Annotated in this window: 64 protein-coding genes and 1 tRNA gene (1 of these 65 running past the window's edge); 55 read left to right on the top strand and 10 right to left on the bottom strand. The window is 44.5% G+C overall.

Annotated features, from left to right (window positions below; genetic code table 11):
- The 4 genes from ACH10T_RS10100 to ACH10T_RS10085 form a co-directional block, all read left to right on the top strand.
- A protein-coding gene (locus ACH10T_RS10100) for a hypothetical protein (protein WP_394809153.1) crosses the window boundary here: on the top strand, nt 1-520 show its end. 548 nt of this gene lie to the left of the window's left edge; only the last 520 of its 1,068 coding nucleotides appear in the window; its start codon lies off the left edge, out of view; it ends in the stop codon at nt 518-520.
- Nucleotides 517-1,563 (top strand): Fic family protein, encoded by a 1,047-nt coding sequence (locus ACH10T_RS10095; protein WP_394809152.1) that lies wholly within the window; start codon nt 517-519, stop codon nt 1,561-1,563. Before ACH10T_RS10100 ends, ACH10T_RS10095 begins: the two co-directional genes overlap by 4 nt.
- A gap of 142 nt (nt 1,564-1,705) precedes the next feature.
- Nucleotides 1,706-1,852: a GIY-YIG nuclease family protein gene (locus tag ACH10T_RS10090; protein ID WP_394809151.1), complete on the top strand. Its 147-nt coding sequence runs from the start codon at nt 1,706-1,708 to the stop codon at nt 1,850-1,852.
- Between the two features lie 105 nt (nt 1,853-1,957).
- Nucleotides 1,958-3,439 (top strand): N-6 DNA methylase, encoded by a 1,482-nt coding sequence (locus ACH10T_RS10085; protein ID WP_394809150.1) that lies wholly within the window; start codon nt 1,958-1,960, stop codon nt 3,437-3,439.
- 64 nt (nt 3,440-3,503) lie between these two features.
- On the opposite strand, the gene ACH10T_RS10080 is transcribed toward ACH10T_RS10085, so the two are convergent.
- Together ACH10T_RS10080 and ACH10T_RS10075 are read right to left on the bottom strand one after the other, a co-directional pair.
- A complete protein-coding gene (locus ACH10T_RS10080) occupies nt 3,504-3,869 on the bottom strand; it encodes a hypothetical protein (protein WP_394809149.1) in 366 nt (121 codons plus the stop codon).
- 202 nt (nt 3,870-4,071) lie between these two features.
- Nucleotides 4,072-4,147, bottom strand: a tRNA-Met gene (locus ACH10T_RS10075).
- Nucleotides 4,148-4,411: 264 nt separating this feature from the next.
- Between ACH10T_RS10075 and ACH10T_RS10070 the strand changes: the two genes are divergently transcribed.
- Together ACH10T_RS10070 and ACH10T_RS10065 are read left to right on the top strand one after the other, a co-directional pair.
- The gene (locus ACH10T_RS10070; RefSeq protein ID WP_394809148.1) at nt 4,412-5,581 is read left to right on the top strand and encodes a UbiH/UbiF family hydroxylase; all 1,170 of its coding nucleotides are present in this window, start codon (nt 4,412-4,414) and stop codon (nt 5,579-5,581) included.
- Between the two features lie 31 nt (nt 5,582-5,612).
- Nucleotides 5,613-6,335: a DsbC family protein gene (locus ACH10T_RS10065; RefSeq protein ID WP_394809147.1), complete on the top strand. Its 723-nt coding sequence runs from the start codon at nt 5,613-5,615 to the stop codon at nt 6,333-6,335.
- 56 nt (nt 6,336-6,391) lie between these two features.
- On the opposite strand, the gene ACH10T_RS10060 is transcribed toward ACH10T_RS10065, so the two are convergent.
- A complete protein-coding gene (locus ACH10T_RS10060) occupies nt 6,392-7,591 on the bottom strand; it encodes a murein transglycosylase A (RefSeq protein ID WP_394809146.1) in 1,200 nt (399 codons plus the stop codon).
- A 230-nt stretch (nt 7,592-7,821) separates the two neighbouring features.
- Nucleotides 7,822-8,568 carry a Nif3-like dinuclear metal center hexameric protein gene (locus ACH10T_RS10055; protein WP_394809145.1) on the bottom strand — a complete coding sequence of 249 codons (747 nt, stop codon included), beginning with the start codon at nt 8,566-8,568 and terminating at the stop codon, nt 7,822-7,824.
- A 73-nt stretch (nt 8,569-8,641) separates the two neighbouring features.
- On the opposite strand from ACH10T_RS10055, the gene ACH10T_RS10050 reads away from it, so the two are divergent.
- From ACH10T_RS10050 to ACH10T_RS09980, 15 genes are all read left to right on the top strand, one after another.
- Nucleotides 8,642-9,784, top strand: coding sequence for a Do family serine endopeptidase (locus ACH10T_RS10050; RefSeq protein WP_394809171.1), 1,143 nt, complete (start codon nt 8,642-8,644; stop codon nt 9,782-9,784).
- A 40-nt stretch (nt 9,785-9,824) separates the two neighbouring features.
- On the top strand, nt 9,825-11,477 hold the full coding sequence (locus tag ACH10T_RS10045) for a hypothetical protein (RefSeq protein WP_394809144.1): 1,653 nt from the start codon (nt 9,825-9,827) through the stop codon (nt 11,475-11,477).
- A 220-nt stretch (nt 11,478-11,697) separates the two neighbouring features.
- Entirely contained in the window at nt 11,698-11,985 is a 288-nt protein-coding gene (locus tag ACH10T_RS10040; protein WP_394809143.1) for a ComEA family DNA-binding protein, read from the top strand.
- Between the two features lie 131 nt (nt 11,986-12,116).
- Nucleotides 12,117-13,004, top strand: coding sequence for a cysteine synthase CysM (cysM, locus tag ACH10T_RS10035; RefSeq protein ID WP_394809142.1), 888 nt, complete (start codon nt 12,117-12,119; stop codon nt 13,002-13,004).
- Between the two features lie 303 nt (nt 13,005-13,307).
- Nucleotides 13,308-13,718 (top strand): tol-pal system-associated acyl-CoA thioesterase, encoded by a 411-nt coding sequence (gene ybgC, locus ACH10T_RS10030; RefSeq protein WP_394809141.1) that lies wholly within the window; start codon nt 13,308-13,310, stop codon nt 13,716-13,718.
- Nucleotides 13,715-14,395 (top strand): protein TolQ, encoded by a 681-nt coding sequence (gene tolQ, locus ACH10T_RS10025; protein WP_394809140.1) that lies wholly within the window; start codon nt 13,715-13,717, stop codon nt 14,393-14,395. The genes ybgC and tolQ overlap by 4 nt, the downstream gene beginning before the upstream one ends.
- Before the next feature lie 19 nt (nt 14,396-14,414).
- Nucleotides 14,415-14,828, top strand: coding sequence for a protein TolR (gene tolR / locus ACH10T_RS10020; RefSeq protein ID WP_292926850.1), 414 nt, complete (start codon nt 14,415-14,417; stop codon nt 14,826-14,828).
- Nucleotides 14,829-14,838: 10 nt separating this feature from the next.
- Complete coding sequence (tolA, locus tag ACH10T_RS10015) at nt 14,839-15,843, top strand: cell envelope integrity protein TolA (RefSeq protein ID WP_394809139.1); 1,005 nt, start codon at nt 14,839-14,841, stop codon at nt 15,841-15,843.
- A 48-nt stretch (nt 15,844-15,891) separates the two neighbouring features.
- Nucleotides 15,892-17,190, top strand: coding sequence for a Tol-Pal system beta propeller repeat protein TolB (gene tolB, locus ACH10T_RS10010; protein ID WP_394809138.1), 1,299 nt, complete (start codon nt 15,892-15,894; stop codon nt 17,188-17,190).
- 25 nt (nt 17,191-17,215) lie between these two features.
- On the top strand, nt 17,216-17,734 hold the full coding sequence (gene pal, locus ACH10T_RS10005) for a peptidoglycan-associated lipoprotein Pal (RefSeq protein ID WP_394809137.1): 519 nt from the start codon (nt 17,216-17,218) through the stop codon (nt 17,732-17,734).
- 2 nt (nt 17,735-17,736) lie between these two features.
- Entirely contained in the window at nt 17,737-18,627 is an 891-nt protein-coding gene (gene ybgF, locus ACH10T_RS10000; protein ID WP_394809136.1) for a tol-pal system protein YbgF, read from the top strand.
- Nucleotides 18,628-18,725: 98 nt separating this feature from the next.
- Complete coding sequence (queE, locus tag ACH10T_RS09995; protein WP_394809135.1) at nt 18,726-19,382, top strand: 7-carboxy-7-deazaguanine synthase QueE; 657 nt, start codon at nt 18,726-18,728, stop codon at nt 19,380-19,382.
- A gap of 22 nt (nt 19,383-19,404) precedes the next feature.
- Nucleotides 19,405-20,085 carry a 7-cyano-7-deazaguanine synthase QueC gene (queC, locus tag ACH10T_RS09990; RefSeq protein WP_394809134.1) on the top strand — a complete coding sequence of 227 codons (681 nt, stop codon included), beginning with the start codon at nt 19,405-19,407 and terminating at the stop codon, nt 20,083-20,085.
- 261 nt (nt 20,086-20,346) lie between these two features.
- Nucleotides 20,347-21,060 carry a hypothetical protein gene (locus tag ACH10T_RS09985; protein WP_394809133.1) on the top strand — a complete coding sequence of 238 codons (714 nt, stop codon included), beginning with the start codon at nt 20,347-20,349 and terminating at the stop codon, nt 21,058-21,060.
- Nucleotides 21,061-21,065: 5 nt separating this feature from the next.
- Nucleotides 21,066-22,826: a hypothetical protein gene (locus tag ACH10T_RS09980; protein ID WP_394809132.1), complete on the top strand. Its 1,761-nt coding sequence runs from the start codon at nt 21,066-21,068 to the stop codon at nt 22,824-22,826.
- A 210-nt stretch (nt 22,827-23,036) separates the two neighbouring features.
- Here ACH10T_RS09980 and ACH10T_RS09975 read toward each other — a convergent pair whose 3' ends face one another.
- Complete coding sequence (locus ACH10T_RS09975; RefSeq protein ID WP_394809131.1) at nt 23,037-23,405, bottom strand: dihydroneopterin aldolase; 369 nt, start codon at nt 23,403-23,405, stop codon at nt 23,037-23,039.
- Nucleotides 23,406-23,513: 108 nt separating this feature from the next.
- On the opposite strand from ACH10T_RS09975, the gene plsY reads away from it, so the two are divergent.
- On the top strand, nt 23,514-24,128 hold the full coding sequence (gene plsY / locus ACH10T_RS09970) for a glycerol-3-phosphate 1-O-acyltransferase PlsY (protein WP_394809130.1): 615 nt from the start codon (nt 23,514-23,516) through the stop codon (nt 24,126-24,128).
- Here the strand turns inward: plsY and tsaD are convergent, their stop codons facing one another.
- Nucleotides 24,129-25,160, bottom strand: a complete 1,032-nt coding sequence (gene tsaD, locus ACH10T_RS09965) for a tRNA (adenosine(37)-N6)-threonylcarbamoyltransferase complex transferase subunit TsaD (RefSeq protein ID WP_394809129.1) — start codon at nt 25,158-25,160, stop codon at nt 24,129-24,131.
- Nucleotides 25,161-25,546: 386 nt separating this feature from the next.
- On the opposite strand from tsaD, the gene ACH10T_RS09960 reads away from it, so the two are divergent.
- The gene (locus ACH10T_RS09960; RefSeq protein ID WP_394809128.1) at nt 25,547-25,735 is read left to right on the top strand and encodes a DUF3460 family protein; all 189 of its coding nucleotides are present in this window, start codon (nt 25,547-25,549) and stop codon (nt 25,733-25,735) included.
- Between the two features lie 65 nt (nt 25,736-25,800).
- Nucleotides 25,801-26,301: a hypothetical protein gene (locus tag ACH10T_RS09955; RefSeq protein ID WP_394809127.1), complete on the top strand. Its 501-nt coding sequence runs from the start codon at nt 25,801-25,803 to the stop codon at nt 26,299-26,301.
- Between the two features lie 10 nt (nt 26,302-26,311).
- Here ACH10T_RS09955 and ACH10T_RS09950 read toward each other — a convergent pair whose 3' ends face one another.
- Nucleotides 26,312-27,148 (bottom strand): SDR family oxidoreductase, encoded by an 837-nt coding sequence (locus tag ACH10T_RS09950; RefSeq protein WP_394809126.1) that lies wholly within the window; start codon nt 27,146-27,148, stop codon nt 26,312-26,314.
- A 139-nt stretch (nt 27,149-27,287) separates the two neighbouring features.
- On the opposite strand from ACH10T_RS09950, the gene ACH10T_RS09945 reads away from it, so the two are divergent.
- From ACH10T_RS09945 to cyoE, 29 genes are all read left to right on the top strand, one after another.
- On the top strand, nt 27,288-27,653 hold the full coding sequence (locus tag ACH10T_RS09945; protein WP_394809125.1) for a DUF6164 family protein: 366 nt from the start codon (nt 27,288-27,290) through the stop codon (nt 27,651-27,653).
- Between the two features lie 94 nt (nt 27,654-27,747).
- Nucleotides 27,748-28,269 carry a cytochrome P460 family protein gene (locus tag ACH10T_RS09940; protein WP_394809124.1) on the top strand — a complete coding sequence of 174 codons (522 nt, stop codon included), beginning with the start codon at nt 27,748-27,750 and terminating at the stop codon, nt 28,267-28,269.
- Nucleotides 28,270-28,662: 393 nt separating this feature from the next.
- Entirely contained in the window at nt 28,663-29,841 is a 1,179-nt protein-coding gene (locus ACH10T_RS09935; RefSeq protein ID WP_394809123.1) for an acetyl-CoA C-acyltransferase family protein, read from the top strand.
- A 150-nt stretch (nt 29,842-29,991) separates the two neighbouring features.
- Nucleotides 29,992-30,366, top strand: coding sequence for an ATP synthase subunit I (locus ACH10T_RS09930; RefSeq protein ID WP_394809122.1), 375 nt, complete (start codon nt 29,992-29,994; stop codon nt 30,364-30,366).
- 29 nt (nt 30,367-30,395) lie between these two features.
- The gene (atpB, locus tag ACH10T_RS09925; RefSeq protein ID WP_292993050.1) at nt 30,396-31,205 is read left to right on the top strand and encodes a F0F1 ATP synthase subunit A; all 810 of its coding nucleotides are present in this window, start codon (nt 30,396-30,398) and stop codon (nt 31,203-31,205) included.
- A 56-nt stretch (nt 31,206-31,261) separates the two neighbouring features.
- Nucleotides 31,262-31,534 (top strand): F0F1 ATP synthase subunit C, encoded by a 273-nt coding sequence (gene atpE, locus ACH10T_RS09920; protein ID WP_013646518.1) that lies wholly within the window; start codon nt 31,262-31,264, stop codon nt 31,532-31,534.
- Nucleotides 31,535-31,574: 40 nt separating this feature from the next.
- Nucleotides 31,575-32,048 carry a F0F1 ATP synthase subunit B gene (locus tag ACH10T_RS09915; protein WP_394809121.1) on the top strand — a complete coding sequence of 158 codons (474 nt, stop codon included), beginning with the start codon at nt 31,575-31,577 and terminating at the stop codon, nt 32,046-32,048.
- Nucleotides 32,048-32,584, top strand: coding sequence for a F0F1 ATP synthase subunit delta (locus tag ACH10T_RS09910; protein WP_394809120.1), 537 nt, complete (start codon nt 32,048-32,050; stop codon nt 32,582-32,584). The genes ACH10T_RS09915 and ACH10T_RS09910 overlap by 1 nt, the downstream gene beginning before the upstream one ends.
- A gap of 12 nt (nt 32,585-32,596) precedes the next feature.
- Nucleotides 32,597-34,138, top strand: a complete 1,542-nt coding sequence (gene atpA, locus ACH10T_RS09905; RefSeq protein ID WP_394809119.1) for a F0F1 ATP synthase subunit alpha — start codon at nt 32,597-32,599, stop codon at nt 34,136-34,138.
- 2 nt (nt 34,139-34,140) lie between these two features.
- Nucleotides 34,141-35,025, top strand: a complete 885-nt coding sequence (atpG, locus tag ACH10T_RS09900; protein WP_394809118.1) for a F0F1 ATP synthase subunit gamma — start codon at nt 34,141-34,143, stop codon at nt 35,023-35,025.
- A 31-nt stretch (nt 35,026-35,056) separates the two neighbouring features.
- Nucleotides 35,057-36,436, top strand: a complete 1,380-nt coding sequence (gene atpD, locus ACH10T_RS09895) for a F0F1 ATP synthase subunit beta (protein WP_394809117.1) — start codon at nt 35,057-35,059, stop codon at nt 36,434-36,436.
- Nucleotides 36,437-36,453: 17 nt separating this feature from the next.
- Nucleotides 36,454-36,876 carry a F0F1 ATP synthase subunit epsilon gene (locus ACH10T_RS09890; RefSeq protein WP_394809116.1) on the top strand — a complete coding sequence of 141 codons (423 nt, stop codon included), beginning with the start codon at nt 36,454-36,456 and terminating at the stop codon, nt 36,874-36,876.
- A 243-nt stretch (nt 36,877-37,119) separates the two neighbouring features.
- Nucleotides 37,120-38,493 (top strand): bifunctional UDP-N-acetylglucosamine diphosphorylase/glucosamine-1-phosphate N-acetyltransferase GlmU, encoded by a 1,374-nt coding sequence (gene glmU, locus ACH10T_RS09885; protein WP_394809115.1) that lies wholly within the window; start codon nt 37,120-37,122, stop codon nt 38,491-38,493.
- 61 nt (nt 38,494-38,554) lie between these two features.
- The gene (gene glmS / locus ACH10T_RS09880) at nt 38,555-40,411 is read left to right on the top strand and encodes a glutamine--fructose-6-phosphate transaminase (isomerizing) (protein ID WP_394809114.1); all 1,857 of its coding nucleotides are present in this window, start codon (nt 38,555-38,557) and stop codon (nt 40,409-40,411) included.
- Nucleotides 40,412-40,553: 142 nt separating this feature from the next.
- Entirely contained in the window at nt 40,554-41,279 is a 726-nt protein-coding gene (locus tag ACH10T_RS09875; RefSeq protein ID WP_394809113.1) for a YebC/PmpR family DNA-binding transcriptional regulator, read from the top strand.
- An 8-nt stretch (nt 41,280-41,287) separates the two neighbouring features.
- Entirely contained in the window at nt 41,288-41,821 is a 534-nt protein-coding gene (gene ruvC / locus ACH10T_RS09870; RefSeq protein WP_394809112.1) for a crossover junction endodeoxyribonuclease RuvC, read from the top strand.
- A complete protein-coding gene (gene ruvA, locus ACH10T_RS09865; protein WP_394809111.1) occupies nt 41,818-42,402 on the top strand; it encodes a Holliday junction branch migration protein RuvA in 585 nt (194 codons plus the stop codon). Before ruvC ends, ruvA begins: the two co-directional genes overlap by 4 nt.
- A 24-nt stretch (nt 42,403-42,426) precedes the next feature.
- Nucleotides 42,427-43,473, top strand: a complete 1,047-nt coding sequence (gene ruvB / locus ACH10T_RS09860) for a Holliday junction branch migration DNA helicase RuvB (protein ID WP_394809110.1) — start codon at nt 42,427-42,429, stop codon at nt 43,471-43,473.
- Nucleotides 43,474-43,498: 25 nt separating this feature from the next.
- Nucleotides 43,499-43,939, top strand: a complete 441-nt coding sequence (locus tag ACH10T_RS09855; RefSeq protein WP_394809109.1) for a hypothetical protein — start codon at nt 43,499-43,501, stop codon at nt 43,937-43,939.
- A gap of 178 nt (nt 43,940-44,117) precedes the next feature.
- On the top strand, nt 44,118-44,729 hold the full coding sequence (locus ACH10T_RS09850) for a Bax inhibitor-1/YccA family protein (protein WP_394809108.1): 612 nt from the start codon (nt 44,118-44,120) through the stop codon (nt 44,727-44,729).
- Nucleotides 44,730-44,829: 100 nt separating this feature from the next.
- The gene (locus tag ACH10T_RS09845; protein ID WP_394809107.1) at nt 44,830-45,009 is read left to right on the top strand and encodes a hypothetical protein; all 180 of its coding nucleotides are present in this window, start codon (nt 44,830-44,832) and stop codon (nt 45,007-45,009) included.
- 612 nt (nt 45,010-45,621) lie between these two features.
- Nucleotides 45,622-46,443: a cytochrome c oxidase subunit II gene (coxB, locus tag ACH10T_RS09840; RefSeq protein ID WP_394809106.1), complete on the top strand. Its 822-nt coding sequence runs from the start codon at nt 45,622-45,624 to the stop codon at nt 46,441-46,443.
- A gap of 12 nt (nt 46,444-46,455) precedes the next feature.
- A complete protein-coding gene (gene ctaD, locus ACH10T_RS09835) occupies nt 46,456-48,042 on the top strand; it encodes a cytochrome c oxidase subunit I (protein WP_394809105.1) in 1,587 nt (528 codons plus the stop codon).
- Between the two features lie 118 nt (nt 48,043-48,160).
- Nucleotides 48,161-48,706 (top strand): cytochrome c oxidase assembly protein, encoded by a 546-nt coding sequence (locus tag ACH10T_RS09830; protein ID WP_394809104.1) that lies wholly within the window; start codon nt 48,161-48,163, stop codon nt 48,704-48,706.
- Nucleotides 48,707-48,716: 10 nt separating this feature from the next.
- On the top strand, nt 48,717-48,929 hold the full coding sequence (locus ACH10T_RS09825) for a DUF2970 domain-containing protein (RefSeq protein ID WP_292993028.1): 213 nt from the start codon (nt 48,717-48,719) through the stop codon (nt 48,927-48,929).
- 27 nt (nt 48,930-48,956) lie between these two features.
- Nucleotides 48,957-49,814, top strand: coding sequence for a cytochrome c oxidase subunit 3 (locus ACH10T_RS09820; RefSeq protein WP_394809103.1), 858 nt, complete (start codon nt 48,957-48,959; stop codon nt 49,812-49,814).
- A 223-nt stretch (nt 49,815-50,037) separates the two neighbouring features.
- The gene (locus ACH10T_RS09815; protein ID WP_394809102.1) at nt 50,038-50,757 is read left to right on the top strand and encodes an SURF1 family protein; all 720 of its coding nucleotides are present in this window, start codon (nt 50,038-50,040) and stop codon (nt 50,755-50,757) included.
- Nucleotides 50,729-51,310, top strand: coding sequence for an SCO family protein (locus ACH10T_RS09810; RefSeq protein ID WP_394809101.1), 582 nt, complete (start codon nt 50,729-50,731; stop codon nt 51,308-51,310). Before ACH10T_RS09815 ends, ACH10T_RS09810 begins: the two co-directional genes overlap by 29 nt.
- A gap of 85 nt (nt 51,311-51,395) precedes the next feature.
- A complete protein-coding gene (gene cyoE, locus ACH10T_RS09805; protein ID WP_394809100.1) occupies nt 51,396-52,289 on the top strand; it encodes a heme o synthase in 894 nt (297 codons plus the stop codon).
- A 91-nt stretch (nt 52,290-52,380) separates the two neighbouring features.
- On the opposite strand, the gene ACH10T_RS09800 is transcribed toward cyoE, so the two are convergent.
- The gene (locus tag ACH10T_RS09800) at nt 52,381-53,763 is read right to left on the bottom strand and encodes an FAD-binding oxidoreductase (RefSeq protein WP_394809099.1); all 1,383 of its coding nucleotides are present in this window, start codon (nt 53,761-53,763) and stop codon (nt 52,381-52,383) included.
- A gap of 4 nt (nt 53,764-53,767) precedes the next feature.
- The gene (locus ACH10T_RS09795) at nt 53,768-54,346 is read right to left on the bottom strand and encodes a BON domain-containing protein (protein WP_394809098.1); all 579 of its coding nucleotides are present in this window, start codon (nt 54,344-54,346) and stop codon (nt 53,768-53,770) included.
- A gap of 113 nt (nt 54,347-54,459) precedes the next feature.
- On the opposite strand from ACH10T_RS09795, the gene ACH10T_RS09790 reads away from it, so the two are divergent.
- Entirely contained in the window at nt 54,460-54,966 is a 507-nt protein-coding gene (locus ACH10T_RS09790) for a chemotaxis protein CheW (RefSeq protein ID WP_394809097.1), read from the top strand.
- A 67-nt stretch (nt 54,967-55,033) separates the two neighbouring features.
- Entirely contained in the window at nt 55,034-55,921 is an 888-nt protein-coding gene (gene argB / locus ACH10T_RS09785) for an acetylglutamate kinase (protein ID WP_394809096.1), read from the top strand.
- A 185-nt stretch (nt 55,922-56,106) separates the two neighbouring features.
- Here argB and ACH10T_RS09780 read toward each other — a convergent pair whose 3' ends face one another.
- A complete protein-coding gene (locus tag ACH10T_RS09780; protein ID WP_394809095.1) occupies nt 56,107-56,475 on the bottom strand; it encodes a transposase in 369 nt (122 codons plus the stop codon).
- Nucleotides 56,476-56,615 lie beyond the last annotated feature (140 nt).

The raw sequence follows: 56,615 nt of genomic DNA, 5'->3' as shown, positions 1-56,615 counted from the left end.
TTTAATTCGGAGCGGCGATTTCATTTTAAGCAGAGCTAATACTATTGATCTCGTAGGTGCCTGCGTCATTGCAAGGAAGGTAACCAAGAAAATTATGCTGAGTGATAAAACGCTTCGCATTAGATTCGATGGGTTTTCTCAGGAATACTTTCTTCAGTATCTAGGCAGCCGAATTGGGCGCAACCAAATCATGCGGCTATCGACTGGTAATCAAGAATCCATGCGCAATATTGGACAGGACAGAATCCGGTCAATCGTTGTGCCTATTTGTTCTGAAATAGAAGCTGAAGCAGTCAATGAAGCTTTGGCATCACGCCTTTCCGAAGCCGACCAACTCGACCAAACCATCACCACCGCCTTACAGCAAGCCGAAGCCCTGCGCCAATCCATCCTGAAAAAAGCCTTCTCCGGCCAACTGGTGCCGCAAGATCCAAACGACGAACCCGCTTCGGTGCTCCTGACGCGCATCAAGGCGGAGCGGGCTGATACTGCGCTCAAGACAAAAAGGAAAACGACATGAACACGCTGCGCCTTTTTGCTTTAAAAGATTTTTCCATTCCCGCCAGCACGTCCTGGTATCTCGCCGATCTCGGCGAATTCCGCGGCAAGCAGACGCTTTATACGCAGCAGTCGCCGCAGCGGCTGAAGACCTTGCGCGAGCATGCGCTGATCGAGAGCGCGGTTTCTTCCAATCGTATCGAAGGCGTGTCGGTTGATCCGTCGCGGGTGCGCGAGTTGCTGGTTGCGGCTAGGCCTTTGTTCCGGGATCGCGACGAGGAAGAGGTGCGCGGCTATCGCGATGCGTTGAAGCTCATTCATGAAGGGGCTGCGCGCATGCCGGTGAGCGAGACGGCGATATGCGAGCTGCACCGGCTGGCGCGCGGGCAAATCTGGGATGCGGGCCAATACAAGGAAAAAGACGGCGACATCATCGAGCGTTATGCGAATGGTCGTGAACGGGTTCGTTTCCGCCCGGTGTCTGCGGCGGGCACCCCTGCCGCAATGATGGAGCTGGTTACTGATTGGCAGTATTGCCTGGATGATCGTTGGGCGCATCCACTGATTGCGATGGCGGCATTCAATCTGGATTTTCTGTGCATCCATCCTTTCCGCGACGGCAACGGGCGCGTGTCGCGGTTGGCGCTTTTGCTTCAGTGTTATCAATCGGGCTATGAGGTGGGGCGCTATATCAGCCTTGAGCGTTTGATCGAAGAAAACAAGGATCGCTATTACGAGACGCTGGAGCAAAGCTCGCAGGGTTGGCATGATGGCAAGCATGACCCGTGGCCTTACATCAACTACGTGTTGTCCATTCTCAAGATGGCTTGCCGCGAATTTGCCGAGCGTGTGGGTGAAGTGAAAGCGCCACGCGGCTCGAAGACCAATCTGGTGTTGGTAGCTATCGATCGCTTTGTGGGCGAATTTACTGTGGCTCAGGTGGAGCAGTCTTGTCCCGGTGTGAGCAAAGACATGGTGCGTCGTGTTTTGCGAGAGCAGAAAAATGCAAACGCAGTCGAATGCCAGGGCAGAGGTCCAGCGGCTCGATGGAAAAAGAAAGGGTAATTACCCTTTAGTAAGGGTAATAGAGAGGGTAATAACTGTCGAAAGTAGCAAGGGCGCCCTTGCCGTCATTCCCGCGCAGGCGGGAATCCATGTGATTAAGGGCTGATTCCTTGCCTGTGAAAAAAACGAGGACGGTTGCGTAATGGGAAAACAAGCTGCGGTTTATATTCTGGCGAGCCAATATAACGGCACTTTGTATATCGGTGTAACCAGTAATCTGATTCAACGAGTCTGGCAGCGATTCAACGCGAGGAGCAACTTAAAAAGTGGAATAGACAATGGAAAATAAATTTGATCGAAAAGATGAATCCGACATGGAAAGATTTATGGTCGGACTTGGTGTAAGGCTGGATTCCCGCCTACGCGGGAATGACGAAGTATTCGGGGCAAAGACATGAACGCAACTGCATCCATCGTTTCCAAAGTCTGGAGTTTCTGCACCACGTTGCGCGATGACGGGGTGGGTTATGGCGATTATCTGGAGCAACTCACGTATTTGATTTTCCTGAAGATGGCGGATGAATACAGCCAGCCGCCGTATAACCGCACCGTGGATATTCCTGCCGAGTACAACTGGCAAAGCCTTAAGCTCAAGCGTGGCGCGGAACTGGAGGTGCATTATGTGACGCTGCTGATGGAGCTGGGCAAAAAGCCGGGAATGCTGGGGACGATTTTTACCAAGGCGCAAAACAAAATCCAGGACCCGGCCAAACTGTACCGCCTGATCGATATGGTGAACGAAACCCAGTGGGTGACGATGGGCGCTGATGTGAAGGGCGACATCTACGAGGGACTGTTGGAACGCAACGCGGAAGATACCAAGTCCGGTGCAGGGCAATACTTCACGCCGCGCGCATTGATCCGGGCAATGGTGCAATGCGTGCGCCCGGAACCCGGCAAGACCATTGCCGATCCGGCGTGCGGCACGAGCGGATTCTTTCTGGCGGCGTATGATTTTCTGGTCGCCGAGCATGCGATGGATAAAACACAAAAAGCATTTCTCAAACACGAAACGTTTTTTGGCAATGAAATTGTCGCGAGCACGAGGCGCCTCGCTTTGATGAACATGTTTTTGCATAACATTGGCGAGATCGACGGTGACAGCATGATTTCCCCGAATGATGCGCTGGTCGCGGATTCCGGCCGCCGCTTCGATTACGTGCTGGCGAATCCGCCGTTCGGCAAGAAGAGCGCGATGAGTTTCACCAATGATGAAGGAGAACAGGAAAAAGACGATCTGACCTATAACCGGCAGGATTTCTGGGCAACAACTTCCAACAAACAACTCAACTTCGTGCAACATATCCGCACCATGTTGAAAACCACCGGGCGGGCGGCAGTGGTGGTGCCGGATAATGTGCTGTTTGAAGGCGGGGCGGGGGAAACAGTACGCAAGAAACTGCTGGAAACCACAGAATTGCACACGATCTTGCGATTGCCTACCGGTATTTTCTACGCTAATGGCGTGAAAGCAAATGTGTTGTTCTTCGATAACCGAGAAGCCAGCAAAGAACCGTGGACGAAAGAAGTCTGGTATTACGATTGCCGCACCAATATTCATCACACGTTAAAAAAGAAACCACTGCGTTTTGAGGATTTGCAGGAATTCATTACTTGCTATAACCCGCTCAACCGCCACGAGCGCAAGGAAACATGGAGCGAGCAAGGCAACCCGGAAGGCCGTTGGCGCAAATTCAGCTTTGATCAAATTGTTGCGCGCGACAAAACCAGTCTGGATATTTTTTGGCTAAAGGATAAGAGTTTGGCCGATTTAGACAATCTGCCCGAGCCGGATGTGCTGGCGGGTGAAATTATCGAGAACTTGGAAGCCGGGCTGAACAGTTTCAGAGAAATTGCAGCGGCGCTGTCAGATTAAAGTCAATTTAAGGGGTGAAGGAGGCAAAGATTTTCGGACTGCCTTCTGGAACGGAATATCAGTTCTATTTTTGGGACCAATGCTTAAGTTTCTGGCTGCTATCAAAGTACAAATAAGTTCCGGTTCCAACACCCAAAAAATCAGCGCCAACAATTACAGAATCCGATCCAGGAAGATGGTATTCCCATGTGTCTCCACTGGCACTTTTGCGCGTTCCAAAACACCATTTACAAGGAAGTCCCCAGGAAGCTATCACTTGTTCTTGTGTCATACCAGCGACTAATTGCTTTAGATCGATCGCCCTACGTATTTCTTCCGGCATGCTGGCGTCAGATAATACATCTTGTCTGATTCTGTTTTCTCTTACTGCGCCGCATCCATTAAGCAATAGGATTGCTGCTATTAATGTAATAGAGAATTTCTTATTCATCGAGAAAATAATCCATAGATAATTAAATTTTCTGCTACTTTGTTCATTTTAGTCTTTATATTGATAGATATGGCAGTTTATTATTGAAAGTAATTGAGAAAACGTCATACCAGAGCTTGCAATCCGGTGGATGGTGGCAAGGATCCATATAACCCCGGCAAAGAAAAGGGATTGGCTATTTAGGCCAATCCCTTGTTTGTATTGGTAGCGAATCCCAGATTCGAACTGGGGACCAACGGATTATGATTCCGCTGCTCTAACCACTGAGCTAATTCGCCATATGCATAGACGCAAGAGGCGGCATTCTGCCTTTGAGGGGATGGTTTGTCAAGCTCAAAAATGTGACTTGACAAGGGTTTATGCGTGTTTTCATGGGATTGAAGCCAGTTCATTTGCGCTTTAAATCAATGTGGGTGATTAAAGTTTATTGACGAAGATGCGCGGACATCGGATTCGTCGGCTGTTATGAATAGAGTCCCGTGTTCAGCGGGTATGCAGTTTGTGTTACCCGTCCGTTACAAAGCGGCTGTATAATCAGTTTTATGAAATTCGATATGATAGTGATTGGTGGCGGACTCGTTGGGGCAAGCCTGGTGGCTGCGCTGAAGGATAGTGGCTTGAAAATAGCGTTGATAGAGCCGCATGAGTCCATGCCATTGCCGCGAGATGAGAGTTGGGACAGCCGGGTCTATGCGATTAGCCCGGGGAGCGCGGCTTTTCTGGAAGAATTGGGGGTGTGGCAGCGCTTGGAAGCTGAACGTGTGGCACCGGTTTATGAGATGGCGGTATTTGGTGATGACAATAGCTCGCACCTTAATTTTAGCGCGTATGAGATTGGCATATCGGAGCTGGCATTTATCGCGGAGAATCGCCAGCTACAAACAGCCGTCTGGGAAGTGCTCAAATCCCCGAACGAGAATATACAAATACTGTGTCCAGCAAAATGTACTGCAATTGTCTGGCAGGAGTCGCATGTCGATGTGCAATTGGCGGACGGCAGTCAGCTTCAGGCTGCATTGGTGGTAGGTGCGGATGGCGTAAATTCCTGGGTGCGCAGGCAAGCTGAAATCGATGTGAAACAACATGCCTACAACCAGATTGGTGTGGTGGCAAATTTTAGCGCGGAATTGTCGCACCGTCATATTGCGCATCAGTGGTTCAGGCGGGATGGTGTGCTGGCGTTGCTGCCGTTACCGGATAAGCGAGTTTCCATGGTTTGGTCTACCAGTGAAGAACAGGCGGAGATACTGCGCAATTTACCGGCGGAAGATCTCTGTCGACAGGTGGAAGCCGCCGCTTCGCATACGCTGGGTGCATTGCAACTAATTACACCGCCGGTGGGTTTCCCGTTAAATTTTGTGCATGTGGAAAAATTAGTTAAGCCACGACTGGTACTGATCGGTGATGCAGCGCATGGCATTCATCCGCTGGCTGGACAGGGTGTTAACCTGGGTTTGCGGGAAACACGGGAACTTGCAGCGATACTCAGTGCGCGGGGATTGCAAACAGATTGTGGTGATTTTATGTTGTTGCGGCGTTACGAGCTGGCGCGCAAGGAAGATATATTGGCTTTAGAATTAGTGACCGATAGCTTACAGAAACTATTCAACAATTCCAATCCGACGCTGGCCCGATTACGGAATCTAGGGCTTGAAATAACCAATCGCTTGCCGCTGATTAAGAATCAACTGATGCAGCACGCATTAAATTAAATTACATTACATTTTTAAAACTGGAGTCATTATGACTATACGCTGGAAGCTTTTCATTTCAATCTTGGTATTTGGTTTTTTTTCTGAAGCAGTCTGGGCTGATGAAGAAGCTTTAAGAAAGGCTATTCAACCCCATTTCGCGGATAGTAAAATTGAAAGCTTGAAGAAAACGCCTTATTTGGGGTTGTATGAGGTGGTTGTTGGTGATGAGGTGTTTTATACCGATGATAAAGCCAGTTATTTCTTCTTTGGTCATGTGATCGACACCAAGACCCGGACGAGTATGACCAGTGAACGGATACAGGAGATTAAGGCTGCTCGCCGTGTTCCGCTAGATTCTTTGCCGTTGCAATCGGCGATCAAGGTCGTGAAAGGCGATGGCAAGCGCCGAGTGGCGATTTTTACTGATCCTAATTGCCCATACTGCAAGCAATTGGAAAAAGAATTGCTCAATGTAACGAATGTTACGATCTATACCTTGTTGTATCCGGTGCTCAAAGGATCTATGGAGTTATCCAAAAAGATCTGGTGCTCAGATAACAAAATTAAAGCTTGGGATGATTTTATGCTGAAAGGTGTTGCGCCAACGAGTAAAGATTGCGAAACACCTTTGGACGTACTGGTGAAGTCTGGTCAAGAGAATAAAGTAAGCGGCACGCCAACTTTGATTTTTGCAGATGGCTCGGTTGTGGGCGGCATGATTCCGGCGACAGCGATTGAAGAAAAACTGGAAAGTGCAAGTAAGAGCAAATAAAGTTTCAAGTTGAACATGCTTAAAAAAGCTTGCTGGAGTAATGCAGCAAGCTTTTTTTATTGCTGCGTCAATGCAGGGGGCGTATAGCCACGAGGCATCAACACCCACATTTTCCCCGACTGCTTCATTCTGCCCGCTTGATTACCCGCTTCATGGCCAAATCCCCAGAAGAAGTCAGCGCGGATTCCGCCTTTGATGGCACTGCCGACATCCTGTGCGACCATGAGCCGGTTCAAGGGTTTGTTGGTATTTGGCCAGGTGGTTGCCAGAAATACCGGTGCGCCTTGCGGGATTGAGAGCGGATCGATGGCGACGCTCCTCCCGGCTGTTAATGGCACACCCAGAGCGCCGATCGGGCCGGATAAATCGGCGGGTAGTTCACGAAAAAATACGTAACGTGCGTTTTGTTGCAACAACGCAGGCAACTTACTCGGGTTTTGTTGCCCCCATTGCTTGATGCCTTGCATGGATGCTTTTTCCAAGGGTAAGTCGCCGCGCTGTACCAGAAGTTTACCAATAGAGTTATACGGATGGCCGTTCTGGTCGGCGAAGCCTATTTTTATCATTTCTCCGTTATCGAAAACGATTCGACCGGAACCTTGGATGTGCAGAAAAAACAATTCCACTTCGTCTTCCACCCACAAGAGTTCATAACCGTTCAATATTTTCGGGTTAGTCATGATTTCTGCCCGGCTGTAATAAGGGACTATTTTGCGCCCATCCACTCGGCCACGCAGGCGCAGGTCTTTAAGCTCCGGATAGGCTGCGCCTAAATCTATGGTCAGAAGTTCATTAGGTGTAGCATAAATCGGATAGCGATAACGGCTGGAGGGTTTTCGGCTGCCTTTGAGAAGCGGTTCGTAGTAGCCTGTCACTAATCCTTCTTCACTGTTATCGGTGTTGATAATCTGATAGGGCGTGAAGTAGCTTTCAAAAAAAATTCTCAGCGTTGTGTTATTGGGTTTTTGCAGTGCAGTAGCCGCTTTGCAGTTTTCTTTCCAGACCGGTTGTTTGCTTAAAACCGTACAACTTTTCAAAAAAGCCTGCCATGCAGGTAACAGATCATCATCCGTCCAGCCATTTAGCGCAGACCATTGAGCGCGTTTATGGATGGATTTTGTCAGCGGTTTTTCGGGCGGTGGTGTGACGGTTACGGTCGGCTGACTCGGTGGCAAGGTGGGGCTGATTGTTCCGGTCGTACAGGCAGTGAGTAACAGGAACGAAGCAGCTACAATAAAACTTAATTGGTTTTTCATCAAATATTGGTTAAAGTGACAGCTTGGTTTCTTAACTTTATAGCAAACTTAAATTATGTGGTTACTTGCAGTCGAAGCAGCTGTGGTATTAGGATTATTGCTTTTTGTCGTCTGGTGGACCATGTTTTCAGGTAAAAAAAAGAAGGATGATGAAAACAAAGACTGATAGATAGCAGCTATTCAGCCCGTTATTATATATTCTGATTGAAATATTGCCAGATTATGTCCCGTCACACCGGATTCTCAATATCAATAAACTGATGCTGGATACCGAATTTTTGTGCAATGTGGTCACCTAATGCTTGTACACCATAACGCTCCGTTGCATGGTGCCCCGCAACGATAAATGCGACACCGGATTCCCGTGCAGCATGAACATTTTGCTCTGAGATTTCACCAGTGATGTAGGCATCAACACCTTGCTGGATCGCTGCTTCAAAATAGCCTTGCGCGGCACCGGTGCACCATGCGATGCGCCGGATAGTTTTATCGGGATCGCCGATTATCTTCGGTTTGCGTAACAAAGTCCGTGATATTTTTTCACCCAAAGCACTCAGGGTTGTAGCTTGGGCTAATTCTCCCTGTACTGCGATGTCCTGATCGCCAAAATGACCCGTTTCGATAAATCCCAGTTTCTTTCCCAATAGTGCATTGTTGCCAAACTGCGGATGCGCGTCTAACGGCAGATGATAGGCAAATAAATTGATTTGTTGGTGCATAAGCAATGCAATGCGGCGGGCTTTTATGCCAGTGATGCGTGTATCTTCTCCGCGCCAGAAATAGCCATGATGAACGAGAATGGCATCTGCCTTGGCTGTCGCGGCTGCTTGCAGAAGATCGAGTGAGGCCGTAACGCCACTAATCAGGGTAAGAATGTTGCTGCGCCCTTCCACTTGCAGGCCATTTGGGCAATAATCATGGAAGCGGGGTATATCCAGTAATTGATTCAGATGGTTTTCCAACTCATCTCGATGCATTGATTTTCTCCTTCGCGCATATACTACTATCAATAGTGCCGCAATAATTTTAATTTTGGAGTAACACGCTTTGATGTACAGACTCTGGTTGATTTTTGCACAAACGGCAGCAGTGTTGCTGGCTATTTTTTTTGTGATCTCCACGCTACGGCCTGAATTGCTTCCCTGGAAACCCCGGGGGGAAATCGTGACGGTCAAAGAGGCCGCGCCTGTCGTTGATACGGAAAGATCGGACAGTTATTCCAAGGCGGCCGAAATAGCCATGCCGTCCGTTGTCAACATTTTTACCAGTAAAGAAATAAAAGAAGAACCTTCTCATCCGTTGCTGAATGATCCCATGTTTCGCCGATTCTTTGGCGAACAATCTGAGTCCAAAGCGCGGCGTACATCAAGCCTGGGTTCTGGCGTGATTGTCAGTCCTAACGGCTATATATTGACCAATCATCATGTGGTGGAAGCTGCGGATGAAGTAGAAATTGCCTTGGTCGACGGTAGAAAAGCCAAAGCAAGTATTATCGGCTCGGATCCTGAAACAGATCTGGCAGTGCTGAAGATAAAACTGGAAGAATTACCCGCCATAACTTTTGGCCAGTCACAGCAGGTTAAAGTGGGCGATGTTGTACTGGCAGTAGGAAATCCTTTTGGCGTCGGGCAAAGTGTTACCATGGGTATTGTCAGCGCAATGAGCCGGAGCCGGGTTGGGATTAATACTTTTGAAGATTTTATTCAAATCGACGCGGCGATCAATCCAGGTAACTCGGGGGGGGCACTGACCGATACGTCGGGTAATTTGATCGGTATTAATACGGCGATTTATTCAAGCAGCGGTGGTTCACTCGGTATTGGTTTCGCCATTCCTATTCATGTTGCTAAACAGATCATGGAACAAATTATCCAGTCCGGCAGCGTGACCCGAGGCTGGTTGGGTGTCAGCATGCAGGATATGACGCAGGATCTGGCAGAATCATTTGGTCTGGATAGTCCGATAGGGGCCTTGGTGGCGAGTGTGCTCAGAGATGGTCCGGCAGACAAAGCGGGTATCAAACCTGGCGATATCATCATAGCTGTCGAAGGTAAGCCGATGAAGAATTCATCAGACATGCTGAATCGGGTTGCGGCATTGTCGCCCAATGACAAGGTTGCAGTCACTGTGATCCGCAATAAGCAGGAAAAAACAATCCAAGTCACAGTAGGTATACGGCCTAAACAACAGTAATCGCATTCAAGAAAATCAAATCTGAAGCAAGCTAAAATTTATGAAGAATCTATTACCAGCTAACGGATTTTTATCCGTGATTGCCCAATGGTTTAGCGCTAATATTTTTGCATTAGGGCGTGAAATGCGGCTGTCTTATTTACCACCGCTGATGGTTTATGTGGCTGCAGGTATTTCCGGTCTGACAGGTATTGTTGGCACATTTTACGTGAAGGAAAAGCTTGGGCTCTCCGCCGAATTTCTAGCCATGCTTGGATTTTGGATGATGTTGCCGTGGGCGCTGAAAATGCCTTTGGGCCATTTGGTTGATCTGGTATGGCGCTGGAAGGGTTTGTTGGTGTATCTAGGGGCCAGTTTGATCATGCTGAGCTTGCTGATCATGATCGGATTGCTTGGGCATACCGAAGCGATGGCAGCCATGGCTTCGGTTGAAACTTGGTTTGTTATATCGGCTTTACTGGCTCCGATTGGTTATGTTTTACAGGATGTGGTGGCAGATGCGATGACCGTTGAAGCAGTGCCGCGTGTCGATGAGAATGGTCAGAAGCTGGACCCGGATAAACGGAAATTGATGCATGTCACCATGCAAACCTTGGGGCGTGTTGCCATCATCGGCGGGGGTGTGCTGGTATCCATCGCCAATGTTTTTTTGTTACGTGATGCTGGAACGCTGCCAGAAGCTGAGAAAGAAGCTGTCTATTTATTTGTTTATCAATTGGCATTAATTATTCCGCTAGTTTCAATTTTTGGTGTGGTCTTCGCATCCTGGTTGCAGCGGCGTGACATGAAACGTTTTCTTGCTCAAGGTCATAGCCGGCAGGAAGCAGGTGTATTGCTGGGTCTTCATTCGGAGCCACCATCCATTAACTGGTGGATTCTGGGCGGGGGATTGGTTTTTACTGTCCTGTCACTGGGTGTCGGTCTGAGCCGTATATCCGGTGGAGAAGAAATCGTATTTATTATTTCCATGGCAATCGTGATATTTCTGATGTGGCGATTGACTGGAGAGCTTGAACCGGATGCGCGTAATGTGCTGGTCGGTACAGCCGTTATGATATTCGTATTTCGTGCGATTCCCGGGCCGGGTGCCGGTTCCACCTGGTGGATGATTGATACATTGGACTTTGATCAGCAGTTTCTCGCCGTATTGTCTTTAGTTGGCGCCGTACTGACACTATTCGGCATGTTTATTTTCCGCCGCTTTATGGCCGAACGCTCGATTGCATACATCATCGGCTTTCTTACCATCGTCGGTACCTTCCTTTCGGCGCCGATTATTGGCATGTATTTTGGTCTGCATGAGTGGACTGCTTCAGTAACGGGGGGCGTAGTCGATGCGCGTTTCATTGCGCTGATTGATACCGCACTGGAATCACCGCTGGGCCAGATTGCTATGATTCCGATGTTGGCTTGGATCGCAAATTCTGCACCGGAAAAGCTTAAAGCTACATTTTTTGCGGTGATGGCATCCTTTACGAACTTGGCCTTGTCGGCTTCACAACTGGGAACCAAGTATCTCAACCAATTGTATGAAGTGAAACGTGAGGTGAAAGATATTGCTTCAGGTCAAGTGACTATTCCGGCAGACTATAGCGAGTTAGGGCATCTGTTGATTACCGTCACAATTATTGGATTTGTATTGCCGCTGATTACGATTCTGATCGTCAAGCATTCACGCTTTCGTAACGCTTGATTAACCCCGGCTCTATTCAATTTCTTCACAGACTGTATAGTCAAGTATCTGAAATATAGATGATTCATGTGCGGTTAAATTAATTCCTGCTGAATCCGTTATCACTTTTGCCGGTGTGCATAGCGGTTTCGAGTTATGTATGCGGGTATTTTCTAACCCACAAAAACTGAAGCGTTTTTTGTTTCATGCATCAGTGTTTGTATTTGATAAAGGAGATTCTATGAAGAAATTTTTTCTTATAATGGCTCTAATGTTCCTGTTTACCGGCACTGCATTTGCAGCTGTCAATATCAATACAGCTTCGCAAACTGAGCTGGAAGCTCTGCAAGGGATTGGCCCTGCCAAAGCAAAAGCGATCATTGAGTATCGTGAGAAAGTCGGTCTCTTTGCTTCGATAGATGATTTGGAAAAGGTCAGTGGTATTGGTTCTGGAACTGTCAAACAACTGCGTGATGTGGTTACCGTAGAAGGTGAGAAAAGTGCAGAGGCTCCAGCTAAACCGGAGTAATGTTTTTGTTTTAGATTAAAAAACCCCTTCTGAAGAAAATTCAGAGGGGGTTTTTATTTGGATGAGTGCAGTGTTTCATTGCAGGCCGCATGTGTGATAATCTCAAACGATCTAATATAAGATTAGCGCTCATGTATAAAACGATTGAGAATTTTGTTGGTAATACGCCCTTAGTAAAACTTAAGCACCTGCCTGGAGCAACCAGTAATGTCATACTCGCCAAGCTCGAGGGTAATAATCCGGCCGGTTCGGTAAAAGACCGGCCGGCGTTGTCGATGATTTCTCATGCGCAGAAACGCGGAGAAATTAAACCGGGTGACACGCTGATTGAAGCAACCAGCGGCAATACCGGTATCGCGCTGGCAATGGCTGCCGCAATTATGGGTTATCGCATGGTATTGATCATGCCAGAGAATTTGAGTATAGAGCGGCGGCAATCCATGAGCGCATACGGCGCAAAAATTATACTCACTCCAAAAGCAGGAAGTATGGAGCATGCGCGGGATTTAGCGGAAAAGATGCAGAATGAAGGACAAGGGATAATTCTTAATCAATTTGCTAATCCGGATAATCCTTTGGCGCATTACGAAGGCACGGCGCCAGAAATCTGGCGGGATACCCAAGGAAAGATTACACATTTTGTCAGTAGTATGGGAACTACCGGTACGATCATGGGTTGTGCGAGATTCTTTAAAGAACAGCAATCAACGATTAAAATTATTGGTGTGCAGCCGGAAGAAGGGGCGCAAATTCCAGGTATTCGCAAATGGTCCCCGGCTTACTTGCCTAAAATATATGATCCAAAACAGGTTGATGAATTGTTATACGTTTCTCAAAATGAAGCTGAAGACCTGACGCGACGGCTGGCCAGTGAAGAGGGAATTTTTGCGGGTATCTCATCAGGTGGTGCCTTGGTGGCTGCGTTAAGGATATCCGCTCAAGTTGAGAATGCGGTGATTGTGTTGATTGTTTGTGACCGCGGCGATCGTTATTTGTCTACCGGGGTTTTTCCTGCTTAGAGAAATTTGCACGGTAATTGGGTGCATCTTCAATTTTAAGTCAGTGCGACACAGAATTTTTTGCAATAAAGTTCATTCAGGCAACGTTTATAATTTATAATTTGTATCGCTTACGCAAGACGTAAGAGAATTGGCTGAGTTCGTTATTAGAATAAAATATCCAGGTTTTACATCAGGCTGTCCTGCTGTCTTGTAGTTATAACATGACGCTGGAACAGGTTAATAATGCACAGAATCAGATTCTGTTAGCCATCTGAATAATGATACGCAAAGTATCAGTACAATTTAGGTATCCAGCTCGGAATGTTAAACAATAACTTCTCACTCCCTATTCGTGTCTATTATCAGGATACTGATGCGGGTGGCGTGGTATATCATCCAACATACCTGAATTTTATGGAGCGGGCACGCTATGAATGGCTCAGGGAGTTGGGATTTAATGTCAATTCATTGATTGAAATTCATAAGATCTTGTTCATGGTGCGTTCGCTTGAAATTGATTATTTCAAGCCAGCAATACTGGATGATTTGTTGAATGTGACGGTAGCAGTTGCAGAGATAGGCAGGAGTCGTATCACGTTATCTCAGGAAATATTATGCAACCATGTCAAGCTAGTGAGTGCCACGATCCATGTGGTGTGTGTCGGCGCAGAAAAGCTCAAACCAGTGAGTATCCCTGTGCCATTACGTGAGAAAATTGGGAAGTTCGCATGAGTACAACAGTAACACAAGACATGTCATTTCTTCATCTGATCAGTAGCGCCAGTTTGCTGGTGCAACTGGTGATGTTGATTTTAGTATTGATTTCACTGTCATCGTGGTGGTTTATTTTTCGTAAATTATTCGTCATACGCTATGAAATAAAGAAAACAGATGAATTCGAGGATATTTTCTGGCGTGGTGTCGATTTGAATGCATTGCATCAACGCATCATCAGTTCACGTTATGAGTCGGGCAGTTTGGAGCGAATATTTGCTGCCGGTTTTGGTGAATTTAACAAGCACCCGGCCGGATCTGATCTTGACGCGGTGATGGAAAGCACCCGCCGAGCCATGCGCGCTACTTATCAACGGGAAATGGATCATCTGGAATCTCACTTGTCATTCCTGGCCACCGTTGGATCAGTCAGTCCCTATATTGGCTTGTTAGGCACCGTCTGGGGAATTATGAATTCTTTCCGCAGCTTATCCAGCGTTACGCAAGCAACCATTGCGCATGTTGCACCCGGAATTGCGGAAGCCTTGATAGCAACAGCGATGGGATTGTTTGCGGCAATTCCGGCGGTAGTTGCTTATAACCGTTACGCCAGCAGAACGGATCAACTGGCAACACGGTTTGAGAGCTTTATGGAAGAATTGTCCAATGTGTTGCAACGGCGAGCAGCCGAATAGAAAGAACTGAGGGGATTTTATGGCGCGTCGTGCCAAACATCGATTAATGAATGAGATCAATGTGGTGCCGTACATTGATGTGATGCTGGTACTGTTAATTATTTTTATGATTACAGCGCCGATGATTAACCATGGACAGATCGAGTTACCGCAAATTGGTAAATCCTTAGCGACACCAGTAGCGCCTCTGGAAGTGATCATTAAGGCAGATGGCAGTCTGACTTTGCGTGATCGTGCCAAAACAGCGGCAGAACAGAAAGTAGACAGAAACCAATTGATTGAAGCCATTAAACAAAAGCAGGCGCAAAATGCTGAGCAACCGGTCGTGATTGCAGCTGATAAAAATGTGCGTTACGAAGAAGTGATTAAAGTAATGGATATTCTGCAGCAGAATCAAGTGCAGAAAGTGGGTTTGCTGGCTCAACAAAAATGAACGATATGTAATGAGTGTGAGCATCTTACGCAATTCATCCCCTTCCGAACCTAGAATATTATTGGCTGGTGTACTGGCGCTACTGGTACATCTTATTTTCGTTGCGATAATGATTTTTGGTTTGGATTGGAAGGACCATCCACCAGAAGGCATGGTTGTCGATATATGGACTGAGTTACCTAAGCCTATCCAGGAACCAGTCAAAACTCAACCGCCTCCAAAGCAACCTAAACCAGTTCCAGAGCCCGTCAAACCTAAACCGGAGCCGGAGCCGGAGCCAACTAAACCAGAGCCGCCCAAACCGGAACCAGCCAAACCGGAGCCGGTTAAGCCTGAACCGGTCAAGCCTGTGCCACAGAAAGCAGTTGTGGAACCACCTGTAAAAAAACCCGATATCGCGTTGAAGCAGAAGCCTGAGCCGATTAAAGAGACTAAGCCGGATCTGGAAGAACAAAAGAAAAAAGAACAAGAAAAAATTAAAGAGCAGGAAAGATTAAAAGATATAGAGAAGCAAAAAGAACTTGAAAAAAAGAAAGAGCTAGATAAACAAAAGGAATTGGATAAACAAAAAGAACTAGAAAAGCAGAAAGAACTGGAAAAACAGAAGGAACTGCAGAAACAGAAAGAAAAAGATCTGGCCGCACAACAGCAACGTGAGCGGGAAGCAAAAGCACAGCGGGAAGCCGATGCGAAACGCGCTGCACAACAAGCTGCGGCAAGGAATCAGGTAACAAATGAGATATCGAAATATAAAGCCCTGATTCTTGCCAAGATAAAGAGCAGAATCGTGATGCCACCGGATTTGCCGGGTAATCCGGTTGCTGAATTCAACGTTACACTGCTCCCAGGCGGTGATATTCTCGATGTCAGGTTAAGCAAGAGTAGCGGGCACGCGGCGTTTGATAATGCGGTTGAGCGCGCAATCTTTTTGTCAAAACCATTACCGCTACCGCCTGATCCTGCATTATTTAATGAATTTCGTAATTTGAACATTACGGTGCATTATCGTGAATGATTGTTATAATCGATGGGGAATTTTTTGTTATTTGAAAATTTAATACTTATGTCATTACATCGGCCCAAACCTATTTATCGTGCATTGATTCTGCTTTTATGTCTGATCAGTGCGCCCGTGTACGCGCAACTGAATATCGAGATTTTTGGTGGCGGAGCGTCGCGCATTCCTATTGCTATTGTTCCTTTTGCTGATGAAAATAAACTTCAGCAAAGTATTACGCCAGTGATTAGTGCTGATTTGCAACGGACTGGCTTGTTTAAACTGGTTGATCCTGCTGGCCTGTCGCCGCACGCACCTGGGGAAGTCGTATATGCTGACTGGGCCAATCGTGGCGCTAATGCATTAATAATTGGCCGTGTAGTCCCGATATCCGGCGATCAGGTGGAGATTCAATTCCGTTTGATGGATGTCGCTAAAAAATCGCAATTGACTGGTTTGGCGATCACGGTACCTACGGCACAATTGCGTATGGCGGCGCATCGTATTGCGGATGTTATCTACGAAGCATTGACGGGCGATGTGGGGGTATTCAGTACCCGTATTGCTTATGTGTTGAAGCGCGGCAATAAGTATGCGCTTCAGGTCGCTGATGCGGATGGCTATAACGCCCAATCCATCATTGAATACTCAGAACCGATTATTTCTCCTGCTTGGTCACCCGATGGCAATCAATTGGCCTATGTTTCATTTGAGAACAAAAAGCCGATTGTTTATGTGCAAAAATTAGCGACGCGTGAGCGTCGGGCGGTTGCCAGCTTTAAAGGCAGTAACAGTGCGCCAGCCTGGTCTCCCGATGGAAAAAAACTGGCTGTTGTATTGACCGGGCAAGGCGGATCGCAAATATTCCTGGTGAATGCTGATGGAAGTGGCTTGCAAAGATTAAGCAGAAGTTCTGGGATCGATACGGAACCGAACTTTTCACCTGATGGCCGATATATTTTATTTACTTCCGATCGTGGCGGCAGTCCGCAAATTTATCGAATGTCCGTAACCGCTACTGAAACCAGTAATGCTGAGCGGCTTACTTTCGAAGGTAGCTACAATGTCAGCCCGGATTATAGTCAAGATGGTAAAAGTTTTACTTTTATCCATCGGAACAATGGTCAGTTTAACGTCGCTGTTCAGGAAATTGGATCACGACAGGTACAAATACTGACAAACTCCAAATTTGATGAATCGCCTAGTTTTGCGCCTAACGGCAAGATGATCTTATATGCAACTGAGATTAACGGGCATGGTATATTATCCGCAGTTTCCAGGGATGGACAGACAAGGCAGCATCTTTCAGTACAAACAGGTGATATAAGAGAGCCAGCATGGGGTCCTTTACCAACTTGGAAGTAATGTTTTTAATTTAAAGGAGTTATAAATGAGGAAATTATTAGGTATTTCATTGATTGTTCTGTTATCAGCTTGCGCCAGCCAAACCACGCAACCTGAAGTTGAAGATCTCACAGCAGGTGCGGGTGCTGGTTCAGGGAGTAGTGACTTGACAGGAGCAGGCTCTGGCAAACCAAGCTATTTCAGTCAACTGCAGGATCCTAATAGTATTTTGTCTAAGCGTAGTGTTTATTACGACTATGATAGCTACTCTGTGAAAAATGAATACAGAGAGTTGGTTCTGTCTCATGCCAAGTTCTTGCGTGATAATGCGAGCGCCAGCGTAATTCTGCAAGGGAATACCGATGATCGTGGTAGCCGTGAATACAATCTTGCGTTAGGGCAGCGTCGTGCCGATAGCGTCAGAAATATGATGACCTTGGCGGGCGCACGCGATGAGCAAATTGAATCGGTCAGCTTGGGCGAAGAAAAACCGCGCGCATTGGGACATAGTGAATCGGCATGGAGTCAGAATCGCCGCACAGATATTCTCTACCGGGGTGAATAAAGATGCTGATACGCGCTTTCTTACTGTTATTGTTGCTGAGCTGCAATGTTAGTTATGCAGCTTTGTTTGGCGATGATGAAGCACGCGAACAGATTACCGCATTACGTAAGCAAGTCAGTGAAATGGAAGCGCGTATTGCTAAGATGGAGCAGGCACTGAACAGCCAAGCGTTACTTCAGCTTTATGCACAAGTTGAAACGCTTGGGGCTGAATTGGGAAAACTGAACGGACAAATAGAAATGCTGAGTAACGACAATGCCTTATTACAGAAGCGGCAGCGGGATTTCTATATTGATTTGGACAATCGGTTGCGCCAGATTGAACAACCTGGTAAGAAGAGTTCTTCCGCTCCTGCAGCGCCAGCAAGCTTTTCCGATAGTACCTCGGGCAAAGAACAGACAGCGGCACCGCCTGCTGGTTTAGTGGTGCCGGAAACTTTATCATCCGATGGAACTGCTGCTTCTTCCGGCGCGCCCGATGCAACGGTGGCATCAGCAAATGAACTAGCACCCGCCGGTCCAGCAGAAAATAGCGCCTATAAAGAAGCGTATGACTTATTCAAAAACGGTGAATATGCAAACGCTATTGCACAATTTGAAAGCTTCCTGGGGAGTTATCCACAATCCAATTTGGCACCTGGCGCTGCTTATTGGATTGGCAATGCGCGCTACGCACTGCGGGATTATCAACTGGCAATCAATGCGCAGAAAAAATTGATTAGCACGTACCCAGACAGCAGCAAGGTGCCGGATGCATTTCTGAATATTGCTAGCAGCCAGCAGGAAATGGGCGATAGCAAGGCGAGTAAACATACGTTAGAAAATTTGCTGGCAAAATACCCGAATAGTGACGCCGCAAAAAAAGCCAAGCAACGCTTGGCTAACATCAAATAAACTCCTTGCTTGAACAAATAGTCTGCCAATTGTTGATTTCTGCATTACCTTCAAAGTAATATAATCTGCTTCTTTCTTCATCCAGGCGATCAATCATTATGCAAGCGTTAGAGACAACAACCTTGCGTATCAGTGAAATTTTCTATTCGTTACAAGGTGAAACCAGTCGAGTCGGTTTGCCAACGGTTTTTGTGCGTTTGACGGGTTGCCCTTTGCGCTGCGGTTACTGTGATACTGCCTATGCTTTTACCGGTGGTGAGAATCTATCGATAGCAGAAATACTGAACCAGGTGGCTCGCTATCAAACGAATTATGTAACCGTGACCGGAGGCGAGCCTTTAGCGCAGAAAGCTTGTTTGGATTTGTTAACTACATTATGCGATGCACAGTATTCCGTATCACTTGAAACCAGCGGCGCATTGGATTTATCCAGAGTAGATGTGCGTGTGTGCAAAGTTATGGATATCAAAACCCCGGGTTCGGGTGAAGTAACTAAAAATAATTGGTCCAATCTTGTTCATCTGAAACAACATGACGAAATCAAATTCGTGCTGTGCGATGAGACAGACTATCAATGGGCTTGCGAAATCATTCATACCAGGCAGTTACAGCAAATATGTCCAATCTTGCTTTCACCCGTTTATGGCAGCTTGGATCCCGCGACACTGGCAGCCTGGATATTGCGCGACAGCTTGCCGGTAAGGATGCAGATTCAGATGCATAAGCTGCTGTGGGGAGAGGGGCCGGGACGTTGAAGTTTGTAAAGTTGATCAGCGCATGAAAAAAGCAGTGGTATTACTATCCGGCGGATTAGATTCTGCAACCGCACTGGCGATAGCCCGGAACAGGCAATTCGAGTGTTATACCTTGAGTGTCGATTATGGCCAGCGGCATCGATCAGAATTAGAAGCAGCACGGAAAGTCGCTCAAGCTTTAGGTTCTTACGTCCACCAAGTTATCAAACTCGATCTGACAACATTCGGTGGATCAGCGCTCACAGACCGCTCAATTGAAATTCCAACTTCTGGAGAGAAAACAAATATCCCCGTCACTTATGTGCCCGTCAGAAATACCATTATGCTGTCGCTGGCGTTGGCATGGGCTGAAACATTGGATAGTCAAGATACCTTCGTCGGTGTGAACGCAGTCGATTATTCCGGCTACCCGGATTGCCGCCCGGAATACATTACGGCTTTTGAAAATATGGCGAATCTGGCAACCAAGGCAGCCATTGAAGGCAAAAAACTGACCATTCATGCACCGCTCTTGCATATGACCAAGAAAGAGATTATCCAGGAAGGAATTGCTTTAGGTGTCGATTACAGTTTAACCGTTTCTTGTTATCAGGCTGATGAGCTGGGACGAGCTTGTGGTGTTTGTGATTCTTGTCGTATCCGGCGTGCTGGATTTACTGCGGCAGGCGCAATCGATTCAACACGTTATCTGGTTAACTCATGAGTAATTACAATTGACCTGAGTTTAATTAGGGGTTGTGGAGTTGGGATCAACTAAATGCCTTCTTCCGGCTACAAAGAGACACTCGTACACATAGGAAAGAAGACTATCGAACGACAATTGTGTCATCTAAAAGCTGCTCTATTTGCAATTGTCAGTCCGCTTTTTGGCCGAAACGTGGCAAAACTTGTGTGAGCATTTTAGGCTATGAGGTTATAATTATTACGATTGGTGCTTTTTGTATAGCCTTGATTGGAAATTAATTTGACAACTGTAAGTCACGCACCGAGACAACCGGTAAAAGATATCCTTTGCACGCTTCATGCAAAATTTAACCAGAATGTTCTCTCCATAGGAGCGGAAACAAGCCTTCTGCTAGATACGATTGATCTCAATTCTCGAATTATTAGCGAGATAAGAGGTATCTTGTCTATAAACTATTGTGAAAGTGAAGGGCAAAAAAGGATTTGCAAAGAGATTTTGGATGAGGTTTTTACCGATTTTTCCCTAGCGATGTACCTGTGCGCGATTGGTTTGATTGTGCCGGCACGGATGTCAGTTCGCCGTGCATTTGAGCTTGGTTTGGCCACGGTTTACATGTGGGACCTGCCGCATGAGTATTGGGGCTGGAGCCATAAGGACCAGGATTTGAGTTTTTCAGTTATGGTCGCTCACCTAAACTCTGTTGGCTATCTTGAGTACATCGCGCAATTGCAGGGAGAAGAATCAGTATCCCCTATCTGCAACCAAGTAGATTTTCAAAGAATCTATCGGGAGCTCAGTAACACAGTTCATGGGAAAGTTTCTGGACTACCCCCCCTCTCACCGGAAAGGTTTTCACCGGACAAAAACGGGATAGAGAAGCACCTGAAACAAATAGCAGAAGCACAAAATATCGTCATTTTGCTATTGTTTGCTCGGTTCCGGGGTCTTGAACTCCTTATAAAATCTGCCTTCCCGCAAATTAAGAGAATCTAAAGCACATGAATGCCCCGACGACACAGACTCAGATTACTGGTGACGATCTCCTGCAGACTGTACGGTGCGAGGATTTGCTCTACGAACAGATCCGCCAGATTTCCGTGCTTGGTGATTTTGAGCGACGCATTATAGATGCATTGAAGGGGGGCGGTGCAAACCTCCTTGAAGGTGCTCGTGGAGTGGGTAAATCCATGCTCCTCAGAATGGCTGAAATTGAACTGGATAACACTTTTCAAACGGACAAGAAGCTAGGTGTATATGTCAATTTCAAGACCAGTACATTGCTAGAAGGGGTGAAGGCTGATGAGCGGGATGCATTCCAAATTTGGGTAAATATCAAAATTCTCGAAGCCTTGCACGAGAAGATGTTGGCATTAAATCTTATTGCAAAGAGTGGAGGGGCGGACCCATATCAACGGGTCTTTGGAATTTCGTCCGTACTTGAAACTAAAGCGATGCTGGAAGAAAAGATTCATCTGCTGCAAAAGCTCGCTTTTAGCAAAGTCAGTCAGACGGATATTATCAACCAGATTGGAACTGAATTTCTGGCTAAGGCTCAGGACACCAGCTTCCTTGTGAATATCATTAGGGAGGTGGCTGAGCTTTTCTCATTGAATAAGATTTTGTTCTTTTTTGACGAGGCTGCGCACACATTCATCTCAACTCAACAGAACATTTTCTTTGAAATCTTCAAGCTGCTTCACAGTGGAAAAGTAGCGTGTAAGGCAGCTGTATATCCGACAGTGACTAACTACGGACGCAACTTCGAGATTGGTCAAGATGCAATAGTGTTGCCGGTTGTTAGATTTGACCCTGGCGAATCTGGTCGCCGCGAGAATCGTGAGCATTTTCGCTCGATTCTTGAAAAGCGGTTGCCAAAAACTAGTACCCTGCGAAAGAAGATTTTTACAAGAGGTGCCGAGCTTGACTTATGCATTGACCTATCAAATGGGAATCCTCGAGCCCTTCTGCATATTTTGAACAGTGCGCTTGCCAGCAATAATCCCCTATCAGAAAGAACCGTTGGCCTAGCAGTACAAAGTTATGTTGATCAGGCACTTATTCCATACCACCAGAGTTTGTCAAAGCGCCTGCCAAAGTATGCGTCTCATATCCGTATCGGGTTAGATTTGCTCAGAGGCTACATAATCCCGGAAATCAGATCCAAGAATCATCGGAAGACAAAAAGCAACTATCAATCTGCGTTTTTTACAGTGCAGCGGGATATGTCCCCGAATCTTAAGTTGGCTCTCGATATCCTTTGTTATTCTGGAATGGTATCGCAACTCGGAACAGTCAAGATTGCTAGCGGTACTGGCCCACGATACATGATTAACTTAGCTCTTATGGCAACTGAAAAGGCTTTCGACACTTCTAAAACCGCAGATGCAATCTCACGCCTAAGCGTAACGGATTATCGTGAATTTTCATCCTCGGATAGCCAAATTCAGACATATTTATCTTCACTTTTGCTCCCGAGCGAAACTTGTTCAATTTGTTCAGCTCTTCTACCGCAGAATGCCAAATTCTGTAGCGAATGCGGCAACAAAATAATTGCCACTTCGATTGTAAGTACACTACTAGAGGAATCTATAGATGGTTTATCAGTTAGCGACCGACTAAAGGACCGAGTCCGGCCGAAATTTCCTACGGTAGGTTCCATCGTGCAAGCAAAACGCAACGAATTGATGAAGATTCCGTACATCAAGGATGTACGCTCAAGAATTATCAAAAATGCTGCCGATGAATTCATTTCAGGATAAAGAGTCGTGCGACATCCGAGACTGTCTGCCACCAGGCGAAGACAACGATCAGAACTGAAGTCTAAGTGGCAGCAATGAGATCAAAAGGTGGATGGCTGGAGTGCCAGATGTCATCGGGTTTTTTTGGTTCGCCTCAGTAAAAGATCAGATTCAATCCAGGTTAATTTTTAAAACTGTCAGATCAAGTTTGAGCCAGTACAAATTATGTTTTTATTGCGCTGATGCGACATCAGCACTCCGCTCAATACATACCCCCAGTTTCTTTACTCCACGAATAATTCCCAGCTTCGCAACGCTGATCTTAACCCACGGCGATTTAAATTCTGTCAAAATGGTTTGCGCGATATGTTCGGCCAAGGCTTCCAACAGGGAAAAGTGTTTGTTGGCCAAAATCTCGTTAATTCTTTCTATGATCAACGCATAGTCCAAAGCATCTGCTATGTTGTCGGATTGGCATGCACGGCTGGTTGGCAATGCGATTTCCAGGTCCAATTGAATCGTTTGCGGAACCACGCGTTCCCACGGGTAAATGCCGATTAAGGTTTTGGCTTTGAAGTCGTGCAGAAAAATAATATCCATTGGTGATTAAGCGCTAAAATGTGCGGGTTATTCGGGAGCTTCCGGAAGTCTTGCGGATGTGAGCGATACGGGATTCTATTCTATTTTGTTCAGGTGGTGCGAATACTCATGACGATATTGGTTTTTGCTCTGTTGGCCTATTTGCTGGGGTCGGTTTCTTTCGCCGTGGTGTCCAGTTGGATTTTTAAATTGCCGGACCCGCGCACCTACGGTTCAAAGAATCCGGGGGCGACCAATGTTTTGCGTAGCGGCAAGAAGGCTGCGGCGGTTTTGACGTTATTGGGTGATGCCGGTAAGGGCTGGTTGGCGGTGGCTTTGGCGCAACATTACGCTCCACTCTGGAATCTTGGGGATGAAGGGGTTGCTGTCGCCGCATTGGCAGTATTTCTGGGTCATGTTTTTCCGGTATTTTTGCGTTTCCAGGGCGGTAAAGGCGTGGCGACTGCGGTCGGCGTATTGCTCGGTTTGAATGTGTGGCTGGGGTTGCTGGCGATGGCGACCTGGTTGGCGGTTGCGTTCACCTGGCGCATTTCGTCGTTGTCGGCCTTGATCGCGGCGGTATTGGCGCCACTGTTTAGCGTCGTCTTGCTGGGTTTTGAAGCCGGGACGCTGGCCGTTTCGGCGATGTCACTGCTGCTGATCTGGCGTCACCGGTCAAATATCGTCAATTTGCTGGCGGGGAAAGAAGGCCGTATCGGCGAGAAAAAATTCCACGGTTTTTGATCAATCATCCGGTTCATCAAGCATTTCCAGATTCCAACGTGCGTTGACGGTAAAGCTGCTTGCCGGTGGCCAGGTTTTATCAGGCGAAGTTTGCAATCGCATTGCACCAGCAAAGGCAATCATGGCACCATTGTCGGTGCAAAATTCAAGTTCCGGATAAAAAACGGTCGCTCCTTTTGCAGAGGCTTTGCTGCTGAGATTCTGACGTAATTGATCGTTGGCGCCCACACCTCCGGCGACAACCAGTTGCGTAAGACCGGTACGCGATAGAGCGGTCAGTGATTTTTCGGTTAATACTTCCACAATCGCTTCTTGAAAAGCCAAAGCAATGTCCGCGCTGGTTTGTTGCGTGATTTCCTGTTTGTTGATCAGGGTGAGCACCGCAGTTTTTAGTCCGCTAAAACTGAAATTGAGATCTCCGCTATTGAGCATCGGCCGCGGAAGTTTAAATCGTCCTGTCCGGCCTTGTTTGGCCAATTTTGATAAGGCGGCGCCGCCCGGATAACCCAGCCCGAGTAATTTTGCGGTTTTGTCAAAAGCCTCACCTGCTGCATCATCAACCGTTTCACCTAACAATTTATAGTGTCCGACCGCATCCACTTGCATTAATTGCGTATGGCCTCCCGAAACCAGCAGCGCGATAAATGGAAAGTTCGGCGCCGGTGTGGATAACAGCGGCGATAACAGATGCCCTTCCAGATGATGGATGCCCAGTGCAGGGATTTTTAGTGCAAAACTCAGTGCAGCACCAATACTGGCGCCGACTAAAAGCGCGCCAGCCAGACCGGGGCCTTGTGTATAAGCGATAGCGTTGATTTCGTGCAATTCACATTTGGCTGCAAGCAATGTTTCCTTGATCAAGGGCAGTACACGGCGGATATGGTCGCGCGATGCAAGCTCAGGAACGACACCGCCATATTCACTGTGCATTTCTATTTGGGAATAAAGCGTATGGCTCAGTAGGCCACGTTTTGTGTCAAACAGTGCGATTCCGGTTTCATCGCAAGAAGTTTCAATGCCTAAAACTAGCATCAGGAAAAATGATGGAATGGCTTAGCAGGCCGTTGAAAAACTATCTGCATTGCCGCTGCGGTGTTAAAAATGGGCTCAAGATGCTCATTTATCATGCATAAGCTGTGCTTTTTCACCTGTTTTTGCCGTGCATCGGCTGCTACAAATACTTTCTTAAGCGGCCTGTTAGTGTTTTCCAATCCAGAAATAAGTTTGTGAGAAGCTTGTTGAGGAGAAATATTCAAGTTGGTTCTGTTCTTGGCAGGTTATAAAATGTTTTGCTGCCATTCTAGCATTGCTGCAGGCAATCAGAGTGATTACGAGATGAATTGAGAAACCTGGGCTATTTAGAAAATCATGTCTGTGCTAAAGTTCGGCTTTTGCATTAAAGCGTCGGGAGGGAAATTATGGATTACAGTTACGAATCTGAGCACACAAAATTTATGCGTGAGTTTCTGGAGAAGAATCCACATGTGCAGGAACAGCGATTGGCCGCAAGAAGTATGTGGTGGGATAAAAATCAGAATAGAGAAGAAAAAAAGGAATTTAATGAATCTTCAGTTCCAATGAAACCCTATGTTTATTTCAATGGATAGTGTTTTGTAAAGATCCGGTTCTTGTAATCCGGTATCATGCTCTGTTTCTTTCAGGAATGTTTGTTATGAAGATATTGATTATGTTGTTAACCGTATTCTTCATAGTGGCATGTGCGAACTTATCCGGTTCAAAAGAAAAAGCTCAGCTTTTTGAAGAAAATTTTGTGGGTGAGCATTCCGCTCTTGCGAGTTGTGTGGCTAATAAACTGCAGTCCGATGGCAGGTCATTTATGCATGTCCTGCAATTCAGAAACCGGCAATATCCGGATATGCAAGCATCGGAAATTCATGCATACGATACAAGGTATCTGCATAACGTTTATTCGACTTATGCACCTTCGAATCCCGACGCTATTCTCATCTACGGTAATCCGGTCCCGGAAATTTTATCAGCCGCGCAGCGCGGTGAAAATGACAAATCTGTTTACGCGTTTGCCCTGATGCTACAAACAATTGATGACACAACGGTCAACGCATCCCTGAGGGGAGATTCTTTCATGGGTAATATAGCCTGGAAAATTCTGCAATTGTGCGTAGCTTCTACAACCAAACCGTTGGTTCCGTAACCAAATCCTGTCAGTTGTTATTCCCGGATTTGGCCAGCAGCACATCCAATGCACGTGAGCTTAAAATGCGCTTGAGAATGCCAAACAGGTAAGTGGGGAATGTCACATAATAGCGTGGCTGCGGTTTGGTAGCTTCCAATGCGTGGATTACCCGTTTGAGTACAGCTTCAGGCGGGAGTGTGAAGGGAACGGCTGGACCCGGCTTGTTCAAGCGCGCTAATACACCCTGGTATTTTTCACGGTGAAAGCTGTTTTCAATGTTGATATATTTTGCCAGTGCCTTGACGGCATTCATGCGAAACTGACTGGTGATCGGCCCCGGCTCAATCAGACTGACGTAAATATTAGTGCCTCGTAGCTCCAGCCGTAGGGTATCACTGAGCCCCTCAATGGCATATTTGGAAGCATTGTAGGCACCCCGGAAAGGCAGAGAAACAAAACCCAGTACCGAGCTGTTCTGGATAATTCTGCCGTAGCCTTGGCGGCGCATGACCGGTATCGCCAGATTGGTGAGTTCCTGCCAGCCAAAGACATTGGTCTCGAATTGTGCACGCAAGGCATCGCGATTCAAATCTTCCACGGCACCCGGCAAGCCGTATGCGCCATTATTAAATAGGGCATACAGTTCACCATCCGTACGGCGCATGACCTCTTCAAAAGCAAAGTGAATCGAGTTTGAATCGGTTAAATCCAGGCGGAAGCTTTCCAGGCCTTCCGCCAGGAGCATTTCAACGCTTGCCCGTTTTCTGGCTGTAGCAAACACACGATAGCCGCGTTCATGCAGTGCTTTGGCTACACAGTAACCGATCCCGCTTGAACATCCTGTAATGAGTATGGTTTTTTTCATTTGCTCAGATTAACCTGTGGATGTGTAATTTTTGTATTGGCTATTTTTCATAACTTGACAATAGATTCGATGCAAAGATAGCATCAATTAGCGATACAAACCTTTCGATAGTAGAAAATAACATAAGAAAAGACTGTTTATGGCAAAAATTTTATTCCGCCTTAATGGCGTATCCGATGATGAAACGAATGATGTGCGCGAATTGTTAGCCAACAATGCGATTGATTTTTATGAAACATCGTCGGGTAACTGGGGTGTGTCAATGCCGGCAATATGGCTCAGCGATGATGATCAGTTTGAGAAGGCGAAAGCATTACTCAATGCTTATCAAGATGAACGAACGGTCAGAATGCGGGAAGATTATGCTCGCTTAAAACGGGAAGGAAAGAATAAAACCTTCATAGATGCGGTTATGCAAAATCCTGTGCATTTTACGATCCATTTGGCACTTGCGTTGTTGGTCATTTACTTGTCTGTCACGCTGGTCCTTGATCTTGCTAAATAACAGGACGAAAATAGTAACCCGATCATCAATATTCATCGAATGCGGTATGATAGTAGTCCAAATCCAGAAACATCATTCTAAGAAGGAGAAAAATATGAAGTTTACTTTGAAAGCAGTTGCCGCAGTACTTGTCATAGCTCCGCTTTACGCCCATGCGGGTGGAGATCCTGAACATGTTAAATTTCCAGAAGGTTATGAAAAAACCTTTACAAAGTATGCAACTATGAATCGCGCGAATCAGACACAAGTTGCCAAGTTGTATGCCAACGAAGTTGCGATTTCTAGTTATACACAAGGAAATATGAGCGCTTCCGGTGCTGTCATGATTATGGAAATATATACGCCAAAAAAAGATGCGAATGGCAAGCCGATTGCAGGTAGTGACGGTACCTTTGAAATTGATTCGCTGTCAGCAGTTGCTGTGATGGAAAAGAGAAATAATTGGGATGCCGCTTTTCCAAAGGAAAATCGTACTGGTGACTGGGGATTTGCTGTTTACAATCCGGATGGTACTGCAAAAAGTAATGATTTGAATTGCGTGCAATGCCATACACCACTACAAGCTCAGGATTACTTGTTCACTTATCAGAAATTGGTTGATTTCGTGAAAAAATAATAAATCCACATGAATTGAGAAGACAATTTGTTAGTACGGATTGTCTTCTCAATGAAGCAGCGCTCCTTTTCAAAAATGAAAGATTGGGTGTTTTTGCAGATATGCATGGTTGAATGATCCATAGCATAAAGCCTTAACCGTATTAATAATTGCACTGATCATCATCTTTTGATTCCAGTTTGGCCGATCCCGATCAAATAATTGTGTCGAAAAATAACAAATCAAAAACCAGTTTTCATTCTGTAAATAAATATTATTCAACAAATAATCTTCTACCTAATTGGGATAAACTCGCTGCATGCATCAATTAGAAGATTCTATGTAATAACATAGTGTTAAGGATATCTTCATATCTCGCAAAGCTGCTCCATAGGTATCAATAAAGGAAAATACATGAGGGATGTTGTTATTCTAAGTGGCGTACGCACGGCTATTGGTGACTATGGTGGCGCACTTAAACAGGTTGCTCCAGCAGATTTGGCGGCAAAGGTAGTGCATGAAGCGGTGTTGCGCGCTGGAATTAATCCAGATAAAGTTGGACACTTGGTTTTTGGCAACGTGATACATGGAGAATCCCGCGATATGTATTTAGCGCGCGTTGCTTGTGTCAATGGCGGCTTACCGCAGCATACTTCCGCATTGACAGTGAATCGGCTATGTGGAAGCGGTCTACAAGCGATCATATCGGCGAGTCAAAATATTCTGCTGAATGACACCGATGTGGCAGTCGCCGGTGGAGCTGAATCCATGAGCCGGGGAGGCTATTTGTTACCTGCTTTGCGGTGGGGGCAGCGCATGAATGACGGGAGTACGGTGGATATGATGATCGGAGCATTGACCGATCCATTCGATAACGTACATATGGGCATTACTGCCGAAAATATTGCCGCTAAATGGCAAATCAGCCGTGAAGTACAAGATGCATTTGCGGCAGAGAGTCATCGCCGTGCCCGGCATGCGATAAGAAATGGTTATTTTAAAGAGCAAATATTGCCTATTGAAATAACGACACATAAAGAAAAAATCCTTTTTGATACTGACGAGCATCCCCGTGAAAACACAAGTATGGAGACTTTGGCTAAGCTTCGTCCTGTTTTCCAAAAAGATGGCACCGTAACAGCAGGCAATGCCTCCGGTATTAATGATAGCGCCGCTGCATTGGTGCTCATGGAAAGTAAAGCAGCACAGAAATGCGACTTGAAACCGTTGGCGCGATTGGTTTCTTATGGTCATGCCGGGGTTGATCCAAAATTTATGGGCATCGGGCCGATACCGGCTGTTCAGAATGCTTTGCGGCGCGCAAATCTTAAAATAACGGATCTTGATGTCATTGAATCCAACGAAGCCTTCGCTGTACAGGCGTGTGTTGTAGCAAAAGAGCTACAATTTGATCCGGAAAAAACCAATCCGAATGGTGGTGCTGTTGCGTTGGGCCATCCTATCGGGGCAACTGGCAGTATCTTGACGATTAAGGCTATTTATGAATTGCATCGTTGTGGCGGTAGATATGCCCTGGTAACCATGTGTATAGGCGGCGGTCAAGGAGTCGCCGCAATATTTGAAAGGTTATGAGAGCTTGACTTAACACCACAGATAATATTTTGATAGTAGTTATGGTTTGATAGATCAGAATTTTACATTGACTGAGTAGAGTGGTTCAGCTATAGTGACGCCTTTTTTAAGCGTAGGTAACGCTGTCTGTTCCAAGGACGGGTAGAAAGCATGTCTTGGATAAAAAATAGACCGCTCAATATTGTTCTACGCTTGCAATTGCTTGCTACATTAATAGCAGCATTTGTTATCTGGTTTTTCCTGGGTATGCATGGTACGGTATCAGCGGTGCTTGGTGGGTCAGTGAGTGTTATGTCCTCGGCGGCATTTGCATTAATTATATCCCGGCACAAAGGGTATACTGCTGAAGGGACTATCAGAACCGCATTAAGGGCTGAAGCAGTAAAAATAATATTGACTGTAAGCTTGTTATGGTTGGTGTTTAAAAATTATGAGGATGTAAATGCATTTGCATTTATTGGAACATTTATCCTAAATGTATTAGTTTATAGCATGGCGTTATTTGTATCAGATGATACAAAATAAGATAAATTTAATGGTAGAGCAGGCAGCGCATGGCATCAGATACAGAACTTACTCCAACATCATACATTAATCATCATTTAACTAATTTAACGACACAAGTCAGCGAAGGCTCATTTTGGGTTTTGCATGTTGATACCCTAGTTACATCTTTAATTCTTGGGGTTATTAGTTTTGGATTTATTTGGCTGGTTGTGCGTAAGGCAACGCCTGGCGTGCCATCGAAACGTCAGGCGTTTGTCGAGCTTGCGGTTGAGTTCATTGATAATGAAGTTAAAAATACATTTCATGGTAACCGTCATGTGTTTGTTGCACCTACAGCGTTAACGATATTTGTGTGGGTTTTGATGATGAACGCTATGGATATTCTGCCAATAGACATTATGGCTTGGATCTATGAGCATGCATTCGGTTTGCATAATTGGCGGACAGTGCCGACGACTGATGTAAATACAACATTCGCGTTGGCTCTTTCAATATGGTTCTTGATGCTTTACTTTAATGTAAAGGTCAAAGGGTGGGGGGGGTGGATGCATGAGCTCTTTTGTACGCCATTTGGAAAAAATCCATTGCTTTGGGTATTGAATCTGTTGTTTAATTTCATAGAATATGTATCTAAGCCGCTATCGCATTCATTGCGTCTATTTGGAAATATTTACGCAGGGGAAATAATTTTCTTGCTGCTGGGTATGTGGGCGGCAACAGGGGTTTCGGGTGCAATTTTTGGTGCAATTCTAGGAGCAGGTTGGGCAATATTTCATATCTTGATTGTTACTTTGCAAGCTTTTATTTTCATGATGCTGACTGTAGTGTATATATCGATGGCGCATGAATCTCACTAAATTCATAAGCTTTATTTTTGTAGTATATTTTTAATCTTTAACAAAAGGAATCTAAAATGGAGAATTTGCAGTATTTGGCAATGATTCAAGCATATACCGGAATAGGTATTGGTTTGATGATTGGACTTGGTGCGGCAGGCGCGTGTATCGGTGTGGGTGTGATGTGCAGTCGTTTTCTTGAAGGTGCGGCGCGTCAACCTGAAATGATACCTACTTTGCAAGGCAAGGTATTCCTTTTGCTCGGCTTAACCGATGCTTCTTTTATTATTGCTGTGGGTTTGGCAATGCTGTTTGCATTTGGTAATCCATTGCTGGCAGTTATTCAATAATAATGTTATTGCTGGATAGATCAGATATTACAGGCTTGTCATGAATATTAACTTTACTTTAATTTCTCAGGCGGTAGCCTTTTCAATATTTATTTGGTTCACTGTTAAATTTGTATGGCCGCCGTTATTGCGTGCAATTGAAGAGCGTCAAAAAACTATTGCTGATGGATTGGCTGCAGGTGAGCGCGGACGTCATGAATTAGAGTTGGCAAGTCAACGCTCTTCTGATGTATTGAAAGAAGCCAAGCAGCGTGCCTCAGAAATAATTTTGCAGGCTGAGAAACGAGCTTCAGAAATTGTTGAAGAGTCGAAAAGAACAGCGAAAGAAGAAGGTGATCGTATAATTCTTGGTGCAAAGGCAGATATAGAACATGAGGTATTTAGTGCTAAAGAGGCGCTGCGTCAGCATGTTGCTGAATTAGCTGTCGCTGGTGCAGCTAAGATTCTACGACGTGAAGTCGATGCTAAAGCGCATGCTGATATGCTTACTTCTATTGGGGAAGATTTGAAATAATGGCTGAAGCGATTACAGTTGCAAGACCTTATGCAGAGGCTGTATATAAGCTGGCAGTTGCTAGTGATAATTTGGACCAGTGGTCAAAAATGTTACGGTTTGCGGTAGAGATTGCAGAAGATGAGCACGTAAAGCTGCTCATTGGCAATCCTGTGGTTTCTGCAAAGCAGCTCGGAGAATTATTTCTGGAGATTGGGCGAAATAAATTTGATTCTGAGGCGCGTAATCTGATGATGCTATTGGCAGAAAATAAACGAATAACAGTGCTGCCTCAGATTGACCTATTATTTGAACAATTAAAAGCACAGCACGAAGGTGTGTTGGATGCGAAAATTGTGAGCGCGTTTGCAATGGAAAGTAAGCAACTGAAAAAACTAATCGATGATCTCGAGAAAAAATTTAAGCGCAAGATAGAGGCACAAGTAAGTGTAGATCCGGAATTAATAGGTGGAATTAAAGTTGAAATTGGCGATGAGATTCTTGATGCCTCAGTTCGCGGTAAACTTGAAGCCATGGCCATTGCCCTTAAAAGCTAGGAGTTAAATGAAATGCAGTTAAATCCATCCGAAATCAGTGAACTGATTAAAAAAAGGATTGAAGGACTTGTTGATACAGCAGAAGTCCGGACGCAAGGAACTATTGTTTCTGTAACGGACGGTATTGTGCGTATTCACGGTTTGTCAGATGTAATGCAAGGTGAAATGTTGGAATTTCCCGGTAATACCTTCGGTTTGGCGCTGAATCTTGAGCGAGATTCAGTAGGCGCAGTTATTATGGGCGCATATGAGCATATCTGCGAGGGTGATACAGTTAAATGTACTGGACGTATTCTCGAAGTGCCTGTTGGAGAAGGATTGTTGGGCCGTGTTGTGAATTCACTGGGGCAACCTATAGATGGGAAAGGACCAATTACAGCAGTAAGGTCTGAACCCATCGAAAAAATAGCGCCGGGTGTGATTTGGCGTCAATCTGTCGATCAACCAGTTCAGACAGGTTTGAAATCGGTAGATTCGATGGTGCCGGTTGGACGTGGACAGCGTGAATTGATTATCGGCGATCGTCAGACAGGGAAAACCGCGGTAGCTATTGATGCGATCATTAATCAGAAAGGTCAAAACATGTTCTGTATTTATGTTGCGATCGGACAGAAGGCTTCTTCGATAGCAAACGTGGTACGTAAACTGGAAGAACATGGCGCAATGGAATATACCATTGTAGTGGCAGCAACCGCGTCAGAATCTGCGGCAATGCAATTTATTGCACCTTATTCTGGATGCACGATGGGTGAGTATTTCCGAGATAAAGGTCAGGATGCGTTGATTGTTTATGATGACTTAACGAAACAGGCATGGGCATATAGACAAATTTCATTGTTATTAAGACGTCCGCCAGGTCGTGAAGCATATCCAGGTGATGTGTTTTATCTTCATTCACGGTTACTTGAAAGAGCGGCGAGGGTCAGTGTCGCATATGTTGAAAAGGCTACTGCAGGCGCAGTAAAGGGTAAGACTGGGTCACTGACTGCTTTGCCAATTATTGAAACGCAGGCTGGTGACGTGACGGCTTTCGTGCCAACCAATGTGATTTCAATCACAGATGGACAAATATTTTTGGAGACAGACTTGTTTAATGCGGGCATTCGCCCAGCAATTAATGCGGGTGTGTCCGTTTCGCGGGTTGGTGGCGCGGCACAAACTAAGGTTATTAAGAAATTAGGTGGCGGCATACGTCTGGCATTAGCGCAATATCGTGAATTGGCTGCCTTTGCCCAATTCGCATCCGATTTGGATGAGGCGACACGTAAACAGCTTGAGCGTGGAAAAATGGCTACTGAATTGATGAAGCAATCGCAGTATGCAACACTCAGTGTTTCTGAGATGGCGCTAACTTTGTTTGCTATTAATAATGGTTATTTTGATGATGTTGAAGTGAAGCGGGCATTGGCATTTGAATCTGCGCTGAAGAGTTATATACGTAATCAGCATGGAACTATTCTTGATAAGATTGAGAATACTAAAGAACTAGACGCGGAAACAGAGAAGGATTTGACCGCTGCAATCAAAGAATTCAAGCAAAACGGAACATATTAATAATGGCTGGCAGCAGAGAAGTACGAAATAAGATAAAAAGTGTAAAGAATACGCAAAAGATTACGCGCGCCATGGAAATGGTGGCGGCTTCTAAAATGCGTAAAGCGCAAGATCGTATGAAAAAAGCGCGACCTTATGGCGAAAAAATACGTAATGTCGCAGCACATATGAGTCGGGCAAACACAGAATATCGGCATCCATTTTTGATAGAGCGGGATACGGTAAAACGTATTGGCATTATTATAGTGACTTCAGATAAAGGGCTTTGTGGTGGTTTGAACACTAATGTTCTACGTAAAGCTATTAATCAAATGAAGGCATGGCAGGCAGATGGTGAACAAATCGAAGTTTGCTGCATAGGCAATAAAGGCCTGGGCTTTATGAGCCGAATTGGTGCAAATGTCACGGCACAGGTAATAGGGCTAGGGGATACGCCAGATATGGTAAAACTTATAGGCGCGGTTAAAGTGGTATTGGATGGATATACACAAGATCAATTCGATCGAGTGTATGTTTTTTATAATCGCTTTATCAATACTATGAAGCAAGAACCTGTGATGGAACAGTTGCTGCCATTGACCGATGAGCGTATGCAGAAAGAAGAGCAAACTAGCGGTAAACCAAAAGCTACATGGGATTATATTTATGAACCTGAAGCCAAGCCTGTTATAGACGATATTATGGTACGTTATGTCGAAGCGTTGATATATCAGGCTGTCACTGAGAACATGGCATCCGAGCAGTCTGCGAGAATGGTGGCGATGAAAGCGGCATCTGATAATGCAGGAAGTGTCATTGATGAGTTGACATTGATTTACAACAAATCTCGACAAGCGGCAATTACCAAGGAATTGTCGGAAATTGTCGGCGGCGCGGCGGCTGTTTAAAACATTTTTAGTATTTAGTTAGGGAACAACGATGAGTCAAGGAAAAATTGTTCAGTGTATTGGTGCGGTGATTGATGTGGAATTTTCACGTGAATCCATCCCAAAAGTATATGATGCGTTAATAATGGAAGGTTCTGAACTTACGCTGGAAGTACAGCAACAGCTGGGCGATGGAGTGGTGCGCACAATTGCACTGGGATCTTCTGATGGTTTGCGCCGTGGAATGATGGTTAAAAATACGGGCAAACAAATTACTGTACCTGTCGGGACCAAAACATTGGGACGTATCATGGATGTGCTGGGTCGCCCAATAGACGAAATGGGTGAAATTGGTGCAGAGCAAACCATGTCCATTCATCGTGATGCGCCAGCGTTCGACGAATTGTCAGCATCGACAGAATTATTAGAAACTGGCATTAAAGTGATTGATTTAATTTGCCCATTTGCAAAAGGCGGAAAAGTCGGATTATTTGGTGGTGCGGGTGTCGGCAAGACTGTCAATATGATGGAGTTGATCCGCAATATCGCGATTGAACACAGTGGGTATTCGGTATTTGCGGGTGTGGGGGAACGTACTCGCGAAGGAAATGACTTTTATCATGAGATGAAAGAATCTAAAGTCCTTGATAAGGTTGCACTGGTTTATGGACAAATGAATGAGCCGCCCGGAAATCGTTTGCGCGTAGCACTGACGGGATTGACTATGGCAGAGTCATTTCGGGATGAAGGTCGTGATGTATTATTCTTTGTTGATAATATTTACCGGTATACATTGGCAGGAACCGAAGTGTCAGCGTTGCTGGGACGTATGCCATCAGCAGTGGGTTATCAACCGACACTGGCTGAAGAAATGGGGCGTTTGCAAGAACGGATCACATCGACAAAAACAGGCTCAATTACATCAATACAAGCTGTTTATGTTCCGGCTGATGACTTAACCGATCCATCTCCAGCAACAACTTTTGGTCACTTGGATGCGACCGTTGTGTTGTCTCGTGATATCGCATCGTTAGGTATTTACCCTGCTGTGGATCCACTTGATTCAACTTCACGTCAGCTTGATCCACAAGTTGTGGGTGAAGAGCATTACAATACTGCACGTGCTGTACAGCAAACATTGCAACGCTATAAAGAATTAAGAGACATTATTGCTATTTTAGGTATGGATGAATTGTCCCCTGAAGATAAATTGGCAGTTAGTCGTGCGAGAAAGATTCAACGTTTCCTATCACAACCATTTAACGTCGCTGAAGTCTTTACCGGGTCTCCAGGAAAATATGTCTCGCTTAAAGATACAATCAAAGGTTTTAAAGGTATTGTTGAAGGTGAGTATGATGATCTACCAGAACAGGCGTTCTACATGGTTGGCGGCATCGAAGAAGCCGTTGAGAAAGCCAAAACCCTTCAATAAATTGAGAGAAAATATCAATGGGCGCTATTTTTCATCTTGATATCGTTAGTGCTGAAGAATCTATTTATTCCGGTCCAGTGGAATTTTTAGTTGCACCAGCACAAATGGGTGAAGTAGGTATTTACCCACGTCATACTCCGATGTTGACAAGAATTAAATCTGGAATGGTGCGTATCAAAGCACAATTAAAAGAAGAAGAACTGATATACGTGTCTGGAGGCATGTTAGAAGTTCAGCCTGATATTGTTACTATACTGGCAGATACTGCGGTGCGCAGTCATGATCTTGATGAAGCCAAGGCGATCGAAGCAAAACGAGCAGCAGAAGAGGCTATGAAGAACAAAGAGTCTGAGTTGGATTATGCGAGAGCCCAGGCAGAATTAATCGAAGCCATGGCGCAATTGGCCGCAATTGATAAACTAAGAAAACGTAGACACTAATTAAGATACTGAAAGAAAAAAAGGCGACGTATGTCGCCTTTTTTGTTTCTGTTGTCTGAATTTTGGCTGATTTTTTCAACCAAATATCTATGGTTCGCTTAATAAATGATAAAGTATTGAGCGAACAAAATTTACTCCTATCATATCCTTACACTATGTTCCTTATAAATGAAGGGTGTATATTCATTACAGTTGATTGAGTCGAATTGAATATACTTAAAACCAAAAAGGGAGTTCAATATTGTGACTAAACTTAATGTTGTAATACTCGCAGCAGGTGAAGGAAAACGCATGCACTCTTCTCTTCCAAAAGTATTGCATACTTTGGCAGGATGCTCATTGCTAACGCATGTTACTAACACGGCCAGATTGCTATCACCTGATAAAATCTGTATTGTCATCGGACATGGGGGGGAGATAGTAAAGCAATCGATTGTCGGCGATGATTTAACTTGGGTTCTGCAAGCGCAACAATTGGGTACCGGACATGCACTAATGCAAACACTACAGCATCTTGATAGAGATGGTTTGACGCTTGTGTTGTATGGGGACGTGCCATTAATCAGCATTCAAACATTGCAAAAATTAATAGCGAAAGCAGAAGAAAAGCATTGCGTGTTGTTAACTGCAGAGATCGGGAATCCTTTTGGTTATGGCAGAATTATGCGCGATCCTGAAACAAGAGCAATTAAAGCTATTGTAGAGCAAAAAGACACCAATACTGAGCAACAAGAGATCCGCGAAATTAATACCGGCATAATGCTGATACCCAATGATTATTTACATAACTGGTTGCCAAAAATTGAAAACAAAAACACGCAGCATGAATATTACTTGACCGATATCATTGCCTTGTCAGTTAAACAAGGCATTCAAGTCGCATCGTCACAAGCGAAAAATCTTTGGGAGGTAATGGGCGTTAATAATAAGTCTCAACTTGCAGAGCTTGAACGAATCTATCAAAGGCACTGTGCAGATAAGCTTTTGTATCTGGGGGTTGGTTTGATAGATCCGTCTCGAATTGATATAAGAGGAGAGCTTGTTTGCGGATCGGATGTTGAAATTGATATTAGTTGTATTTTTGAAGGAATGGTTAAGCTGGGTGATTCTGTAAAAGTGGGAGCGCACTGCATATTGAAGAATGTAAAGGTAGATGCGGGCACTACTATACTACCGTATAGCATGATTGAAGATACAGAGATAGGTGAAAGCTGCAAGATTGGACCGTATGCACGAATTCGACCTGGAACCAAACTTTCTAACAGAGTACATATCGGTAATTTTGTCGAGGTGAAGAATAGTCAGATCGCTTTGGGAAGTAAAGCCAATCATTTAAGCTATATTGGTGATTCTATTGTAGGAAAGAATGTCAATATAGGTGCTGGAACAATTACTTGTAATTATGATGGGGCTAATAAGCATCAAACGATTGTAGAAGATGACGTATTTATCGGATCAGACACACAGCTTATTGCGCCAGTGAGAATTTCTAAAGGTTCCACAATCGGAGCTGGATCGACTATCACTAAGGAAACACCGGAAGGTCAGCTTACTTTATCCAGATCGAAGCAACTGAGTGTTGCTGGCTGGAAGCGTCCGCAGAAGCCAAAAGTATAGAATAGAATTATTGATGCAGTAGATTTTGATTTATCAGCTTGAGTGGCGAGGAGAATGTACTATGTGCGGAATAGTTGGTGCAGTAGCCAATGATAATGTCGTTCCGATGTTGTTGGAAGGGTTGCTACGCTTAGAATACCGAGGGTATGACTCTGCCGGATTGGTGGTAACGTGTAATGGCCTGCAAAGATTACGCACGACAGATCGCGTGACCGAATTGCAGAAACTCGCAATTAAACAGAAAACACATGGACTTGCAGGCATTGCACATACGCGCTGGGCGACGCATGGAGCGCCATCAGAACGTAATGCACATCCCCATTTCTCTGGAACTGCCGGAACAGATACTAGAATCGCTATTGTGCATAATGGAATAATTGAGAACCATGAAGTAATGCGCAAACGCTTACAGGCGGAAGGATTTGAATTTATATCGGATACCGATACCGAAGTTATTGCACATCTCATAGCATTTAATCTTAAGCGGACCGCTGATTTATTAAAAGCGGTTTGCGAGTCTATTGCTGAATTGCAAGGTGCTTACGCAATTGCTGTGATGGAGGAAGCCCGACCTGAGAAGCTTGTTGTTGCACGTAACGGAGCGCCATTATTGCTGGGTTTGGGTGAAAGCGGGAATTATGCGGCCTCAGATGCATCTGCATTATTAAAAGCAACCAGGAATATGATTTATCTGGAAGAAGGCGATGTCGCTGAACTGACATGCAATGGATATCACATTGTCAATTGTCTTAATGGCGCTTTAGTACAAGAAGTGGAGCGAAAGGTTCATGAAAGTAGTCTGGCGAGTGAAGCAATAGAAATTGGACCGTATGCACATTTCATGCAAAAGGAAATATTTGAGCAACCGAGTGCTGTGGCAAATACGCTTGAAATGGTATTTAGTGCTCAGTCTATTTCACCCAATTTATTTGGTAGTGAAGCTGAGAAAGTATTTAATAAAACCAGCGGCATTCTGATACTGGCCTGCGGAACCAGCTATCACGCAGGCTTGGTTGCTCGTTATTGGCTGGAATCCGTTGCTGGTTTGCCATGCAATGTTGAAATAGCGAGCGAATATCGTTATCGGGACCCCATTGCAGACCCGACGACTTTAGTGGTTGGTATTTCTCAATCGGGAGAAACTGCAGACACTCTAGCGGCAATGAGTTATGCGAAGAAATTGGGTCATCAATACAGTTTAGCCATTTGCAACGTGCCGGAAAGTGCATTGATCCGGCAAACTGATTTGCGGTTTCTTACCCGAGCCGGCCCAGAAATTGGCGTGGCTTCGACTAAAGCGTTTACTACGCAATTAGCATCACTACTACTGCTAACGGTGACACTAGCAAAGATGCGCCATAAATTATCGATCGAAGATGAACAGCGGATGATTATGGCGCTACGCCATTTGCCGGTAGCTCTGCAGCATGCACTACAAGTCGAACCGAAAGTGAAAATTTGGGCTAAAAGCTTTGCACAGAAGCGCCACGCATTATTTCTTGGACGCGGTGTTCATTATCCCGTTGCGATGGAAGGTGCGCTTAAGCTCAAGGAGATTTCTTATATACATGCTGAAGCCTATGCAGCTGGAGAATTAAAACATGGTCCGTTAGCTTTAGTAGATAGCGAAATGCCAGTTGTTGCAATAGCACCCAATGACCAGCTATTAGGGAAACTAAAATCGAACCTGCAAGAAGTGCATGCGCGAGGTGGTGAACTCTATGTGTTTGCGGATGCAGATTCTCAGATAGCGCAAGGCGAGAATCTGCATGTAATCCGATTAGCAGAGCATGCTGGTTTACTCAGTCCAATTCTTCATACAATACCACTTCAGCTATTGGCTTATCATGTTGCCTTAGTGAAAGGGACTGATGTTGATAAACCAAGGAATCTTGCAAAAGCAGTAACGGTGGAATAAATACGATTTGATAAAGATCGAGTTATTAAAACTGATAACATGCTATACGAAACAGATGGTTGTATTGTCTGCTAGAGTTTGGTACTTTATCCATAAGCTATGGGTGGTAATATAAATTTACTTTCGTAGAGGACGCAGATAAATGGCAGGTCATAGCAAATGGGCTAATATCAAACACAAAAAAGCCGCACAAGACGCTAAACGCGGTAAGGTATTTACTCGGCTTATTAAGGAAATTACTGTGGCTGCCCGTATGGGTGGCGGAGATCCAGATAGTAATCCACGCTTACGCTTGGCGGTGGATAAGGCATACGATCAGAATATGCCGAAGGACAATGTGGAGCGTGCGATTAAGCGTGGCAGCGGCACTCTGGATGGGGCTGATTATGAAGAAATTCGTTATGAAGGCTATGGCATAGCGGGTGCTGCTGTAATGGTAGATTGCATGACAGATAATCGTGTTCGTACTGTGGCTGATGTACGTCATGCTTTTACGAAGTATGGCGGTAATCTGGGTACGGACGGTTCCGTCAATTTCTTATTTAGACACTGTGGTCAATTTATTTTTGCACCAGGAACTGATGAAGATAAGCTCATAGAAGTCGCTTTGGAGGGAGGAGCCGAAGATGTGATCAGTAATGAGGACAGTAGTATCGAAGTAATTACGGATCCTTATGAATTTATAAACGTTAAAGAAGCATTAGAGAAAGCGGGATTTAAGGCTGAGTTAGCGGAAGTGACGATGAAACCAAGCAATGAGGCTGTATTAACCGGTGATGATGCTGTAAAAATGCAAAAATTATTGGATGCTTTGGAAAATCTTGATGATGTACAGAATGTATACACCACAGCAATTCTTGATGAATAAGAGCTATATTGGCAGGTGACAAAATCCGTATTCTTGGCATAGACCCTGGGTTACGTAATACCGGTTTTGGCGTGATCGATAAAATTGGAAGTAATTTAACCTATGTCAGCAGTGGCAGTGTTAAAACTTTTGAAGGTGAATTGCCTTCTCGTCTCAAGTTAATTCTGAATAATTTAAGTGAAGTCATCACGCAATATCAACCCGGGCACGTTGCCATAGAGCAAGTTTTTGTCAATATCAATCCCAAGTCTACATTATTACTAGGTCAGGCACGTGGCGCGGCTATTTGCGCAGCAGTGCTGAATGATCTGATCGTGGCTGAATATACTGCGTTGCAAATAAAACAAGCCGTAGTGGGTAATGGTCATGCCAAAAAAGATCAAGTACAGGAAATGGTTATGCGGTTACTTAATCTGGCTGGCAGCCCAAGTGCTGATGCGGCAGATGCTTTGGCTTGCGCGATATGTCACGCCCATGGGGGCATGGGACTGGGGAAGATTGCAACAACAGGCTACCGCATGAAACGTGGGCGTTTAGTATGATAGGGCGATTAACCGGAATTTTGCTCGAAAAGCGCCCCCCGCAAGTACTGTTGGATGTGCGGGGTATTGGTTATGAAATAGATGTGCCAATGAGTACTTTTTATGACCTTCCGGCGATCGGTGTGCAAGCAACATTGTATACGCATCTTGTGATACGTGAAGATATGCATTTGTTGTTTGGTTTTGCAACGGAATCTGAGCGCCAGACTTTTCGCCAGCTGATAAAAATTTCGGGTGTAGGTGCAAGAACTGCGTTGGCTCTTTTATCAGGTTTGAGTGTGCCTGATTTGTATCGTGCTGTGGAAGATCAGGATAGTACACGACTCATCCGAGTGCCCGGTATCGGGAAAAAAACGGCTGAGCGCTTACTGCTGGAGTTGCGGGATAAGCTGGGCACTACAGGGATCAATTTAGATCAGAGCCCATCTACGCCAACTAATGACAGTGACATACTCAATGCATTGTTATCACTAGGTTATAATGACAGGGAAGCAGATTGGGCCATCAAGAAAATAGCGTCTAATGCAACCGTGTCCGATGGCATACGGCAAGCATTGCAACTATTATCTAAGGAAAAGTAACAAGAAAGTAACTTGGGCTAATGAATGATTGAAACAGATCGACTTGTTGCCGCAGCACCTGCATCATCCCAGGAAGAAATTCTGGAACGGGCGCTACGCCCAAAACAACTGGAAGAATATGTCGGTCAGGAAAAGATTCGTGGGCAACTGCAGATATTCATTGAAGCAGCAAGAAATCGCCATGAAGCGCTTGATCATGTTTTGTTATTCGGTCCGCCAGGTTTAGGTAAAACTACACTTGCACATATCATTGCCAGAGAAATGGGTGTTAATTTGCGCCAAACATCTGGTCCGGTTTTAGAACGTCCGGGTGACCTGGCAGCTTTGCTCACAAACCTGGAACCTAATGATGTTTTATTTATTGATGAAATACATCGCCTGTCTCCGATGGTCGAGGAGATACTTTATCCGGCGCTGGAAGATTACCAACTTGATATTATGATTGGTGAGGGACCAGCTGCACGTTCTGTGAAATTGGATTTGCCCGCATTTACTCTGGTCGGCGCTACTACACGCGCAGGTATGCTTACTAACCCATTGCGCGATCGTTTCGGTATTGTTTCGCGATTGGAATTTTACACGCCGGAAGAGCTTTGCAAAATTGTCATCCGATCTGCTGGGCTATTGAAAGTGGAAATATCACCCGACGGTGCATTTGAAATTGCGCGTCGCTCGCGCGGTACGCCACGGATTGTTAATCGATTACTGCGTCGTGTGCGTGATTTTGCTGAAGTTAAAGCTGATGGGCATGTGACTCATGCAGTAGCCGATGCAGCTTTAAGCATGTTGGATGTGGATGCAATCGGGTTGGATATCATGGATCGAAAGTTGTTGTTGGCTGTAATAGAAAAATTTAGTGGGGGGCCAGTTGGTGTGGATAATCTCGCAGCGGCAATTAGTGAAGAACGTGACACAATTGAAGATGTGCTAGAACCTTATTTGATTCAGCAAGGATTCTTGAAGCGTACGCCAAGGGGGCGTATGGCAACAACAGCGACCTATCAGCATTTTGGCATCGCTTTGCCGAGAAATGGGTTAAATGGCGCTTTCTGGGAAGAGAATAACTTATAATCAATCATCTTATCGTTCACGACTTATGCAAATTCAAACATTACGCATCATCATAGCTGTATTACTTACATTGGTCGTTATCCTGTATTTTTATACCAATCGAGAAAAAGATTATTACAGTAAGAGTGCAGAACCTGCTGTTGCCAGGATACTGACTGAAATATCTGGCTGGGATAAGCAAGTGCTGCTGACTCATTTGGCACCAGAAGCTAAGCAAACAGTGAGTGACGAACAGCTGGATAAATTGATGAATCTATATCGTGATTTTGGCCGATTTCAGTCTATTGAAGAGCTTAATTTTTCGCGCACAGCCAGTGCATTTTCACTTGTGGGTGAGAAGCGCATCAATTATTCAGGCATTGCAAAATTTGATGCGGGGTCAGTAAATATGAATATCACTTTGTTAGAACGAGGTGGGTTCTTTCTTGTTTATAACTTTACATTAGCAAAAGTTACCAAAGTATAGGGTAATTAATAGATCAGTATAATTCATGGTATTATGCCTTGAACTATATCTGCGTTATTATAGTCTTATTTGTCGTTAGAATAGTCTTGTATTAATTTTATAGTGGAGGCATTTTATTATGGATCAAAATTACTCAACAGTTGCTCAAAGATCATCGTCGGCTATTGCGACAAACAAAGTGTTACGCAGTACATATATGCTTTTATCCCTGACATTATTGTTCAGCGGCCTCACTGCTGCACTTTCAATGTTCATGAATATGCCACCGATGACTTATATGATCTCTGTTATTGGCGGTATGGTGATCGCCATGTTTGTTCTACCTCGTTTTGCTAACTCATCAGCCGGTATAGGAATTGTTTTTCTCATTACAGGGATGCTGGGATTTGGATTGGGACCAATACTAAGTATGTATGCTTCATTGCCTAATGGTGGAAATATCATTACGTTGTCGTTAGGGGGCACAGGGGTCATATTTATGGGATTGTCAGCATATGCACTGGCTACACGAAAAGACTTCAGTTTTCTGGGTGGCTTTTTAATGGTGGGGTTTCTTTTGGTGCTATTGGCAGCACTAGCAAATATATTCCTGCAGATACCAGCCATGTCATTGATGATATCAGCTTTAGTCATCATGATTATGAGCGGTTTTATCTTGTATGACACCAGTCGCATTATTCACGGTGGTGAAACTAACTATGTGTTGGCAACCATTGGCTTGTACATGACGATATTCAATATTTTCATTAGCTTGCTACAAATATTGGGTATTATGGGAAATGACGATTAATTTCCGGTGAAAGGAATGAATACTCAAAACCCCGGTTAAACCGGGGTTTTGTTTTGGACAAAAGGGTTTTGTAGAAGAAGACATTCAGGAAGAGGGCGATATGGACTGGATGGAAATTGTTTCTGCTTTGGCGCTAGTGATGTTTATTATTATCCTGTTACCAGCTACCCGGGATATGATGAGGAATAGCTCAAAGAGCACATCGGCGGATTGGATGAGTTTTGTTATTCCCGTCGTTGTTGTTTTTTTATTTATTATGCTTTTGGTTAAATTAGTGTGATGCAGATTTTCTGCGCTGATAAGCATCTAAGAGAAAATTTATTTTTAGTAGACTCATCTCAGTTAGATTTAATGTTCAATGAGCATCATACACATTAAATAAGTCGCTTTGCAGTTTGGAATATTAAGTATGTCTGTATACCTTAAATGACTGCAGTGGTGAACTTTCAGCGAGAGGTCAAACTTGATGCTGAAACGTGAAAGTTATACTTAGCTGAGAATGTCGAAATCCACTGAAGAAAGTAAGAGGTGAATTCTGTATCCCAACAATGCTATTTAGGCGTGCTAAAACAAAAATACCATTTTATAAGCAGGGGGATATTGCTATAGAAATCATGATTTTTCCTTGTTAGGGCAGCGGTGGCGTGCTAGAATTTCCATTCGATTAATTAGCATGTAGAAGATTCTATAACTAAGAAAATCTAAGTTGCGGATAATATGGAAATTCGGCCATGGAAATGTAACTATCGTCAATAATGGTATGGTTTTAACAAAATAGGATTTTGGCGAATGACTTTCGTAAGCTGGCTAAACAAAGGTAAGACGTTCAGGTGTGGCGGTCGTAGTCGTACCTGAAATCTGTGTAATTAGTAATCATGTGGGGGGTGGGAGTATGAGAAGTAAATTAGTAGCAACCCTAGCGGGGGTATCCACTCTCGCTTTGTATTCTAGCTTGGCGGTTGGATCTAAATATAATTTTCCAGAACCGCAGAGCATAATTGCAAGAGAAACTTATGACCAACATATAGCGCTTTTGTGGATATGTTTGGCTATTTTTATTGCAGTGTTTGGTGTCATGTTTTATTCCATACTAAAGCATCGCAAGTCTGTGGGACACAAAGCGGCAAATTTTCATCACAGCACAACAGTAGAAGTAGTCTGGACAATAATACCTTGTATTATTCTTGTGGTTATGGCATTACCTGCAACTAAAACGATTATTGCAATGAAGGACACATCAGGTCCTGATATAACCATCAAGGCAACAGGTTATCAGTGGATGTGGGGGTATGATTATTTGCAGGGCGAAGGTGAAGGGATTAGTTTTTATAGTAAATTATCTACACCACGAGCTCAGATCGAGAATAAAGAACCAAAAGGTGAGAATTATTTATTAGAAGTAGATAATCGTGTCGTTGTGCCGGTAGGTAAAAAGGTGCGCGTTATTATTACGGCAAATGATGTGCTTCATGCTTGGTCTGTACCGGCGTTGGGTGTTAAGCAGGACGCTATCCCAGGCTTTATTCGGGATACATGGTTTACAGCAGATAATCCAGGAATTTATCGTGGACAGTGTTCTGAATTGTGTGGCAAAGATCATGGATATATGCCGATTGTGGTTGAGGTGATGGCGGCAAATGATTATGCGCAATGGGTAGCTGAGCAAACAAAATCAGCTACAATCAAGACATCAATGCATATCGAAAATAAGTAAAAGGAGATAACTATGGCAGCAGTACACGGTGACGAGCATGGTCACGAACATGATGATCATCATCCCAGCGGTATTATGCGTTGGGTTAAAACGACTAATCATAAAGACATTGGTACGATGTATCTTTGGTTTAGTTTTACTATGTTTATGGTGGGTGGCTTTTTGGCCATGGGGATTCGCGCGGAGCTATATCAGCCCGGCATACAAATTTTAGAGCCTGAGTTATTCAATCAATTTACGACATTGCATGGGTTGATAATGGTGTTTGGTGCCATTATGCCGGCTTTCGTGGGTTTTGCTAACTGGCAAGTGCCGATGATGATTGGTGCGCCGGATATGGCTTTTGCTCGGATGAATAACTGGAGTTTCTGGTTGCTGCCAGTGGCGGCTACTATGTTGATTGGTTCATTTTTTGTACCGGGTGGTGCAGCAGCAGGTGGTTGGACATTTTATCCACCACTTTCAACCCAAGGTGGTCTGGGTGTGGATCTAATGATTTTTTCAGTTCATGTATTGGGTGCTTCCTCAATTATGGGCTCAATTAATATCATTACGACCATTTTAAATATGCGTGCACCAGGGATGACATTGATGAAGATGCCAATGTTTGTATGGACATGGTTGATCACTGCCTATTTGCTGGTTTTGGTGATGCCGGTTTTGGCTGGTGTCGTAACTATGTTGTTGACAGATCGTCATTTTGGTACAAGCTTCTTCAATGCAGCTGGCGGGGGTGACCCAGTACTGTTTCAGCATATTTTCTGGTTTTTTGGGCACCCAGAAGTTTATATCATGATTTTGCCAGCTTTTGGTATTGTTTCTGAAATAATTCCAACTTTTTCAAGAAAGCCATTATTTGGTTATTCATCAATGGTTTATGCTACGGCATCAATCGCGATTTTATCTTGTGTTGTATGGGCGCATCATATGTTTACAGCAGGGATGCCAGCAGTTGGTCAGCTATTCTTTATGTACGCGACAATGTTGATTGCTGTGCCAACAGCGGTTAAAGTGTTTAACTGGACAGCCACGATGTGGCGCGGTTCAATGACATTTGAAACACCGATGTTATTTTCAATCGGGTTTATTTTCTTGTTTGTAATCGGTGGTTTTAGTGGTGTGATTTGCGCAATTGTTCCTATTGATATTCAAGTACAGGATACATACTATGTAATTGCCCATTTCCACTATGTTCTCGTGTCAGGTGCCTTATTTGCCTTATTTGCTGGGGTATATTATTGGATTCCAAAATGGACCGGCCATATGTACAGTGAAACGCTCGGCAAATGGCATTTCTGGCTATCGATGTTTTTCTTTAACATGACATTCTTTGTTCAGCATTTCTTAGGATTGGCTGGTATGCCGCGTAGAGTCCCGGATTACAATCTACAATTCGCAGATTTTAATATGATTTCTAGTCTCGGTGCCTTTGGATTTGGACTAACGCAGCTTCTTTTCCTTTACCTCGTGATTGATTGTATACGTAAGGGTGAAAAAGCCTCGCAGATGCCATGGGATGGTGCAACAACATTGGAATGGACGCATTTACCATCACCAGCGCCATACCATACCTTTGAAACACCACCAGTTATTAAATAAAGGCAGGCGAGAAATGTATGTCACAAGAAACGGAAATTAAGCACAAGAAGGCTAAAATAACAGCCATTTTTCTGTTGATTATGGTGGTAGCAATTTATTTAACGGTTATTTTCAAACAATGGTAACTAGCCTACTAAAAGCCAATGTAGCAATGTTGAAAAAGTTATTGGTTTTCACATTAATTATGTTTGCTTTTGGTTATGCGCTTGTGCCATTTTATGAGAAATTTTGCGAAGTAACTGGAATTAATAATCTGCTAAAACCGGATGTTCTGATTAAAGAAAACTGGGTGGATGAAGCGCGTTGGATTACAGTTGAATTTGATGCCAACACACGAGGATTGCCTTGGCAATTTAGACCACTGCAATCCAGCGCTCGTATTCATCCAGGTGAGGCAATCAGTGTGATGTACGAAATTACTAATAATTCAGACCGTGAAATAAATGGGCAGGCAATACCCAGTTACAGCCCACGTTTTCTGGATAAACATTTGAAAAAATTTGAATGTTTTTGTTTTACGAAGCAAGTGCTTAAGCCATATGAGACTAGACAAATGCCAGTGCAATTCGTAATTGAACCTGGATTGCCACCAGAGATAAACACGGTGACTATTTCATATACTTTCTTTGAATTACCCGGTAGTGGAAGCGTGGCTACAAAATGAGGCGGAGGAAGTGAATAAGATTACTGAAAAACAAAGTAGCGTTAGTATTTGGCAGATTGCTAAAGCTGTCATGGCCGCATTTATGGGAATCCGCACAAAGAGTGATCTTGAGAATGATGCTGCAACATTGAAGCCAGTTCATGTTGTCATAGGCGGGATTATTGGAGGCTTGGTATTTGTAATCTGTGTTTTGTTATTAGTTCAATTGGTTGTTAGAAATTAAATAAATCATAAGTAGGAGGAGATAAGAATGAGTCAAGAATCCGGACACTATTATGTCCCAGCACCATCGGCATATCCAATAATTGGATCGACCGCGCTGTTATGTATTATGACTGGCGCAGCCCTAACCATGAATAAAATTGAGTATGGGACTGGTGTTTTAGCAGTAGGTTTTGCCATCCTGATTTATATGTTATTTGGATGGTTTGGAACTGTTGCAAGAGAAAGTGAAAGTGGAAAATTTAATAAACAAGTTGATATGTCCTTTCGCTGGGGAATGAGTTGGTTTATTTTGACTGAAGTAATGTTTTTCTGCGCATTCTTTGGTGCATTGTTTTACATGCGAAATTTTTCTATACCGTGGCTAGAATTAGAAAGCTCAGTATTAGGAAATAGTTTTTGGTCTGCGTATAATGGCGCATGGCCGACTGCAGGACCTGGAGTGCACGAACAATTTACTCCAATGGGCGCATGGGGTTTACCAGCTTTCAACACAATGCTACTTCTGTTGTCTGGTGTAACATGTACCTTGGCACATCATGCACTGAAAGAGAATAGACGTGGTGCCCTCAAAAATTGGTTGCTCGCAACCATATTTTTAGGCGCTTTATTTATAGGCTGTCAAGCTTATGAATATATACATGCTTATAGCGACTTAAATCTTAAATTAACTACAGGGGCTTATGGATCAACCTTTTTCATGCTGACAGGTTTTCATGGATTCCATGTAACTGTAGGTGCAATTATGCTGACTGTTATTTACTTCCGCAGTTTAGCCGGGCACTTTACACCTGAGCATCACTTTGGCTTTGAAGGCGTGGCTTGGTACTGGCACTTTGTTGACGTGGTATGGTTAGGACTGTTTATTTTCGTATATTTGATGTAAAAACAAAAAAACAGGCAGTAGAGAAGATTCCAGATTTTGCACTAATGATAAATTTAGCTAGAAGAAATAATCTCTAGTAATGTGTGAAAGTCTGGAATTTTTTATTTATGAATTAAAAGATAAGAAATTCACTTAATATTTCTCCTAAAGTTGACTAAAAATATAGGATATATATTTCCTTAAATTAACAGTCAATCGAGTATCAATTTTATGTAGACAGAAAATGATTGTATTGGGATACCGCTTTGAACCAAAGCTGTGGGTGATTTTAGTTACGGCAGTGTCTGTAATCATTTTCATTGAATTGGGTAAGTGGCAATTATCTCGCGCAGACGAAAAAAATGCACGGCATGAGCTTCTTGAACAATATGCAAAGCAACCCGCAGTGACTTTACCAAATACTTTGGCCAGGCTAGAAGATTTCCAGTATCGAGAAGTTGAAGTGCAGGGTGAATTTCTTTCTGAACACACAATATTTCTGGATAATAAAACTCACCGGGGTCATGCAGGCTATCACGTTATTACCCCACTTAAGGTTTTGAATAGCGCACTACTGGTTGTGATCAACAGAGGTTGGGTTTCGACGGGATATGATAGATCAGTATTGCCGCGTGTTAATGAGATTAATGGTGTTGTTAAAGTAACTGGGCTAGTGGCAGCACCAGAATTGAGGACATTCAAGCTGTCCGAAGTGGTAACAGCTGGTAAGGTTTGGAATGACTTTAATTTGCAGCGTTATCAGGAGGAAATAGGGCAAGAAATTCAACCCCTGATGGTATTGCAAAAGAATAATGTAGAGGATGGACTGATACGTGATTGGGATAGACCAGAATCAGGTGCTGCCAAGAATTTAGGCTATGCAGTTCAATGGTTTTTATTAGCAACTACAGCAATAATTATTTTCTTAGTATTGAATGTTAAACGAAAAAATACAAAAGTCTAATAGGCGTAAATTTTTATTACTTCTGGCGCTAATGTGCGCACCGGTTGTAATTTCTTATACATTATATTTTCTGGACTATAAACCAGAAAGTAAACACTATGGTGATTTAATACCGATCGTTAAAGTGACAGGAAAAGCAACGAACCAAGCCGATAATACGATCCTTCGCATGAAGGATCTGCATGGAAAATGGGTATTGGTGACAGTAGATTCTGGGCATTGTGACGAAGCTTGTCAGCAAAAACTATATTTTATGCGGCAAGTGCGATTAGTGCAGGGAAAACAGAAACATCGAATTGAGCGGCTTTGGCTAATTAATGACGACGTCATTCCAGATGCAGAATTAGTTAAACAATACGAAGGTGCATTCTTTGCTAAAGCAAAGGATAGCGAGATTCTTGGTTTTATTGAAACCAAAGAAATACAAACAAAACATATCTACCTAATTGATCCGATAGGTAATTTGATGATGCGTTTTCCAGAAAACGTAGATGGAACAAAAATGGGTCATGACATAAAACGATTGTTACATGTTTCGCAATTAGAACATTAAGATTAATTAGTATTTTTGCGGACAGAACCTGATTGAATCAAAATATAAAGATATTCAATCCAAATAAATAAAGGAGATCAAAGACATGTCTACTAGTATGACTTGGCATGAAACAGCAACGCGTATTAATCAGTTTTATCGTTTAACGAAACCGCGTGTTGTATCGTTGATTGTTTTTACCGCGGTTATCGGAATGTTTCTCGCAGTACCCGGAGCAGTACCTTTAGATATCTTGATCTTTGGTACGATTGGCATTGCGTTAGTAGCCGGGGCTGCCGCAGCATTAAATTGCTTGGTAGAACAAAAGATGGACGCTGTTATGGCGCGAACGAAAGGAAGGCCGCTCCCACAAGGAAAAGTAAGTGTTCCAGAAACCTTATTTTTTCTATTGATTGTCGGAGGGTTGGGACTTTTTATCCTGTATCACTGGGTTAATTCGCTTACTATGTGGTTGACATTGGGAACTTTTGTAGGCTACGCCATAATCTATACTGTGATTCTGAAACCGCTAACGCCACAGAATATCGTAATAGGCGGCGCCTCAGGCGCTATGCCGCCTGTGTTGGGTTGGGCAGCAGTTACGGGTGATGTTACGGCGGATGCGCTGTTATTATTTTTGATTATCTTTGCCTGGACACCGCCTCATTTTTGGGCGCTTGCGCTATACAGAAAAAATGAATATGCATCAATTGGAATGCCTATGCTTCCAGTGACACATGGCGATCAATTTACAAAATTGCATGTGTTGTTGTATACAATCATTTTGTGTATTGTAACAACACTACCTTATATTACCCAAATGAGTGGACTGATTTATTTGGGAAGTTCGGTTGTGTTAAATGGAATTTTTATGTACTACGCAGTAGAAATTTACAGAAACTATAGTGATCAATTGGCGCGAGAAGCATTCCGCTATTCGATACTCTATTTAGCGCTGCTATTCGTAGCACTACTAGTAGATCACTACTTCTTTCTCTAGAGCTTAAGTTTTAAGTATCAGGAATATTGCGTTTGTAATATGTGAGATTATGTGGTTGTCACATATTACAAGCGCAAATCAAACACACTTCTCAGATTGACTCGGTTTTAGGAAATAATTTTCCAGGATTAAGAATATTGTTGGGATCGAACAGATGTTTGATGCTCTTCATTAAATCCAGCGTTGACTGGTCTATCTCTTTCGTTACAAAAGCACGTTTCTCGCTACCAATGCCATGTTCTCCGGATAAAGTGCCTCGAAGCTTGATGACTAAGTCAAATATTTCATCCAAACAGCATTCGGCTCGTGCAACCTCTTCCGCATCATCAGGGTTTATCAACAAATTGACATGGATATTGCCGTTCCCAGCATGACCAAAATTCACATTGTGTAGGTGATGTTGCGTACTTAGTTGCGTCAAGCCGTGTAGAAATTGGGGCAAAGCGTTGACTGGTACTACAACATCTTCATTAATTTTCTTGGGCGCAATTTCACGTAACAAAGGGGATAAAGCCTTGCGGGCTTTCCATAGTGCCGCGGTATCATCCACTGGGTTGGCGTGAATCAATCCGTCGGTTCTGCATGCCGCAAGAATTCCGGATAACGCATCAGGGATGTCATTTTTGGAACCATCGACTTCAATCATCAGCATGGCGGTTGTATTCGTTGGTAGCATGTCAGGATAGCGGCCCCGTATCAGGTTTAGCGAGCCCGAGTCCAGAAATTCAAGAGCGCTTGGTAGTTGTGGTAGCGACATAATATTAACGATAGCTTCTGTGCAACTTGAAAGATCGTGGAAATGTGCTGTAATGCCAGCGACGGAACTGGGTAAAGCAGTTAGTTTAAGTGTTGCCTCGGTAATCACTGCGAGCGTTCCTTCTGAACCAATCAAAAGTCGAGTAAGATCATAGCCGACGACACCTTTGGTGGTGTAGCAGCCGGTGGTAATGAAGTTTCCCGCACCGGTCACAGCTTTCAAACCCAAAACATGTTCCCGCGTCGTGCCATATTTAACCGCATGAGGACCACCCGCACTGGTGGCAATATTTCCACCAACGCTTGAGAACATGGCACTGGATGGATCGGGCGGCCAGAAAAAACCAAATGGCTTGGCAGCGTCTTGTACGGATTGATTCAACACACCAGGTTCAGCCACTATGACGCGATTCGCAGGATCGACCGAAATGATGTTGAGCATGCGCTCCATCGATAAAGCAATGCCGCCAAATTCTGGCAAGCTACCGCCTGCTGTGCCGGTACCACGTCCGCGAGGAATCAGTGGAACTTGGTATTGATTACATAACGTAACGATGTGTTGTACTTCCTCGCCAGTTAGCGGAAACAGGACGGCATCAGGCGGAAAGATTTTGCGGCTATTATCATAGGCATAAGAATAGCAATCAACCGGATCGGTATAAAAGCGATCGGGAGGAAATGCCCCCTGCAAATCAGCTATCAAATTAGCCGGTAACATGAAATTAATTCAGATATTCGAATACTTTGACGACTTTCTTCACACCAGATGTAGCACTGGCAATTTGCGCTGCATTATCGGCTTCTTGTCGCGTAACTACACCGAGCAAATACACCACTTCATTTTCTGTCACTATCTTGACGTGATTAATCTGAAACTTACGTTCAGTTAAAAACCGCGTCTTAACCTTGGAAGTAATCAATGTATCATTGCTGCGGGAAGCCAGCGAAGTATTTCCGGCAACAGCAATCTCATTGAAGATTTTGCGTACATTATCAACACCCATAATCAGTTTTTCAATATCTGCCTTGATGGTTTCAGTCGGCACTTCTCCCGTTAACAGGACCATACGATTATAACTGGTGATATTGATGTGTACTTGATCACCAAATTGCTGATAAATACGCCGAGCCCCTTTTAATTCAATGCCCTCATCTTCAATGAACATGCCGCTGGTTCTGCGATCCTCGGAGATATATGCACCGGTTCCTGCTGCCGTACCAACTGCAAACATCGGAACACAACCAACCAGAAACGGGAAGATTAAAAAAAGTGTCAGCCAGGTTTGATTGAGATATTTCATTTAATTTGCTCCACAGAATTCAAAATTTCATGCCTGATAATACAGTAAAATAGCCAGATCACGAATAATCAATGGCCTAAAACACGACATCACAAATTGACTTAATGGGCATTATGAGCATAGAAGAATACCAACATACTTTAACTGAGCAAATACAAAGCGCGGGTAAGGGCGATACTTCATCCACCGTGCTGGGTGTGGCAGCGGGAGAAGATCGTTATCTGATTCCCATGATTGAAGTCAGTGAAGTCATACAAATACCCAAATTAGCACACGTTCCGTTAACGCAACCCTGGTTTCTTGGTTTGGCCAATGTGAGGGGAAATCTATACGGAATCACAGATTTAGGCGTTTATCTGGGCGGCAATCCAACGGCATTCAACCTAAAGTCAAGAATATTACTTGCTTCTCCAGGGAATAATATTTTCGGTGGATTTATAGTTAATTGTATGCTGGGTATCAGAAGTTTGTCCGAATTTACACCCGTTAAATCGGCTAAAAAGAAACTGTCTAAGGGTATTACCGCAAATTATAAAGATACAGAAGGTCGATTGTGGCGAGAATTAAGTCTGGATGAATTGATTCGCGATGAAAAATTTTTGCAGATCGCGCGTGAATGAAATGCTATCTGAACCAACTGCCGGTACGTTTTTATTACAAATTATCTGATAAGTGATTAAGAGAATCATGTCGACTTCCCATCCAGTAGCAAAAGATAAAGCCAAAATTCTGTCCGAAGCGTTGCCTTATATACAACGCTTTCATGGCAAAACCATCGTGATTAAATATGGCGGGAATGCCATGGTGGAAGAAAATCTCAAGCATGGATTTGCACGCGATGTGGTGTTGCTAAAACTGGTCGGCATGAATCCCGTGGTGGTTCATGGTGGCGGCCCGCAGATCGATGACATGCTCAAGCGTGTCGGTAAGCAAGGTGAATTTATCCAAGGCATGCGTGTAACCGATGCGGAAACCATGGATCTGGTTGAAATGGTATTAGGCGGATCAGTCAATAAAGACATCGTGAGTCTGATCAATCGCCACGGCGGCAAGGCCGTTGGTCTAACGGGGAAGGATGGCGCCTTTATCCGCGCCAAGAAGATGCTCATGGCAGATCGTGAGACAGCGGGAAAATGGATCAATATCGGGCAAGTTGGCGAAATCGAATCGATTGACCCCTCGCTCATTGCGTTGCTCGATACGCAAGATTTTATTCCGGTCATTGCACCCATTGGTGTGGGTGCCGAAGGTGAGTCCTATAATATCAATGCAGATCTGGTCGCCGGTAAGCTGGCTGAGATTCTCAAGGCGGAAAAACTGATTTTATTATCCAACATCCCCGGTGTGCTGGATAAAGCAGGCAATCTGCTGACTGGGCTTACCGCGGAAAGAGTGGATGAGTTATTTGCCGATGGCACCATTTCCGGCGGTATGCTACCCAAGATTGGATCTGCTCTGGATGCCGTCAAGAAGGGTGTCAAATCCTGCCACATCATTGATGGGCGGGTAGAGCATGCACTGCTGCTGGAAATATTGACCGATCAAGGTGTGGGTACTTTGATTAAGGCAAACTAAAAAATCTTTGACTGACTGTCATTCCGAGCATCGCGAGAAATCTACTAAGACTCCTCATTGTGTTCGGGATAACCAATGTCAGTTATTCAGGATTTCTTTAAGGAAGCTCTGATTAAGTCCTTCGACAGGCTCAGGACGAACGGTAATATATTGATTACGTTCGTAGTGAGATTCTATGGTTCGCGTCAAGCATTTTTTGTAATCCTTTCCGGGTCGAAAGTTGAATTGTAATGATGAATAGACCAGGCTGCGCGGGCGACTTTGCGGGCGATGATTACCAGTGCTGCGGTAGTACTCCAGCCATGGGCGCGGTAATGCTCATAGATAGGCTTCCAAGCTTTGGATTTGGCGGCGGCCATTGCGGCGTTAAACAGCAAGCGGCGCAACTCGGCGGGGCCGCGTTTGGATAGGCGCCTGCGGCCTATCTTGTTGCCGGAGTCGTTGGCTCTCGGGTCGAAGCCCGTGAATGCGACGAATGCATCCGCATTGCGGAAAGGCACGCGCTCCAACGTATTGGTCAGCGCCATGCCCACCACGGGACCGACACCTGGCAATGGTTTGCAAACGCTGTTGCGCTTCCTTGTGTTGCGGGGAATGCGCCGCAATCGCGGTCATGGTGGAATCGATCTTGGCAATCAGGGCATCAAGCTTGTTCGAGACAGCTTTGAGTTCGGCGGTAAAGCCACTCAGGTTG

Origin of the sequence: Nitrosomonas sp. (genome assembly GCF_043753625.1) — a bacterium.
Taxonomy (GTDB): domain Bacteria; phylum Pseudomonadota; class Gammaproteobacteria; order Burkholderiales; family Nitrosomonadaceae; genus Nitrosomonas.
Note: the sequence above shows the minus strand (reverse complement) of the source record. Positions and strands in the feature narration are given on the sequence as shown.

Excerpts from the sequence above, each read along its gene's own strand:
- ACH10T_RS10095 (WP_394809152.1), top strand. The coding sequence starts at position 517 with ATGAACACGCTGCGCCTTTTTGCTTTAAAAGATTTTTCCATTCCCGCC.
- ACH10T_RS10090 (WP_394809151.1), top strand. The coding sequence starts at position 1,706 with ATGGGAAAACAAGCTGCGGTTTATATTCTGGCGAGCCAATATAACGGC.
- ACH10T_RS10085 (WP_394809150.1), top strand. The coding sequence starts at position 1,958 with ATGAACGCAACTGCATCCATCGTTTCCAAAGTCTGGAGTTTCTGCACC.
- ACH10T_RS10080 (WP_394809149.1), bottom strand. The coding sequence starts at position 3,869 with ATGAATAAGAAATTCTCTATTACATTAATAGCAGCAATCCTATTGCTT.
- ACH10T_RS10070 (WP_394809148.1), top strand. The coding sequence starts at position 4,412 with ATGAAATTCGATATGATAGTGATTGGTGGCGGACTCGTTGGGGCAAGC.
- ACH10T_RS10065 (WP_394809147.1), top strand. The coding sequence starts at position 5,613 with ATGACTATACGCTGGAAGCTTTTCATTTCAATCTTGGTATTTGGTTTT.
- ACH10T_RS10060 (WP_394809146.1), bottom strand. The coding sequence starts at position 7,591 with ATGAAAAACCAATTAAGTTTTATTGTAGCTGCTTCGTTCCTGTTACTC.
- ACH10T_RS10055 (WP_394809145.1), bottom strand. The coding sequence starts at position 8,568 with ATGCATCGAGATGAGTTGGAAAACCATCTGAATCAATTACTGGATATA.
- ACH10T_RS10050 (WP_394809171.1), top strand. The coding sequence starts at position 8,642 with ATGTACAGACTCTGGTTGATTTTTGCACAAACGGCAGCAGTGTTGCTG.
- ACH10T_RS10045 (WP_394809144.1), top strand. The coding sequence starts at position 9,825 with ATGAAGAATCTATTACCAGCTAACGGATTTTTATCCGTGATTGCCCAA.
- ACH10T_RS10040 (WP_394809143.1), top strand. The coding sequence starts at position 11,698 with ATGAAGAAATTTTTTCTTATAATGGCTCTAATGTTCCTGTTTACCGGC.
- cysM (WP_394809142.1), top strand. The coding sequence starts at position 12,117 with ATGTATAAAACGATTGAGAATTTTGTTGGTAATACGCCCTTAGTAAAA.
- ybgC (WP_394809141.1), top strand. The coding sequence starts at position 13,308 with ATGTTAAACAATAACTTCTCACTCCCTATTCGTGTCTATTATCAGGAT.
- tolQ (WP_394809140.1), top strand. The coding sequence starts at position 13,715 with ATGAGTACAACAGTAACACAAGACATGTCATTTCTTCATCTGATCAGT.
- tolR (WP_292926850.1), top strand. The coding sequence starts at position 14,415 with ATGGCGCGTCGTGCCAAACATCGATTAATGAATGAGATCAATGTGGTG.
- tolA (WP_394809139.1), top strand. The coding sequence starts at position 14,839 with ATGAGTGTGAGCATCTTACGCAATTCATCCCCTTCCGAACCTAGAATA.
- tolB (WP_394809138.1), top strand. The coding sequence starts at position 15,892 with ATGTCATTACATCGGCCCAAACCTATTTATCGTGCATTGATTCTGCTT.
- pal (WP_394809137.1), top strand. The coding sequence starts at position 17,216 with ATGAGGAAATTATTAGGTATTTCATTGATTGTTCTGTTATCAGCTTGC.
- ybgF (WP_394809136.1), top strand. The coding sequence starts at position 17,737 with ATGCTGATACGCGCTTTCTTACTGTTATTGTTGCTGAGCTGCAATGTT.
- queE (WP_394809135.1), top strand. The coding sequence starts at position 18,726 with ATGCAAGCGTTAGAGACAACAACCTTGCGTATCAGTGAAATTTTCTAT.
- queC (WP_394809134.1), top strand. The coding sequence starts at position 19,405 with ATGAAAAAAGCAGTGGTATTACTATCCGGCGGATTAGATTCTGCAACC.
- ACH10T_RS09980 (WP_394809132.1), top strand. The coding sequence starts at position 21,066 with ATGAATGCCCCGACGACACAGACTCAGATTACTGGTGACGATCTCCTG.
- ACH10T_RS09975 (WP_394809131.1), bottom strand. The coding sequence starts at position 23,405 with ATGGATATTATTTTTCTGCACGACTTCAAAGCCAAAACCTTAATCGGC.
- plsY (WP_394809130.1), top strand. The coding sequence starts at position 23,514 with ATGACGATATTGGTTTTTGCTCTGTTGGCCTATTTGCTGGGGTCGGTT.
- tsaD (WP_394809129.1), bottom strand. The coding sequence starts at position 25,160 with ATGCTAGTTTTAGGCATTGAAACTTCTTGCGATGAAACCGGAATCGCA.
- ACH10T_RS09960 (WP_394809128.1), top strand. The coding sequence starts at position 25,547 with ATGGATTACAGTTACGAATCTGAGCACACAAAATTTATGCGTGAGTTT.
- ACH10T_RS09955 (WP_394809127.1), top strand. The coding sequence starts at position 25,801 with ATGAAGATATTGATTATGTTGTTAACCGTATTCTTCATAGTGGCATGT.
- ACH10T_RS09950 (WP_394809126.1), bottom strand. The coding sequence starts at position 27,148 with ATGAAAAAAACCATACTCATTACAGGATGTTCAAGCGGGATCGGTTAC.
- ACH10T_RS09945 (WP_394809125.1), top strand. The coding sequence starts at position 27,288 with ATGGCAAAAATTTTATTCCGCCTTAATGGCGTATCCGATGATGAAACG.
- ACH10T_RS09940 (WP_394809124.1), top strand. The coding sequence starts at position 27,748 with ATGAAGTTTACTTTGAAAGCAGTTGCCGCAGTACTTGTCATAGCTCCG.
- ACH10T_RS09935 (WP_394809123.1), top strand. The coding sequence starts at position 28,663 with ATGAGGGATGTTGTTATTCTAAGTGGCGTACGCACGGCTATTGGTGAC.
- ACH10T_RS09930 (WP_394809122.1), top strand. The coding sequence starts at position 29,992 with ATGTCTTGGATAAAAAATAGACCGCTCAATATTGTTCTACGCTTGCAA.
- atpB (WP_292993050.1), top strand. The coding sequence starts at position 30,396 with ATGGCATCAGATACAGAACTTACTCCAACATCATACATTAATCATCAT.
- atpE (WP_013646518.1), top strand. The coding sequence starts at position 31,262 with ATGGAGAATTTGCAGTATTTGGCAATGATTCAAGCATATACCGGAATA.
- ACH10T_RS09915 (WP_394809121.1), top strand. The coding sequence starts at position 31,575 with ATGAATATTAACTTTACTTTAATTTCTCAGGCGGTAGCCTTTTCAATA.
- ACH10T_RS09910 (WP_394809120.1), top strand. The coding sequence starts at position 32,048 with ATGGCTGAAGCGATTACAGTTGCAAGACCTTATGCAGAGGCTGTATAT.
- atpA (WP_394809119.1), top strand. The coding sequence starts at position 32,597 with ATGCAGTTAAATCCATCCGAAATCAGTGAACTGATTAAAAAAAGGATT.
- atpG (WP_394809118.1), top strand. The coding sequence starts at position 34,141 with ATGGCTGGCAGCAGAGAAGTACGAAATAAGATAAAAAGTGTAAAGAAT.
- atpD (WP_394809117.1), top strand. The coding sequence starts at position 35,057 with ATGAGTCAAGGAAAAATTGTTCAGTGTATTGGTGCGGTGATTGATGTG.
- ACH10T_RS09890 (WP_394809116.1), top strand. The coding sequence starts at position 36,454 with ATGGGCGCTATTTTTCATCTTGATATCGTTAGTGCTGAAGAATCTATT.
- glmS (WP_394809114.1), top strand. The coding sequence starts at position 38,555 with ATGTGCGGAATAGTTGGTGCAGTAGCCAATGATAATGTCGTTCCGATG.
- ACH10T_RS09875 (WP_394809113.1), top strand. The coding sequence starts at position 40,554 with ATGGCAGGTCATAGCAAATGGGCTAATATCAAACACAAAAAAGCCGCA.
- ruvA (WP_394809111.1), top strand. The coding sequence starts at position 41,818 with ATGATAGGGCGATTAACCGGAATTTTGCTCGAAAAGCGCCCCCCGCAA.
- ruvB (WP_394809110.1), top strand. The coding sequence starts at position 42,427 with ATGATTGAAACAGATCGACTTGTTGCCGCAGCACCTGCATCATCCCAG.
- ACH10T_RS09855 (WP_394809109.1), top strand. The coding sequence starts at position 43,499 with ATGCAAATTCAAACATTACGCATCATCATAGCTGTATTACTTACATTG.
- ACH10T_RS09845 (WP_394809107.1), top strand. The coding sequence starts at position 44,830 with ATGGACTGGATGGAAATTGTTTCTGCTTTGGCGCTAGTGATGTTTATT.
- coxB (WP_394809106.1), top strand. The coding sequence starts at position 45,622 with ATGAGAAGTAAATTAGTAGCAACCCTAGCGGGGGTATCCACTCTCGCT.
- ctaD (WP_394809105.1), top strand. The coding sequence starts at position 46,456 with ATGGCAGCAGTACACGGTGACGAGCATGGTCACGAACATGATGATCAT.
- ACH10T_RS09830 (WP_394809104.1), top strand. The coding sequence starts at position 48,161 with ATGGTAACTAGCCTACTAAAAGCCAATGTAGCAATGTTGAAAAAGTTA.
- ACH10T_RS09820 (WP_394809103.1), top strand. The coding sequence starts at position 48,957 with ATGAGTCAAGAATCCGGACACTATTATGTCCCAGCACCATCGGCATAT.
- ACH10T_RS09815 (WP_394809102.1), top strand. The coding sequence starts at position 50,038 with ATGATTGTATTGGGATACCGCTTTGAACCAAAGCTGTGGGTGATTTTA.
- ACH10T_RS09810 (WP_394809101.1), top strand. The coding sequence starts at position 50,729 with ATGTTAAACGAAAAAATACAAAAGTCTAATAGGCGTAAATTTTTATTA.
- cyoE (WP_394809100.1), top strand. The coding sequence starts at position 51,396 with ATGTCTACTAGTATGACTTGGCATGAAACAGCAACGCGTATTAATCAG.
- ACH10T_RS09800 (WP_394809099.1), bottom strand. The coding sequence starts at position 53,763 with ATGTTACCGGCTAATTTGATAGCTGATTTGCAGGGGGCATTTCCTCCC.
- ACH10T_RS09795 (WP_394809098.1), bottom strand. The coding sequence starts at position 54,346 with ATGAAATATCTCAATCAAACCTGGCTGACACTTTTTTTAATCTTCCCG.
- ACH10T_RS09790 (WP_394809097.1), top strand. The coding sequence starts at position 54,460 with ATGAGCATAGAAGAATACCAACATACTTTAACTGAGCAAATACAAAGC.
- argB (WP_394809096.1), top strand. The coding sequence starts at position 55,034 with ATGTCGACTTCCCATCCAGTAGCAAAAGATAAAGCCAAAATTCTGTCC.